The organism is Streptomyces malachitofuscus, from assembly GCF_055571035.1.
The window spans coordinates 1-57,671 of record NZ_JBVIGA010000030.1; the positions used below are offsets into that span (position 1 = coordinate 1).

Annotated in this window: 41 protein-coding genes and 7 pseudogenes; 21 read left to right on the forward strand and 27 right to left on the reverse strand. The window is 66.9% G+C overall.

The features are described from left to right. Nucleotides 1–189: 189 nt before the first annotated feature. From ACZ44S_RS33335 to ACZ44S_RS33380, 10 genes and pseudogenes are all read right to left on the reverse strand, one after another. A pseudogene (locus ACZ44S_RS33335) lies at nt 190–2,018 on the reverse strand (IS481 family transposase). 500 nt (nt 2,019–2,518) lie between these two features. Then, a pseudogene (cimA, locus tag ACZ44S_RS33340) lies at nt 2,519–4,108 on the reverse strand (citramalate synthase); the annotation flags it as partial. Between the two features lie 333 nt (nt 4,109–4,441). Next, a complete protein-coding gene (locus ACZ44S_RS33345) occupies nt 4,442–5,671 on the reverse strand; it encodes an NAD(P)/FAD-dependent oxidoreductase (RefSeq protein WP_466935934.1) in 1,230 nt (409 codons plus the stop codon). A gap of 125 nt (nt 5,672–5,796) precedes the next feature. After that, a complete protein-coding gene (locus tag ACZ44S_RS33350; RefSeq protein ID WP_466935936.1) occupies nt 5,797–6,576 on the reverse strand; it encodes an HpcH/HpaI aldolase family protein in 780 nt (259 codons plus the stop codon). After that, nucleotides 6,573–8,069 carry an aldehyde dehydrogenase gene (locus ACZ44S_RS33355; RefSeq protein ID WP_466935939.1) on the reverse strand — a complete coding sequence of 499 codons (1,497 nt, stop codon included), beginning with the start codon at nt 8,067–8,069 and terminating at the stop codon, nt 6,573–6,575. The genes ACZ44S_RS33350 and ACZ44S_RS33355 overlap by 4 nt, the downstream gene beginning before the upstream one ends. A 160-nt stretch (nt 8,070–8,229) precedes the next feature. Beyond that, the gene (locus ACZ44S_RS33360) at nt 8,230–8,871 is read right to left on the reverse strand and encodes a DJ-1/PfpI family protein (RefSeq protein ID WP_466935941.1); all 642 of its coding nucleotides are present in this window, start codon (nt 8,869–8,871) and stop codon (nt 8,230–8,232) included. A gap of 48 nt (nt 8,872–8,919) precedes the next feature. Further along, entirely contained in the window at nt 8,920–10,080 is a 1,161-nt protein-coding gene (locus ACZ44S_RS33365; RefSeq protein ID WP_466935944.1) for a pyridoxal phosphate-dependent aminotransferase, read from the reverse strand. Nucleotides 10,081–10,191: 111 nt separating this feature from the next. After that, complete coding sequence (locus tag ACZ44S_RS33370) at nt 10,192–10,956, reverse strand: amino acid ABC transporter ATP-binding protein (protein WP_466935947.1); 765 nt, start codon at nt 10,954–10,956, stop codon at nt 10,192–10,194. Next, nucleotides 10,953–11,918 (reverse strand): amino acid ABC transporter permease, encoded by a 966-nt coding sequence (locus ACZ44S_RS33375; protein WP_466935950.1) that lies wholly within the window; start codon nt 11,916–11,918, stop codon nt 10,953–10,955. The genes ACZ44S_RS33370 and ACZ44S_RS33375 overlap by 4 nt, the downstream gene beginning before the upstream one ends. 50 nt (nt 11,919–11,968) lie before the next feature. Then, nucleotides 11,969–12,913 (reverse strand): ABC transporter substrate-binding protein, encoded by a 945-nt coding sequence (locus tag ACZ44S_RS33380; protein ID WP_466935953.1) that lies wholly within the window; start codon nt 12,911–12,913, stop codon nt 11,969–11,971. 266 nt (nt 12,914–13,179) lie between these two features. Here ACZ44S_RS33380 and ACZ44S_RS33385 point away from each other — a divergent pair, with 266 nt between their 5' ends. Next, nucleotides 13,180–14,649 (forward strand): amidohydrolase family protein, encoded by a 1,470-nt coding sequence (locus tag ACZ44S_RS33385; RefSeq protein ID WP_466935956.1) that lies wholly within the window; start codon nt 13,180–13,182, stop codon nt 14,647–14,649. Nucleotides 14,650–14,658: 9 nt separating this feature from the next. On the opposite strand, the gene ACZ44S_RS33390 is transcribed toward ACZ44S_RS33385, so the two are convergent. Together ACZ44S_RS33390 and ACZ44S_RS33395 are read right to left on the reverse strand one after the other, a co-directional pair. After that, complete coding sequence (locus tag ACZ44S_RS33390; protein WP_466935959.1) at nt 14,659–16,197, reverse strand: PucR family transcriptional regulator; 1,539 nt, start codon at nt 16,195–16,197, stop codon at nt 14,659–14,661. A 384-nt stretch (nt 16,198–16,581) separates the two neighbouring features. Further along, a pseudogene (locus ACZ44S_RS33395) lies at nt 16,582–17,757 on the reverse strand (IS256 family transposase); the annotation flags it as partial. 325 nt (nt 17,758–18,082) lie between these two features. On the opposite strand from ACZ44S_RS33395, the gene ACZ44S_RS33400 reads away from it, so the two are divergent. The 10 genes and pseudogenes from ACZ44S_RS33400 to ACZ44S_RS33445 form a co-directional block, all read left to right on the forward strand. Beyond that, entirely contained in the window at nt 18,083–19,039 is a 957-nt protein-coding gene (locus ACZ44S_RS33400; RefSeq protein WP_466935962.1) for a DUF4129 domain-containing protein, read from the forward strand. Between the two features lie 8 nt (nt 19,040–19,047). Next, the gene (locus ACZ44S_RS33405) at nt 19,048–19,593 is read left to right on the forward strand and encodes a hypothetical protein (protein ID WP_466935965.1); all 546 of its coding nucleotides are present in this window, start codon (nt 19,048–19,050) and stop codon (nt 19,591–19,593) included. 12 nt (nt 19,594–19,605) lie between these two features. Then, nucleotides 19,606–20,604, forward strand: coding sequence for an AAA family ATPase (locus ACZ44S_RS33410; RefSeq protein WP_466935968.1), 999 nt, complete (start codon nt 19,606–19,608; stop codon nt 20,602–20,604). Next, nucleotides 20,601–21,941: a DUF58 domain-containing protein gene (locus ACZ44S_RS33415; protein ID WP_466935970.1), complete on the forward strand. Its 1,341-nt coding sequence runs from the start codon at nt 20,601–20,603 to the stop codon at nt 21,939–21,941. Before ACZ44S_RS33410 ends, ACZ44S_RS33415 begins: the two co-directional genes overlap by 4 nt. A 1,008-nt stretch (nt 21,942–22,949) precedes the next feature. Continuing rightward, entirely contained in the window at nt 22,950–25,220 is a 2,271-nt protein-coding gene (locus ACZ44S_RS33420) for an acyltransferase family protein (protein WP_466935972.1), read from the forward strand. Nucleotides 25,221–25,354: 134 nt separating this feature from the next. Further along, entirely contained in the window at nt 25,355–25,633 is a 279-nt protein-coding gene (locus ACZ44S_RS33425; protein ID WP_466935975.1) for a transposase, read from the forward strand. Further along, the gene (locus tag ACZ44S_RS33430; protein ID WP_466935978.1) at nt 25,630–25,821 is read left to right on the forward strand and encodes a hypothetical protein; all 192 of its coding nucleotides are present in this window, start codon (nt 25,630–25,632) and stop codon (nt 25,819–25,821) included. The genes ACZ44S_RS33425 and ACZ44S_RS33430 overlap by 4 nt, the downstream gene beginning before the upstream one ends. 6 nt (nt 25,822–25,827) lie before the next feature. Continuing rightward, nucleotides 25,828–26,031 (forward strand): transposase, encoded by a 204-nt coding sequence (locus ACZ44S_RS33435; protein ID WP_466935981.1) that lies wholly within the window; start codon nt 25,828–25,830, stop codon nt 26,029–26,031. Further along, a pseudogene (locus ACZ44S_RS33440) lies at nt 25,950–26,543 on the forward strand (IS3 family transposase); the annotation flags it as partial. The gene ACZ44S_RS33435 and the pseudogene ACZ44S_RS33440, both read left to right, overlap by 82 nt. Nucleotides 26,544–26,573: 30 nt before the next feature. Next, nucleotides 26,574–26,778 (forward strand): annotated as a pseudogene (locus tag ACZ44S_RS33445) (DSD1 family PLP-dependent enzyme); the annotation flags it as partial. Nucleotides 26,779–27,020: 242 nt separating this feature from the next. On the opposite strand, the gene ACZ44S_RS33450 reads toward ACZ44S_RS33445, so the two are convergent. Together ACZ44S_RS33450 and ACZ44S_RS33455 are read right to left on the reverse strand one after the other, a co-directional pair. Further along, the gene (locus ACZ44S_RS33450) at nt 27,021–27,935 is read right to left on the reverse strand and encodes a CU044_5270 family protein (protein ID WP_466935984.1); all 915 of its coding nucleotides are present in this window, start codon (nt 27,933–27,935) and stop codon (nt 27,021–27,023) included. 39 nt (nt 27,936–27,974) lie between these two features. After that, the gene (locus tag ACZ44S_RS33455) at nt 27,975–28,631 is read right to left on the reverse strand and encodes an RNA polymerase sigma factor (protein WP_466935987.1); all 657 of its coding nucleotides are present in this window, start codon (nt 28,629–28,631) and stop codon (nt 27,975–27,977) included. 688 nt (nt 28,632–29,319) lie between these two features. Between ACZ44S_RS33455 and ACZ44S_RS33460 the strand changes: the two genes are divergently transcribed. Then, nucleotides 29,320–29,787 carry a hypothetical protein gene (locus ACZ44S_RS33460; protein ID WP_466935990.1) on the forward strand — a complete coding sequence of 156 codons (468 nt, stop codon included), beginning with the start codon at nt 29,320–29,322 and terminating at the stop codon, nt 29,785–29,787. A gap of 4 nt (nt 29,788–29,791) precedes the next feature. Here ACZ44S_RS33460 and ACZ44S_RS33465 read toward each other — a convergent pair. Beyond that, nucleotides 29,792–30,912: pseudogene (locus tag ACZ44S_RS33465) on the reverse strand (IS630 family transposase). Between the two features lie 673 nt (nt 30,913–31,585). Then, nucleotides 31,586–31,738 (reverse strand): hypothetical protein, encoded by a 153-nt coding sequence (locus ACZ44S_RS33470; protein ID WP_466936142.1) that lies wholly within the window; start codon nt 31,736–31,738, stop codon nt 31,586–31,588. On the opposite strand from ACZ44S_RS33470, the pseudogene ACZ44S_RS33475 reads away from it, so the two are divergent. Beyond that, nucleotides 31,665–32,913 (forward strand): annotated as a pseudogene (locus ACZ44S_RS33475) (MFS transporter). The gene ACZ44S_RS33470 and the pseudogene ACZ44S_RS33475 overlap by 74 nt on opposite strands. Nucleotides 32,914–34,189: 1,276 nt before the next feature. Here the strand turns inward: ACZ44S_RS33475 and ACZ44S_RS33480 are convergent. Beyond that, nucleotides 34,190–35,713, reverse strand: a complete 1,524-nt coding sequence (locus ACZ44S_RS33480) for an FAD-dependent monooxygenase (protein ID WP_466935993.1) — start codon at nt 35,711–35,713, stop codon at nt 34,190–34,192. 48 nt (nt 35,714–35,761) lie between these two features. On the opposite strand from ACZ44S_RS33480, the gene ACZ44S_RS33485 reads away from it, so the two are divergent. After that, a complete protein-coding gene (locus ACZ44S_RS33485) occupies nt 35,762–36,412 on the forward strand; it encodes a TetR/AcrR family transcriptional regulator C-terminal domain-containing protein (protein ID WP_466935996.1) in 651 nt (216 codons plus the stop codon). Between the two features lie 215 nt (nt 36,413–36,627). On the opposite strand, the gene ACZ44S_RS33490 is transcribed toward ACZ44S_RS33485, so the two are convergent. From ACZ44S_RS33490 to ACZ44S_RS33500, 3 genes are all read right to left on the reverse strand, one after another. After that, the gene (locus ACZ44S_RS33490; RefSeq protein ID WP_466936000.1) at nt 36,628–37,026 is read right to left on the reverse strand and encodes a RidA family protein; all 399 of its coding nucleotides are present in this window, start codon (nt 37,024–37,026) and stop codon (nt 36,628–36,630) included. A 114-nt stretch (nt 37,027–37,140) separates the two neighbouring features. After that, nucleotides 37,141–37,836 (reverse strand): alpha/beta fold hydrolase, encoded by a 696-nt coding sequence (locus tag ACZ44S_RS33495; RefSeq protein WP_466936002.1) that lies wholly within the window; start codon nt 37,834–37,836, stop codon nt 37,141–37,143. An 897-nt stretch (nt 37,837–38,733) separates the two neighbouring features. Then, nucleotides 38,734–39,324: a helix-turn-helix domain-containing protein gene (locus ACZ44S_RS33500; protein WP_466936005.1), complete on the reverse strand. Its 591-nt coding sequence runs from the start codon at nt 39,322–39,324 to the stop codon at nt 38,734–38,736. Between the two features lie 362 nt (nt 39,325–39,686). On the opposite strand from ACZ44S_RS33500, the gene ACZ44S_RS33505 reads away from it, so the two are divergent. The 3 genes from ACZ44S_RS33505 to ACZ44S_RS33515 all read left to right on the forward strand — a co-directional run bounded on the left by ACZ44S_RS33505 (nt 39,687) and on the right by ACZ44S_RS33515 (nt 43,500). Then, nucleotides 39,687–40,493 (forward strand): class II aldolase/adducin family protein, encoded by an 807-nt coding sequence (locus ACZ44S_RS33505; RefSeq protein WP_466936007.1) that lies wholly within the window; start codon nt 39,687–39,689, stop codon nt 40,491–40,493. Between the two features lie 333 nt (nt 40,494–40,826). Then, the gene (locus ACZ44S_RS33510; RefSeq protein WP_466936010.1) at nt 40,827–41,777 is read left to right on the forward strand and encodes a hypothetical protein; all 951 of its coding nucleotides are present in this window, start codon (nt 40,827–40,829) and stop codon (nt 41,775–41,777) included. Between the two features lie 286 nt (nt 41,778–42,063). Further along, nucleotides 42,064–43,500, forward strand: coding sequence for an APC family permease (locus ACZ44S_RS33515; RefSeq protein WP_466936013.1), 1,437 nt, complete (start codon nt 42,064–42,066; stop codon nt 43,498–43,500). Between the two features lie 565 nt (nt 43,501–44,065). Here the strand turns inward: ACZ44S_RS33515 and ACZ44S_RS33520 are convergent. After that, nucleotides 44,066–44,515, reverse strand: coding sequence for an Lrp/AsnC family transcriptional regulator (locus ACZ44S_RS33520; RefSeq protein WP_466936016.1), 450 nt, complete (start codon nt 44,513–44,515; stop codon nt 44,066–44,068). Between the two features lie 160 nt (nt 44,516–44,675). Here ACZ44S_RS33520 and ACZ44S_RS33525 point away from each other — a divergent pair, with 160 nt between their 5' ends. The 4 genes from ACZ44S_RS33525 (at nt 44,676) to ACZ44S_RS33540 (ending at nt 50,011) form a co-directional block, all read left to right on the forward strand. Then, nucleotides 44,676–45,827: an acyl-CoA dehydrogenase family protein gene (locus ACZ44S_RS33525; protein ID WP_466936019.1), complete on the forward strand. Its 1,152-nt coding sequence runs from the start codon at nt 44,676–44,678 to the stop codon at nt 45,825–45,827. Nucleotides 45,828–46,581: 754 nt separating this feature from the next. Next, a complete protein-coding gene (locus tag ACZ44S_RS33530; RefSeq protein ID WP_466936023.1) occupies nt 46,582–47,718 on the forward strand; it encodes a thiamine pyrophosphate-dependent dehydrogenase E1 component subunit alpha in 1,137 nt (378 codons plus the stop codon). A gap of 8 nt (nt 47,719–47,726) precedes the next feature. Then, the gene (locus ACZ44S_RS33535) at nt 47,727–48,686 is read left to right on the forward strand and encodes an alpha-ketoacid dehydrogenase subunit beta (RefSeq protein ID WP_466936134.1); all 960 of its coding nucleotides are present in this window, start codon (nt 47,727–47,729) and stop codon (nt 48,684–48,686) included. Nucleotides 48,687–48,703: 17 nt separating this feature from the next. Continuing rightward, entirely contained in the window at nt 48,704–50,011 is a 1,308-nt protein-coding gene (locus ACZ44S_RS33540; RefSeq protein ID WP_466936026.1) for a dihydrolipoamide acetyltransferase family protein, read from the forward strand. 22 nt (nt 50,012–50,033) lie between these two features. Here ACZ44S_RS33540 and ACZ44S_RS33545 read toward each other — a convergent pair whose 3' ends face one another. The 6 genes from ACZ44S_RS33545 to ACZ44S_RS33570 form a co-directional block, all read right to left on the reverse strand. Next, a complete protein-coding gene (locus tag ACZ44S_RS33545; protein ID WP_466936137.1) occupies nt 50,034–50,903 on the reverse strand; it encodes an IS5 family transposase in 870 nt (289 codons plus the stop codon). A gap of 557 nt (nt 50,904–51,460) precedes the next feature. Then, nucleotides 51,461–51,943, reverse strand: a complete 483-nt coding sequence (locus ACZ44S_RS33550; RefSeq protein ID WP_466936029.1) for a hypothetical protein — start codon at nt 51,941–51,943, stop codon at nt 51,461–51,463. A 379-nt stretch (nt 51,944–52,322) separates the two neighbouring features. Beyond that, nucleotides 52,323–53,918 carry an ABC-F family ATP-binding cassette domain-containing protein gene (locus ACZ44S_RS33555; protein ID WP_466936032.1) on the reverse strand — a complete coding sequence of 532 codons (1,596 nt, stop codon included), beginning with the start codon at nt 53,916–53,918 and terminating at the stop codon, nt 52,323–52,325. A gap of 103 nt (nt 53,919–54,021) precedes the next feature. Then, nucleotides 54,022–54,939 (reverse strand): SAM-dependent methyltransferase, encoded by a 918-nt coding sequence (locus tag ACZ44S_RS33560; RefSeq protein ID WP_466936035.1) that lies wholly within the window; start codon nt 54,937–54,939, stop codon nt 54,022–54,024. A 39-nt stretch (nt 54,940–54,978) separates the two neighbouring features. Then, on the reverse strand, nt 54,979–55,992 hold the full coding sequence (locus ACZ44S_RS33565) for a diiron oxygenase (RefSeq protein ID WP_466936037.1): 1,014 nt from the start codon (nt 55,990–55,992) through the stop codon (nt 54,979–54,981). Between the two features lie 200 nt (nt 55,993–56,192). Further along, nucleotides 56,193–57,557 (reverse strand): hypothetical protein, encoded by a 1,365-nt coding sequence (locus ACZ44S_RS33570; protein ID WP_466936040.1) that lies wholly within the window; start codon nt 57,555–57,557, stop codon nt 56,193–56,195. Between the last annotated feature and the right edge of the window lie 114 nt (nt 57,558–57,671).

Sequence of the window (57,671 nt, forward strand, 5' to 3'; positions counted from 1 at the left end):
GCTCCGCAAGCGAGTCCTCCTCACCGCGCGGAGCCGTTCATGATCGCGGTTGTGGTGACCCTCCGTGGCTCCAGCACTGAAAGTGATCCAGAACCTGAAAGTTGACCCCCTCCAGGGGTCTGGCTCGTTGAGCCAGACGGGAGGAGTGGTGACCACCATGCTCGATCAACTGATTGTCGGTGTAAGGTCTCAGGACTTCCTTGACGGTTTGTCGTCAGATGATCCTTGACCGTCCATCTGGGTGCCCATGCCTTTGACGTAGAGCCTGGTGATCGGCTCGCGGTTCTTGCGCGGCCGGACGGCGAGTTCGTCCTCGCCGTGCAGGATCCGGTAGTGGGTGTCCTCGATGACGACGGTGACGATCTTTCCCGCATGCCGCGGACCGAGCTTGATGAACTGGCCGTTGATCACGAAGCGGCCGCTGGCATGCACCTTGCGCTGGGCCCGGATGGCACCGGCCGGCAGGGGCGGAGGCGGCAGAGGGGACGTCGCCGTCCGTGCCCCGTCGATCTGCCCCAGACGGTCGGCCGGAACCGGGCAGGGCCACGTCCCCATTAGGGCGTGGTCGGCGATGGCGTGCATAAGGTGCCCGTCGAGGCGGAGAGTGATCGTGCGGCCGGCGAGGGCGAATCCGACTTGGTAACGGCCGCCGGCCAGGCAGACGATCCCGTCACGATGGACCTTGCGGTCGACCTCGACCGGTTCACCGGCGGCGAGGATGGCCGTGCCACTGCGAGCCCTGGGCAGGGCGGCCGGTGCGGGCTCGGGACCGGCCGGACGGGCGCCGTAGCGCATGGTCAGGTAGGCGAGATCCTCCGGCCGCAGCCGGGACGGGACCGTGGTGACGAGGTGCCCGTCGAGGAGGAAGTGGACGCTGCGGTGGTTCGCCCAGACCGTCAGCGTCCGGCCGGCCAGTGCCTGGTGGATGCCGACTCGCTGCCTGCCCGTCACCAGGGTGATCTCGCCGCTGGGAGGAACCCGCACGTCGAACTCGATCGCGGTGCCCTGCGGCGGCAGGGCGGGCGGTTCGACGACCTCGATGGACAACTCCGCCTCCGCCGCTGTCTGTTCAGGATGTTCATCATCGCCGCGGAGGCGGACGGCAGTGTGGGGCCGAAAGAGGCTGATCGGGGTGGCCATGTTCAGGGCCTGGTGCGGCGCTGGTGGTTGTAGGCGTCCACCCAACCGTCGATCGCTTCCTGGACCGCGGCCAGCGACTCGAACGGCACGACGTGATCGAGGAACTCCTCGCGCAGGGTGCGGTGAAAGCGTTCGATCTTGCCCGTGGTGGTGGGTGACCGCGGCTTGGTCAGCCGCTGGGTGATGCCGTTCTCCCGGCAGATGCGCTCGAAGAGCACCTCCACCGGCTGTGGCCGTTGGTGCCGGCCGGTGAACTGCTTGCCGTTGTCCGTCAGCACCTCGAAGGGCACGCCGTAGCGGCGCATCGCGGCGGTAAAGGCCGAGCACACGGCGCGGGCGCTGGGCACGGCCACGACGGAAGCGATCACGACGAACCGGGAGTGGTCGTCGATGCCGGTGACCATCTTGCACTCCCGTCCGTCGGCCAGCGGAACACCGCCGACCAGGTCCCTCTGCCACAGGTGCATGGGTGCTTCGCGCTGCCACCGGCGGTACTTGCGGGGATGCTGCTGTTCCTGGGCGCGGACCAGGCCGCGGGACAGCACCCGGTGGACCGTGGCCCGCGACGGCGCCGACTCCATCCCGCTGCCGACGAGTTCGTGGGCGATCCGCCGGGCACCCCACCGCGGATGCCGGCGGCGCAGCTCGCAGATCTCGGCCTCCACCTCGGCAGACAGGCGCGTGGGGCTGCTCCGCGGGCGCCGGGAGCGGTCCAGCAGACCGGGCATACCCTCCTGCTCGAACCTCCGCCGCCAGGTGTGCAGGGCCTGACGCGAGGTGCCGTACCGGGCGGCGACCTCCCCGATCGGAGACCCGCCGAGCACCTCACGGACGGCCCGGTAGCGGTACTCGGCCAGCTGCTGTACATCCACGACCACCGACCGAAGCACCTCCGCCCCACTGAGGGACGGGAGACGGCGGACGTTCAACCGAACGTGTCACCCATGTCCTGAGCACAAACGGTCAAGCATCTCCTGAGACCTCACACCGACAAACTGATGACCTGAGCACCGCACTTGCCCCTCGCTCCGCAGCGACACCGCGCCCAAACCGTTCTTGGCGCCCCTGCGGCAGTCGCTACTTCTGCTCCCTGCACGGGAACGGTGAACCCTCGGTCTGAGAGGACATCGGTTCAAGGGCGAGGGGGCCCGTCATGGACCGCGAGCACTTCCACGAGCCGGTTGAGCTTGCTGCGGGCACGGGCGGCCTTGACGCGCGGTACGGTGAGCACGGCTGTTGCCCGCGGCGGGCACCCGACCGCATACGACAAGCAGGTGACCGGGATGGTACCCAGAGCAGAAGTGACCCGCCGCAGAGCCCCGGGCGTGTGGTGGAGGGTGATTGTCAACGTGCAGTCAGACGAGCTGTCGCCCCCCTCTTCGGCACCTGACGCCGGGCGCTGCAACAGGCCATACATGTAGGACTCTTGGAGCGCTTCACACGAGGCCGCGACGATGTTGTCCGCGACGCCGACCGTGTGCCACAGACGACGCCCGTCGGTGACGCTGATCAGAACTCGGATCCTCGCCCCGGTGCCGCGGTGGCCTTCGAGAATGCGGACCTTGTAGTCAACCAGCTCGAACCTGCACGCCTCAGGAAAGGCGCACTGCAGAGCCTTGCAGAGAGCCTGGTCCAAGGCGTTGACCGGACCGTTGCCCGCTGCCACAGCTGTAGATAGGCGGCCGTCGGCCACCAGCTTCACTGTGGCTTCGCTTTCCTGCCCCTGCTCGCCGCTCCTGCACTCGCTGATCACTCTCCAGGACCGCAACTCGAAGAGGGTGGCACGGCGGCCGAGCAGTTCGGCGCGCAGCAGCAGTTCGAAGGAGGCGTCGGCGGCCTCGTAGGTGTAGCCCTTGAGCTCGCGCTCCTTGACCCGCTCCACGACCCGGCCGACCACTTCGCGGTCGTCGCCGAGGTCGATGCCGAGCTCCCTGCCCTTGAGCTCGATGGAGGCGCGCCCGGCCATGTCGGAGACCAGCATGCGCATGGTGTTTCCGACCTGCTCGGGGTCGATGTGCTGGTACAGGTCCGGGTCGACCTTGATCGCGGAGGCGTGCAGGCCCGCCTTGTGCGCGAAGGCGGAGACGCCGACGTAGGGCTGGTGGGTGGAGGGGGTGAGGTTGACGACCTCGGCGATGGCGTGCGAGATGCGGGTCATCTCGCGCAGGCGCCCGTCCGGGAGGACCTTCTTGCCGTACTTCAGCTCCAGGGCCGCCACGACCGGGAACAGGTTGGCGTTGCCGACCCGCTCGCCGTAGCCGTTGGCGGTGCACTGGACGTGGGTGGCGCCCGCGTCGACGGCGGCGAGGGTGTTGGCGACCGCGCAGCCGGTGTCGTCCTGGGCGTGGATGCCGAGGCGGGCCCCGGTGTCGGCGAGGACGGTGGCGACCACGGCCTGGATCTGCGCCGGGAGCATGCCGCCGTTGGTGTCGCACAGGACGACGACGTCGGCTCCGGCCTCGGAGGCGGCGCGGACGACCGACTTGGCGTACTCCAGGTTGGCGCGGTAGCCGTCGAAGAAGTGCTCGCAGTCCACGAAAACCCGGCGCCCCCGCGCCCTGAGATGGGAAACGGTGTCGGCGACCATCGCCAGGTTCTCCTCCAGCGTGGTACGCAGGGCCAGCTCGACATGCCGGTCGTGAGCCTTGGCGACCAGCGTGATCACCTGAGCACCGGACTCGAGCAACTTCCCGACCTGGTGGTCCTCAGCAGCAATCGCACCCGCGCGACGAGTGGCACCGAAGGCGACCAACTGGGCGTTCTTGAAATCGATCTCCTGCTGCGCGCGGGCGAAGAACTCGGTGTCCCGCGGGTTCGCACCGGGCCAACCGCCCTCGATGAAGCCCACACCGAACTCGTCCAGATGCCGTGCGATCGCCAGCTTGTCCGCGACCGTGAGGTTGATGCCCTCGCGCTGCGCGCCGTCGCGCAGGGTGGTGTCGAAGATGTGGAATGCCTCGTGAACCATGACTGTGTTCCTGTCTGCCGGACGTGCGGGCCGAGGAAGCGGGTAGTGGCGGCGGAAACCAAAAAGACCCCTCGCGGAGCGCGAGAGGTCTGCGTGCGGACGGTGAGTCGTCGGGGAGGTGTTCCCTCCACGTCATCTCGTCGTCGGCACGCTGCCGCAGATAATGAGCTGACACAGCACGTGAAGATTTTGGCATGTCACCTTCGCAGGCGGGACACTGGTCTCACGATGCGGAATCCGGTCGGACCGTAGTACCGTCACGACAGCCGCTGCTTCGGCCGCGGCCCCCGGGCACGAGCCGCAGGTCGTCGGCCGGCCGAAACTCGCCTTGGACTAACGTGTCGGGTCGAACGCCGCGAGGTGCGATACGGAGGTACCCGTCATGATCTGCTCGGCCAGGAGTTTTCCGGTGACGGGGCCAAGTGTCAGGCCCCACATCCCGTGACCGCCGGCAATGTGAACACCTGGAAGACCAGCCTCACCGATGAGCGGGAGCCCATCGGTCGTCAATGGGCGCGGCCCAACCCAGGGATCGCGGATGTCGGTCCAGTCCACTCCGTCGAGCAAGGGCCGCACGGAACGGCTGATCGCCTCGAGTCTGCCCCGCTTGAAGGGGGCGTCACGGTGAGCAATCTCCATCGTCCCGGCGAGCCTGGCCCCATCACGATACGGAGTGATCGCGACCCGCACGCCGGGAAGATAAACGGGCGTGGCAAGTGGCGTGGCCATCCGTACCGTGCAGGAGTATCCGCGGCCTGCCTGCACTGGCATGCGCACCCCGAGAGGGCGGGCAAGTTCGGGCAGCCACGCACCAGTTGCCAACACCACGGCGTCGGCAGGCACCGGAGCACCCGTCCATGTGATCGCCTGGAGGCCCTTGGCCCCGTATCCGATGGCGCGGACCGATACGCCCTCCAGGATGCTTCCGCCCGCCGCCCGCACTCCAGCTGCCAGTGACTCCAACACCTGGCCCGGATCGGTGTAGCGCTGACCGCTGAGGATCATGGCACGATCGATGCGCGACGAGAACGGCGGCTCCGGCGCCATGTCCACGTAGTCGACCTTCTGGCCCGTCCTCCGCACGCTGTCCAACTCGTGCCGCAGACTCCCTATCTTCTCACCGGGCCGAAAGCCGATGTGGATGTCCGCTTCATGGGTCACCAAGGGAACGCCTGCGGTGGCCAGCTCGTCGAACGCAGCCAGGCTCAGCCGGTTGAGCCGCCCCAGGCTAGTGAGTCCCCGACGCCACCTGCGAGCGGTCGCGTTGCGGGCGAAACCGGTCAGGAACGCCGCCGTCGGCGCAGACATGCGCGGATCCACGGTCAAGGGCGAATCGGGGTTGGCCAGCCCACGGAGTCCTTCGCGGACAAGCGCGGGCTCCGGTAGGGGCACCGCCAACCCCGGTGAAAGCCAGCCGGCATTGCCCCACGAGGCGCCCGCGCCGATTTCGGAGCGTTCCAACACGACGACCTCGACGCCTCGCCTCGCCAGGTACCAGGCGCAGGACAGGCCCACGACACCGGCGCCGACGACAACGACTCGACTGGGCGATTGCAGGCTCACTTCAGTCCTCCTGAGGAACGAAAGGGTGGCGCGGTGGAAGTCGCCGGCCGGCCGGAAGTACGTCGCGGCCGGCGGCGCTTATGGTCCTCCGCACTCGCCATGGGAGAAGTCCTGACGCGTCCCCGTTACCCGGCACGCTTACGCATCGACTGGATGGTCTTCTGGTCGGTCGCTACACCGTTCGAGACGTGTCCGACGTCCGAGCTGAAGAGAATGAAGTCGGCGCCGACGCCCACCATCCGCCGTGCGACCTCGGGATCCGTAACGAAGGAGCCGAAGTGCTTCCCCCGCTCCCGGCAGCCGCGTCCGACGGTTTCGAACGCCTCCCAGACCAGCGGGTCGTTCGCCCCGGCCTGCGGTTCGAGACCCATGTTCATCGCCATGTCGCTGGGGCCCACGACGACACCGTCGATTCCTGGCACGGAGAGGATGTCAGCGAGGTTGCCCACCGCCTGGGGGGTTTCCACCATGACCATCACGACGATGTCCTCGTTCGCCGCCCCCGGTGTCGCGTGCGTCCGTGGCGCCCCCCACGACCGCTCGCCGAGGGGAGGGAACCGGGTGTTGACGCGGACGGCTTCCGCCTGCTGCCTCGTGTTGACCATAGGCGCGATGATGCCGCGAGCGCCCAGGTCCAGAGCCCGTTGAATGCCGATCGGATCGTTCTCGCCGACCCGGATCACGGGCAGGGTACCGCCGAGTTCGAGCGCGTGGAGCAGCGGCAGCAGGTTGGCCTGGGATGCGTACGCGTGCTGCTGTTCGATGACGACCCAGTCGAATCCGGCCTGGCCGACGATGTACGCCGAGGAGGACGTGGGAAGCCCGAGGAGTGCGCCGAAGGCGGTCTCACCCGCTGCCCATCGCGCACGAACGCGATTTTCTCCGGGCGAGAATTCGGTTGTCACCTGGAACCTCCCAATTGTTCTGCGCTGGCGTAGATCGCTTTCCATTCCAAGTACGACGAGAGAGCCTGCGGACCGAGTTCACGCCCGATGCCGCTCTCCTTGAAACCGCCGAAGGGAGCGTTCATGTCGAGCACCCAGTAGTTCACGCCGACGTTGCCCGCACGGATGCGCCGGGCGTAGTCGAGGCCCTTCTCCTCGTCCCGGCTCCACACCGAGCCGGCGAGTCCGAAGTTCGTGTCGTTGACCATCGCCAGCGCCTGCGCCTCGTCGTCGTAGGGCGTGATGCCCATGACGGGGCCGAACACCTCCTCCCGGGAGATCCGGTCGGTCGGGGCGACGTCCGCGAAGACGGTGGGTGCGACGAACCAGCCGTCGGGCAGTCCTGCCGGACGGCCGCCCCCCGTGATCAGCCGCGCCGCGGAGTTGTTCCGCGCGTCGTCGATGTATCCCTGGACCCTGTTCATGTGACGCTCGCTGGCCATCGGACCCAACGTCGTCGCACGGTCAAGGGGGTCTCCCACGACGAAGGCCTCGGCGTACGCCGCTACCGCGTCAACGATCTCGGCGTAGCGCGAGCGGGGCGCCAGAAGCCGCATCTGGGCCGCGCAGCTCTGCCCGTTGTTCAGGAAGGACGACGTGGCCAGGCCCGCGAGCAGCGTCTCGAGATCACCGTCCTCACAGAACAGCGCCGCGGCGTTTCCGCCCAGCTCAAGGGTGCACCGTCGCATCAGCCGACCGCATTCGGCACCGATCGCGCGCCCCGCGGCATTCGATCCAGTGAAGGCGATCTTGTCGACGCCGGGGTGCGTCACCAGGGCGGCGCCGGCCTCCCGGTCTCCGAGCACGATGTTGAGCACCCCCGGGGGCAAACCGGCCTCGGCCGCCGCCTCGGCCAGGACATAGCTGTCCAGCGCCGTCTCCGGAGCGTGCTTCAGTACGATCGTGCAGCCGGCGGCGAGTGCCGGTGCGATCTTCATCATGGCGATCGACTGCGGGAAGTTCCAGGGGGTGATCGCGCCGACCACGCCCACCGGCTCTCGACGCACGATTGTGGATCCGGACGGGCTGGGCTGAGCGGATTCGAACGACTCGGTCGACGCCTGGTTCGCGTACATCTCGAGCAGCGCCGCCGGAGCCTCGCCGTTGAAAGCCTCCGAGAGCCAGATCGGCATGCCATTCTGGCGGCTGACGAGCTCACTGGTCGTAGTCCCCCGAGCACGCAAGGCGGTGGCGAACCGCCTCATGACCGCCACCCGGTCGTCTACGCTCGTCCGGCTCCATGGGCCATGGTCGAACGCGTGACGTGCGGCACCGACCGCCGCGTCGATGTCCTTCCCCGAGGCGAGTGCCGCCACTCCGAGGGGAAGGCCGGTCGCAGCCTCTCGAGCGGTGACTTTTTCGTGGTGGTGCGGGGTGGCCCATTCACCGTTGATGAAGAATTTCGTCCGGTCCAGACCTGTACGTGTTCTGTTGGTGTCTGCCGTCGAACTCATGGTCTGGCTCCTTTTGCCGCAGTACTGCATCTGCCAGGTGTTCCGCAATCCTCGGCGGGGGTTGCGGGCGCCTTTCCGGTTGAAATTCTGCACGGAGCGGCAGTCGCGGGTCCTGTTCGATGGACCGAAGAATCCTCCGTGTGCTTGGGCGATCACACAGTCAGTCGCCGTAGAGCATCTGATGCCGACGGGCAAGAAGTCCGGCGACCACCTTCTCCGGCGCAGAGCTGGGCTGCCCCGCGTCGAACGGCGGTTCCGGTGCGTATTGCATGGCGAGCTGCCGCGCCTGTGCGACTTCGTCGCCGGCGATCAACGCGGCCAGCCGAAGGCCCATGTCGATCCCCGCGGACACGCCGGCAGCGGTGATGTAGTGGCCGTCGATCACCACGCGCTCGTCCGTCGGCAGGGCCCCGTGCTCGGCGAGCAGGTCGATCGCCAGCCAGTGGCTCGTAGCGCGCCGGCCGTTCAGCAGACCGGCCGCGGCGAGGACGAGTGAACCGGTGCACACACTGGTCGTCCACGTCGCTGTGCTGTCCACAGCGCGGAGCCAATCGTGGAACCGGCCGTCTTCCATCTGCGCCGACGAGCCCATTCCGCCCGGCAGCAGCACGACGTCGGGGGCTGGCACCTCGTCGAAGTCGGCGACCGCGTGGATGAAGAGACTTCCGCTGTCGTCGATGACCGGGCCTCGTTGGTCGGCCACCACGACGATCTCCGCGCCAGGCACCCCGGCGAGGGCCTCGAATGGCCCCACCAGGTCTAGGGCAGTGAACTTGGGATAGAGGACTGCCGCGATCTGCATAAGCACACTCCGCTTCGGTTCCAAGGACATCACTGGGGTTCGCACCGGTCAACGGACAGCCCAGTTCCCTACTGCCTCGACCAGGCGGGTCGTGCCGATCCGCAGCCGCTCTCTCTCCGTGGCGAGCGAGAGCCTCACCATCGTGGCCCCGGCCGGGCCGAAGGTCAGACCCGGGGCCACCGACACACCGGCCTCCACGACGAGCCGGCGGGCGAGGGAGTAGGAATCCGTTCCGCAGCGGGAAATGTCCGCCAGAGCGTAGAACGCGCCCTGAGGCACGTTGATGAGCAATCCACCCGCTCGGAGCAGGTCGACCACCAGGTCCCGGCGTTCCCGGTAGGACTCGGTCATCGCCCGCACGGGGGACTGGTCGCCCGCCAGCGCCGCTTGGCCCGCCTTCTGCACGATGGAGGGGGCGCAGGCGACAGCGGCCTCGTGCACCTTCGCGACATGACTGATCATGTCGCTCGCCCCGGCCACGTAGCCCATACGCCACCCAGTCATCGCATAGCTCTTGGACATGCTGAACACGCTGAGAACCCGGCCGTCGGGGTCCAATGACGCAGGACTGACGTGCTCACCCTCGAAGACGATGTGCTCGTAGCATTCGTCCGATACGAGGAAGAGGTCGTACCGGTGGGCGATGTCGACCAGAGCTTGGAGAACTGAGGGCGGGAAGACCGCGCCGGTCGGATTGCTGGGCGAGTTGACCACGAGCATCTTGACCGACGGCTTTGCGGCGAGTCTCTCCAGGTGTTCCAGGTCCGGCAAGAAGTCCCGCTCCGGGTCCAGCGGATAGTAAGCCGAGCGGGCACCGACAGTATCGGCCATCATCTGGTAGTTCGGCCAGCCGGGATCCGGCAGCAGGACAACGTCTCCCGGGGAGAGAAGCGCGGTGAAGCACTCGAAGAGCGCGTTTACCGCACCGCACGTCACCAGCACGTTGTCAGCGGGAACGTCGATCCCGTTCTCCCGTGCAAGCTTCCTGGCTATCTCCGTGCGTACCTCAAGTAGGCCCTTGTTGGGCGCGTACGTGGTGTAGCCTTCGCGCGCCGCAGCATTCGCCGCTTCGACGACGTGTGGTGGGGTTGGAAAATCCGGCTCACCGGCCTCGAGACGCATGACGTCGTAGTTTTGATCTGCCAGCTCCATGATTTCCCGGATACCGGAGCGCCGCATCGCGCTGATGCGCGGGGCAGGTGTGGGCACGTTGCTCTCCTGACTGGTTCGGGACGACTTCCATGTGGGACGCGATACCCGTCGGCGGACGACCCTCGTCGGACTGTCGACGGGATGCCGGGCGACTGCGCTGCCCGGTGACTACAAGACCTTGGCGAGGAACGCCTGCGTTCGCGGATGGGACGGGCGGCCGAGGACATCGGCGGGATGGCCCTTCTCGAGGATGACGCCGTCGTCCATGAAGGCGACGCTGTCGGCGACCTCGCGTGCGAAGCCGATCTCATGCGTGACGACGACCATGGTCATTCCCTCCCGTGCCAGTGCGCGCATCACGTCCAGGACCTCACCCACGAGTTCCGGGTCGAGCGCCGAGGTCGGCTCGTCGAACAGGATGAGTTTTGGACGCATGGCGAGAGCGCGGGCGATCGCGACTCGTTGCTGCTGGCCTCCGGACAGTTGCGAGGGGTAGTGATCGCATCGGTCCGCGAGTCCGACGCTGGCCAGAAGTTCCCTGGCCTGGTCGAATGCCTGCTGTCTGCCGGTGCCGCGCACGAAGAGCGGGCCAGCCGCAACGTTCTCCAGGGCGGTCATGTGCGCGAACAGGTTGAACCGCTGGAACACCATCCCTAGCTCCGCACGGCTCGCGCAGATGTCGTGTTCCTTGCGCTCTCGGATCTTGTCACCGGCCTGCCGGTAACCAACCAGTTCGCCTTCGACGGAAAGCCGGCCAGCGTCGATACGCTCGAGGTGATTGATACACCGCAGGAAGGTGGACTTGCCGGATCCGGACGGTCCCAACAGGCAGACCACCTCACCTCGCTCCACCGTGAGGTCCACGCCCCGGAGGACCTCACGGTGACCGTAGCGCTTCCTTACGCCTTCGGCCTGCACCATCGGAGTGGTCATGAGGCTCTCCTTGTCGATGACTTGAGAGTCGTCCACGGCCGCTGCCTCGTTCGTGAGCGAGCCTGTCGGTTCGTCGGCACGCTCGCACTTCCGTGATTGAAGCGGCGCTCCAGTTGTGTCTGACCGATGGAGAGCACCGTGGTCGCCGCCAGATACCAGATCGAGACCACCACGAGGAGCGGAACCTGTTCAAAGTTCGCGGCGTAAATCAGCTGCGCCGAATACAGCAAGTCCATGTACGCGATCACCGAGACGAGTGAAGTCGTCTTCAGCATGTTGATCGTCTCGTTGCCGGTGGGCGGAATAATGACCCGCATGGCCTGCGGCAGCACGATTCGCCGCATTACTTGCAAGGGCCTCATTCCGAGCGCCTGCGCCGCCTCGGCCTGGCCGCCGTCGACGGAATTGATCCCGGCACGGACAATCTCGGCCATGTACGCGGCCTCGTTCAGCCCTAGACCGAGTATCGCCGCGGTCAGCGGAGTAATGAGTTGGTTGGCGTCCCCCTCGAGCAGAATGGGCCCGCCAAACGGCACTCCGAAGCTGAGCGTCGGATATACGGCCGCCAGGAAGCTCCAGAAGAGCAACTGGACCAGGACCGGTGTACCGCGGAAGAACCAAATGTAGGCGGCAGCTCCCTGTGCGACGACTGGATTTGCCGAGCGGCGCATGACGGCCAGCACGATCCCGAGGAAAATGCTCACCACCATGGCGATCGCTGTCAACTTCAGTGTGACGAGGACACCGCTGAGGATTTGCGCGTCAAACAGGTAATGGCCAACCAGCGACCATTGGAACCTTGGGTTCGTGGCGACGGATTCGGCTAGCGAGGCCGCGACGAGAAGCAGCACCGCTGCACCCACCCATCGTCCGGGGTGCCTCAGCGGGACCGCACGCACCTGCTCACTCGTCGCCGACTCCGTGCGCGCCGGCACGACCCGCGATTGATCGATTTCTGACATCAGCTCACCTCTTGCCACGAGCGGACGATACCGCCGTGAACCCGCTCTGATCAGTGTGTCCCGGCGTTGATCTTGGGTTCCTCGATGGCGATCTGGTCAACCTGCCACTTGTGGAGGATCTCCTGGTACTTTCCGTTGGCGATCAATTCGGCGACCGCCTTTCGAACGGGTTCCGCGAGTCCTGAATCCTTCGGGACCGCGATACCTTCCAGGACCGCGCCATAGGGGTCGCCGAGCAGTACGAGCTTTCCATTGGACTTGTCCACGATGGACGCGGCGACAGGAGTATCCGTGACCGAGGCGTCCGCACGGCCGCTGGTGACGGCCAGGTTTGCGGCGCTCTGGTCCGGAAAGGTGGAGGCCTTCAACGATCCGCCGCCCTGTTCCCCGCACTTGCTGGCCTGCTCCTTGACGTCTTCTACCTGGGCCGATGCGCGGGTGACCGCGACCGTCTTGCCACACAGGTCGGCCAGTGTGGCGACCTCGCCCTCGAGTTCGGGCGGGCCGAAAACGGAGGAGCCGACTTTGAGGTAGTCCACGAAATCGACGACCTGCTGGCGTTCCTTGGTGTCCGTGAAGCCTGACAGACCCAGATCTGCCTTTCCTGCCGCTAGGGCCGGCAGGATGCTGTCGAAGGGAACGGGCCGCAGCTCGGCCTTTTTACCCAGGACTTCGGCGACCGCGCTGCCGAGGTCGACATCGAATCCCTGTGGTTTGTTGGAACCCGGCGGCACGAACGACTGAGGCGGTGCCGAGGCACCGACAGCCAGCACCAGCGTGTCCTTCTTATCGTATTTAGCGGGCAGCTCGATGTGTGAATCCGAGGAACGCGTACGCGATCCGTCGCCGCCCGGTCCGGACGAATCGGCGGGCGACTCACCGCACGCGGCGGTCGAGGCGATCAGCCCGAGCGCGATGGCTGTAAGGACAACTCCACGACCGCGTCTGGCAGGCCGCACCGCACTGCGTTCAGTTCGAATCAGATGGGTTCTCACTGTGCTCACCTCAAAGGTGGACTCTGTTTGATTGGGCGAGTTTGACACGCCGCCTCAACCGCCCGGCTTGTGCTGCAGCACGAAAGAAGCTCCTGATTCATGGCCGATCGCACAGGACTGCGTCGTACCCGGAGCCTGCATGATCCATCTCCGGGGGAATGTCGTCGTCGAACCCGTCGTGTCGCGTCGTGTCGTGTGCGTCATCACGTCAACTTGAGGAGAAACGTGCCTTTCCCTGACCCTGAAGTGAAACAAGTCACCCAGTCGTGAGCGAATTCGACGTAGTGATCCGCGGGGGACGCGTCATCGATCCGGCGAGTGGGACAGATGGGGTGTTTAATGTCGGCATCTCAAAGGGCACCGTCGCCGATATTTCGAGTGACCACCTAGACGGGAATTTGAATATCGACGCCTCGGGTCTGGTTGTTGCCCCGGGTTTCGTCGATCTCCACAGCCACTGCCATGACATTCCCGGGATGCGACTCCAGGCCCTGGACGGGGTCACCACAGTGCTGGAACTCGAGATCGGCCGCTACCCCGTGAGTCACGCTTACGACCGGGCTGCGGCGGAAGGGCGGCCGACCAACTTCGGATTCGCCACCAGTTGGGGGGCCGTTCGCCGGCACATCGTCGCCGGAATTGAAGGAACGGGCTCCCTTCAGGACGTGTTCGACGCCATGGCTGTCGACGCGTGGCGGCGGGCGGCATCCCCACGCCTCGTGCGCGACATGGTCGAGTGCCTCGAGCAGGAACTGTCCCTCGGTGCCCTCGGCATCGGGATCCCGGTCGGATACGCGCCCGCCGTCGCTCCCTCAGAATATGTTGCGGTGGCCGAGGCCGCCGCGCGGTGGGGGAGGCCGACCTACACCCACGCGCGCGACCTCGTAGAGCAGGATCCGCTCGTCGCGATCGATGGCGCCGAGGAGATCGTGCGCGTGGCCGGGCAGACCGGCGCGCACATGCACTACTGCCATGTGAATAGCACCTCGGGAATCCATCTCGACCGCGTACACCGCACGGTCGAACGGGCCGTGAGCGCTGGTGCGAAGGTGACGACCGAGGCCTACCCGTACGGCAGTGGCATGACCGGCATCGGTGCCGCGTTCCTCGCTCCGGAGCTGCTGCACCGTCGCGGAATGAGTCCGAGGGCGATCCAGCATCTGGAGACCGGGCGACGCATGAACAGTGCAGCCGAGCTGCGGCGTATGCAACGAGAGCATGGAGGTGAACTCGCGTTCGTCCACTTTCTGGACGAGTCGGAGCCACAGACTCGCGAGTTGCTCACCAAAGCGATGGTCTTCGGTGATACCGCGGTAGCGTCCGACGCGATCGAGCCGATCTGGCGGAGCGGTGCACGCGACTCCATGGCCTGGCCGTTGCCGGACGAAGTGGTGGGGCACCCGAGAACCGCCGGTACCTTTGGCCGAACGCTCAGAGTCCTCGTCCGTGAAAACAGCGCGATGAGTCTCCACGAAGCCGTCCGCCGCTGCAGCCTGGTGCCCGCAACAATCGCGGCGACCGGAGTTCCAGCGATGTCCCGCAAGGGCCGCCTGCAACCTGGCACAGACGCGGACATCACAGTGTTCGACCCGGAAGAGGTGTCCGATAACGCCACGTATCTCAACACCACCAGGCCAAGCAGCGGATTCAGGCACGTACTCGTCAATGGTGTTCCGGTGGTGCGTGATGGTGTCCTAGACAGCACCGCACTTCCCGGACGGCCGATCCGCGCCTGAGTTGCCGAGTTACCGTGCGTCGAAGTAGCGACGCAGCCGAAGGTCGATCAACGCCGCCAGCCTAGCGTCCGGTTCGTCTAGCACGCTGTCCGCAATCGTGCCGATCCGGTCCAGACGGTACCGAAGCGTATTAGGGTGCACGTGCAGCACGGATGCGGCACGGCGCACGTCGCCAAAGGCGTCGAGGTACGCGGAGAGCGTGCTGGTCAACGACGTCTGATGGGCGGCGTCGTGCTGCAGCAGCCTCGCCACGTGTCCGTCGGCGAACATCTCACGGACGTCTGTCGCCTCGGCGAGCCTGAGCATCACCAATTCCGTGCGCACGGATCGCACTGAGCCCGTCGTTGCGGTCCCATGGCGCAACACGTGCAGGACGTCGTCCGCGTCGGCCCGGGACGAGGGGACAGCGGCAAGCTCCGTGACCACTCGCCCGACGCCGGCACGCAGATTGTGCTGCGAACCCGAATGCTTGACGAAATCGTCGATGATTCTCAGGCCGGTGGCCTCGTCCCCGACCGGCAGCAGGCCATAGATCACATCCGCCAGAGTCACGACGGCGGACGAACTGTTAATCAGTCGCAGATGAATGTCCAGAGCATCGGAAAGCCGCTGCACCTGGATGGCCCGGTCGGCTCCCCCTCCGATGTTCACCAGCTCGATCGCAACCACAGCCAGTGACATGCCATTAACCCTGAGTCGTCGGGCTGCTTCGGCCGAATCCTCCTGCCGTGTCAGCAGCGCGGCGAACTGCTCGGAACGCAGTGTCTGGCCAGCCGAGGCCACCGCCCGTTCACGTAGGAGTCGCACGGCGACGATGTCCGCGGCCTCCTTGAAAGCCCGCAACCGTTGCCGGGACAACGGACCGGGGACGACGGCCCATAGCGAGCCCAGGACGCGGTTGCCCGCACGGACGGAAACCGCAGTCCGAGGGAGGCTCCCGGGCGCAAAGGTCGGAATGTAGACGGGTTCCGCGCTCTCGTCCAGCTTCCGAAACACGCCGTTCTCGATCAGCGTGCGCTTGTACGTCTCCGGCACCTGACGCCCGAGGACGGTCTGGATACGAGGATCATCAGCGTGTTCCTGTCCCACCGAATACGCAAGGACCCGCACAGACGGATCCACGATGGTGATCGGCGCGTCGACAAGAGCCGCGATCTCATTGGCGAGCTGAAACAGGCCACTCGACCCGTCGTCGGAAATGAGCCCTTCGACGGGGTCGAGGAGTCGGCGAAGCAGGACGAATAGATGGCCCCATGCCACATCGGTGCCGACCTCGACCAGGGTCACATCGGCGAAGATCGCAGCATCCCGCACACCCGGATCACCTGCTACCGGGGGTTTGAGCAGCACAGCGGCCACCCCGGCGCCCGCAAGACCCCTGACGTAGGCTCCCGCCGCGGCCGCTTCGGTCAGTCCGACGCCGAGGAGGAGCCCATCGTGCCCGCCGGCAGGCTCCTCCTTGACATCGACGATGGACAGGTCTCCCACCGTTCGTTCGCTGGGCCCATGGACCACGCGCAGCAGGGCTCCACCCAGGTCCGCGATCACACGGGAAAGCTCAGTGGGCGCTGAGTCGGACATGGTCCCCACTGCTCACTTTCCACGACACCGGGCTCACCCAGGATGGGAGGCACCCGTCTGTGCGGCCGAGCGGTCGCTCTGGCTTCGAACAGGTCCGGCGGAAGGCTTCACCTCACCGTGGCACGACCGCACTGGCAGGACACATGCCACCCGAACCAGCCATGCGCAAATTATCATTATACGGTCACCTTGTGTGTCTCGATTTGTTCACGGGCGCCCGGACAGGGACCGCAGCCCAGTGGACTCATCACGGGGCCGCTGGCGCGGCGCGGTCGACTTCGTCTCCAGGCCGCTGGCCTACACACAAAGTCCGGGTGTGTCAACTTAACGGCTGATCTTGGTTGTTGAGGTTCAGTTGTTGGCCGGGGTGAGCCGGCCTTCGAAGGCGATCTGGAAGGCGTTCAGGGGCGCCTTCCAGCGCATGGTCCACCTCTTGCGGCCCTTGCCGGTCGGGTCGAGGCTCATCAGGGCCATGTAGATGCACTTGAGGGCGGCGGCCTCGTTGGGGAAGTGTCCGCGGGCGCGGACGGTCTTGCGGATGCGGGCGTTGACGCTCTCGATCGCGTTCGTGCTGCAGATGACCTTGCGTATCTCGACGTCGAAGGAGAGGAAGGGCACGAACTCGGCCCAGGCGTCCGACCACAGCTTCACGATCGCCGGATACTTCCGGCCCCAGGACTCCTGGAACTCCAGGAACCGCTCCGTGGCCGCGTCCTCGCTGGGTGCGGTGTAGACGGGCTTGAGGGCCCCTGCGACCTTGTCCCAGCTGGCGGGCTGCGTAACGGAACGAGTTCCGCAGCAGGTGAACCACGCACGTCTGGACGATCGTGCGAGGCCAGACGGTCTCCACGGCCTCAGGAAGGCCCTTGAGTCCGTCGCAGACCAGCATCAGCACGTCGTCCAGGCCGCGGTTTTCAGCTCGGTGAACACGTGCAGCCGGTACTTCGCGCCCTCGCCGCCGTCACCGGCCCAGATGCCGAGGATGTCGCGGGTGCCGTCTACGGTCACGGCCATCACCACGTAGACCGGACGGTTCGCGACCTGCCCGTCCCTGATCTTGACGTTGATGGCATCCACGAACAGGACCGGGTAGACGCGGTCGAGCGGCCGGTTCTGCCATTCGGCCATGCCGTCCGTGACCTTGTCGGTGATGGTGGAGATGGTCTGCCTGGACACCTCCGCCCCGTAGACCTCGGCGAGATGAGCGGAGATCACCCCGTGGGTGAGACCCTTCGCGGACAAAGAGAGCACCATTTCGTCGACGCCGGTCAGACGGCGCTGGCGCTTCTTGACGATCTGCGGCTCGAAGGTGCCAGCGGTGTCACGGGGCACCTTCACCTCCACCGGGCCGACATCGGTCAGCACGGTCTTCGCCCGGGTGCCGTTGCGGCTGTTGCCGTTGTTCTTCCCGGCCGGATCGTGCTTCTCGTAGCCGACGTGGTCGGTGATCTCGCCTTCCAGGGCGGACTCCAGCACCCGCTTGGTCAGCTGCTGCAACAGCCCGCCCTCGCCGTCAGCTGCAGCCCCTCGTTCCGGGCCCGGTCAACCAGCATCGCAACGAGCTGGTCGTCCGAAACCGCACTCGACGGTGCCTCAGCCACCGGCTTGGCCTGCTAGTTGTCCACGGCGATCTCCGTCATCAGACGCGTCTCCTTGATCATCAGATCCACCGTCTATTGGACACTCCCCGCGACCTCACTGGTGTGGGCCGGTCTGCTCGTCTCATGGTCGAGTCGGGCGCCCCCGCGACGCTGAGTGAACGCAGAGCTGACCAGGGCCGCCAAGTAGGTGTCCAATTAGTGAGGACCGCGGAACGCGCGGTCGTGCGCGGCTCCGCATGTGCCAGCATGCGGTGAACTGGCGTCCGGGGGAAGTGTTCATCGGGGTACTAGTGGATCAACGGGAGCAGCGGTTACAGGTGGCGTCCGGGACAAGTGTTGCCGTCGGCGTCGTAGGGGTATTGACCATTGCGGCCCTCGTGCTGCGGCCCGTCAAAGGGCTGCTGCAATCCGGCACGGGGCCGCTCGGTCGCCGGGGCATCGTGGCAATCGGGCTGTCGGTAGCCTGGACGGCGGGGACTCTGATGGTCACTGCCCGCCATCGACACCGGGTCGGCGTCGGCCGTGCCGCGCTGTCACCGGGCGAGGAGCGGCTGCGGCGGGCCGCCGCGCTGTTGCTGCTTGCCGGACCGGGCGTCCTCGGCGTCTTGGCCTTGGTCCTGCACCGGTTCAACCACCACAGCACTCAGCCCACCGCGCCGGAGGGCCTCGGCCCACCCCTCGCGCCGCCGGCCCCCCACGATGCCACGCCCGGCTCCGATCCCGGGTACGCATTGTCCCTGCCGCTCTACCTCCTGTTCGGTTTGCTGGCCGCGTTAGTCGTCGTGATCACCGTAGTGGCCGTCGTGCGGCGGCAGCGTCGGCACGGGCTGGCGGTGCCGCCGCGCCCTGGTGCCGCGGGTGCCCCGGCGGAGGACGCCCGCCTGCTCCTGTCAGCCGTCTGTTCGGGGCGTCGCGCTCTGGTCGACGTCAGTGAAGCCCGGGCGGCAATCATCGCCTGCTACGCCGCGATGGAGGACGCCTTCGTTGCGTCCGGCGTGCAGCGGCGCGTCTCTGACAGTCCTGCCGACCTCCTCACGCGCGCAGCCAGCGCGGGCCTCGCGCAGACTCCGGCCGCGCCTCGACTCACGGCGCTGTTCCGCGAGGCCCGCTACTCCTCGCACCCCATGGACACCGTGCATCGAGAGGCGGCGGCCGAGGCACTGGAGAAGATTGCCTCGCTGCTGCAAGACCGGGAGGCCGCGGAGTGACCCGGCCCATGGACTCGACTCCGGAGCCGGACATGCTCACACTGAGCCGGATCGGACTGCTCGGCGGCGCGGTCGCCGGCTCCGGTGTCCTGCTCGTACTGCTTCTCGACGGTCTTGAGGCGGCCGGCGCCGTCGTGACCGTGCTCGTCCTCTCGGGTCTGGTCGCCACCCGGTACGTCGCCGGGGCGGGCGCCTTCGACTCCGGCGGGCGGAAGGAGCTACAGATGCTGAGGACGAGAGCACAGGGCATGGGCGAATGGCGACGGAATATCAGGACCGCCACAGGGCCCGACGGAGCCTTCTACTACCGTGCGGTGCTCGGGCCCGACCTGCGCCGTCTCTACGACGCTAGACTCGCTGAGCACCACCAGGTATCGCTCGATCAGCAGCCCCGGCGCGCCGCCGAGTTGATTGGGCCCGAGTTGTGGCCGTGGCTGGGGCCCGAGCCGCCACTGACCGGGCCCGACGGCGACATTCCCCTTGACGTGCTGCGCCGACTTGTCGACCAGCTCGAGGCACTTGGCGCACCCACTCGTACCTCCCCGCAGTCATAAGGAAGAAGTTGCGTGACAAGTCCCTCCACACCTCAGCCACGCACCACCAGGCAGGTCCGCGAGCAGGCCGGTGCCGTACTACGCGAGATCGGCCGTGCCGTCGTCGGCAAGGCGGATGCCCTCGAACAGGTGATGCTGGCCGTGCTGGCCGGCGGACACGTCCTCGTCGAGGATCTGCCGGGGCTCGGCAAGACCCTCCTCGCCCGGTCGTTCGCCACCGCGCTCGGCCTGGACTTTCGCCGGATCCAATTCACGCCCGACCTGCTGCCGTCGGACGTCACCGGCACGCCGTTGTACGACCGACGCACTGGCGAGATGGTGTTCCACCCCGGCCCGGTCTTCACGCACCTCCTGCTCGCCGACGAGATTAACCGGACACCGCCCAAGACCCAGGCCGCGCTGCTCGAGGCGATGGCCGAGTCGCAGGTGACCGAGGACGGCAAGACCAGACCGCTCCCCGACCCGTTCCTGGTGATCGCAACCGCCAACCCGGTGGAGTACGAAGGCACATACTCCCTGCCCGAGGCCCAGCTCGACCGGTTCCAACTGCGCGTGCGTATGGGATATCTGGCCGCCCGGGAGGAGCTGGCGATGCTCCGAGCCCGGATCGGCAGGGCTACGCCCGAGGTCGCGCTGAACACGCTTGTGGGACCGGCCGACGTCATCGCATGGCGGGCCGTCGTAGAACGCGTGGAAATCGATGAGGACCTGCTGGAGTATGCCGTCGCACTTGTCGGGGCGACCCGCAGCCACCCTCAGATCAGCATGGGAGCCTCACCGCGCGGCGCACTCGCCCTGGTGCAGGTGGCTCGTGCCCGTGCCGTGTTGAACGGCCGCGACTTTGTCGTCCCGGAAGACGTCAAGAGTCTGGCGGTGCCTGCTCTGGCTCACCGGGTTTCACTACGACCGGAGTTGTGGGTGCGTGACATGTCTACGGATGACGTGCTTCGCGAGATCGTCGACAGCGTCGGCACGCCGTCCACGCGGCGTACGGCGCCGCTACCGGCGTGACCGCGCCAACGCCTACGCCGCAGCCGAGCGTTGCTGTGGTCCGCGCCCTTGAGGGGCGGGACTCGCTGGCCCAGCCGCCGCCCCGGCCGTTCGACGGGCCGCGCCTGGGCGAGCGGACTCTGCGCCTGCTGACTGTCTCCCTTGTCGCGCTGTCCGCCGCCCTGTTGACAGGCCGAGCGTGGCTGCTCGCGCTTGCGGCGGGATCGCTCGTGCTACTGGCGCTGGCGCTGCCACGTGCCTACGTCCGATGCATTGAGACCTCGACAACCGTCGAACCGGAACGCTGCTTGGAGGGCGACACCGTCACTCTCCGGATCGCGGTGGCCCACGACGGTGGTGGCGCCGTTCGCCTCGACCCTCGCGTCACGCTCGGCCCTGGCCTGCGGCTCGACGAGGTCGTTGTCGGCCCGTTGACCGTGACACTGCGCCACACCGCGCTGGGCTGGGGGCGGTGGTCGCTGGGCCCGGTGGACATCGACGTGTATGACGTCGGGGGCACCATGCGCCGCACCGTGCGGGTCGAGGCGACCGAGGTTTCCGTGTTTCCGCTCACTGCACCGGCCAGGTCTACGCCGATCCCGGTACGGTTGCCGCAGCGGCTCGGTGAGCACGCTTCCCTGCAGGTTGGAGACGGTGTCGAGGTCATCGGGGTGGGACCGTGGGTGCCTGGGGAACGGCAGCGGCGCATCCACTGGCCGTCGACGACCCGGCGCGGGGCCGTGCAACTGCACCGGTTCGCGGCCGAGCGAGCCGCCGACACGGTGATGCTGCTGGACGCGTTCGGGGACGTCGTTGACCCGGCGACTGGCGTGTCGTCTCTGGACGAGACGGTGCGGGCCGCTGCCGGGCTGTCGCAAGCCTATCTGCGCACTCACGACCGGGTTGGAGTTGTTTCGATCGGGGGCACTACGCGGTGGTTGGCGCCGGGGGCCGGGGACGTGGCCTTCTACCGCATCATTGAAAGTGTCCTCGACGTCCGCAAGGACCGGCGGTTCGACGGGGCGGGGCTTGAACGGGTGCCGCCGCCCGCGCTGCCGCAGGGGGCACTGGTGTACATGTTCACTCCGTTGAGCGACCCACGGGTGCTCGGGGTGTTGCAGGATCTTCAGGAGCGGGGGCGCCGACCGGTTGTCGTGGAGATCCCCGGCGGGGACCCGCAGGTCGAACCCGAGGACGTGGTCGGCATGTTGGGGTTGCGGTTGTGGCATGCGGACCGGGACGCCATGCGGTTCGCCTTGAGGGATAGTGGGATCCCGGTGCTCCGGCACGGCGTGGGTGAGTCGTTGGATCTGACGATGGCGCCGTTGCTGTCGAGGCGGGTTGGGGGGCGGGGGTGAGCGCGGGGCAGGTGCTCGATGCACGAGCGGGGTTGCGGAAGTACGCGCCTTGCTGGGCCGGTACCGTGGCGGTGCGGGTACTGGCGACGGGTGCTGTCGTCGCGGCGTGGAGACCTTGGGTGACGGTGGGCGGGGTGTTGGTGGCCGTGACCTTCGGGTGTGCCGTCGTCTTTGCCGCATGGGCGGCTCCGGCGGTTGACCGGCGGCCGTCGCTGGATTCCGCGCGCTGGTCCGACCATCTGCTGCGGCACCGGACGACGGTGTTGGCGGGATGCATCGTCGTGATCGCGGCGTTCGGGGATCCGGCGTGGTGGGAGGCGGCAGGGGTGGTTGGGCTGCTGGTCGCGTATCTGCTGACGAGTGAGACATGGCCGTGGAGGTGGGGGCGCGGGACTGTGCGGGTGTGGGCGGAAGCGGCTGCGGCGTGTGCGGGCGCCGGGGTGGTGGTGGCCGCTGCGATGGTCCCTGTGCCGGTAATGGAATTCGGGGTGGGACGTCTGATCGCGACTGGTTGGTTAGTGGGGGCGATGGTGGTCGGTGGGAGACTGATGAGCGCTCGGTGGCGGGGTGTGGAGAGATAGGGGCTCTGCATCGGCGCCGAGGCGCACGACCACTTACGGGCCCGCCTCTGCGACGGCGAGCGCGGGCGCCATCGGCTATGACCGTGACCAGGCTGCCACGGTCCGATCAGGCAGGGCTGCGGCACCGGGGGCTGATCGGCGTCGGCGGCCCTTCGGTATGGATGCGACAGCCTGCGTGCCGCGCGCTCGAACGGCGATCGTCGTCTGTCTCCACGGCGACTGTTGCCGCGCGCTCGGACGCTTGTGGACAGGCCCGGCACATCGAAGTGGCTTTATGGGGGCTCCGAGACAACCGCTGGCGTTGGTTGAACGGTCGGTCCGTTCTGTCTGAAGCCGCCGACCGCGGCAGGACTGGCAGCAGTTGGTGTCCGTCGCCGAGGGAGTCCGTAGCCGACCGTAAGCGATGTGACCTGTATCACGCCAAACCATGTCGCTCTGCGGACAGTCCCATGGTGTGACACATCAGGCGCCTTACAGCACTGCCCACCGAGGCCGCGTTCCTCTCCCGCGGTCTCAGGAGGCGCGACGTCGTCCGTGGCGGGCAACCGCACCCCCACCGGGCACGCCGGGCTCTGCGTTCCGGTCGGACATTCAGGGGCTGCGGGGCCTTGCCGTTGTCCTGGTGGTGCTCGCACACGCCCAAGTGCCGCGTGTGGCAGGCGGATATGTCGGCGTTGACGTCTTCTTCGTCATCTCCGGTTTCGTCATTACGTCCAGTCTGAAGCGGGAGACCCGCCGGCTAGGGACGCTGCGCCTGCGCCGCTTCTACGCCCAGCGTGCTGTCCGTCTTCTGCCGTTGGCGACGCTGGTCGGTCTCGTCACTCTGGTGGGGTGCCGGCTCTTCGCGTCGAAGATCCGCTACGACGAGTTCTTGTACGACGCACTGGTCAGTGCGCTGTACCTCATAAATGTTGAACTGGCCAACAGCGGAGCTGACTACCTCCAAGAGGGCGCTGCGCCTTCTCCCTTCCAGCACATGTGGTCGCTGTCCGTCGAGGAGCAGTTCTATGTGCTGTGGCCCGTCTTGCTCCTGGCGGTCGTCAAACTGCTGAGCCGGCCCTGGCTGAGAGTTCTGCCGCTGGTCCTGCTGTGTTTGCTGTCCTTCGCCTGGAGCGTCCAGATGGTGGAGACGTCATCGCCGTGGGCGTACTTCGGCCCTCATACGCGGCTGTGGGAACTGGGCGCAGGTGGCCTATTGGCCTTCGGTGCCAGCGCACTGACTCGCCTGCTGCGCACGGTGCCCGTGGTGGCCGCGGTGAGCGGGTGGCTCGGGCTGTTCGCCCTCGTGGCCGCGGCCGTGCTCTACGACGATGACACTCTCTTCCCCGGCCGCCTGGCCCTCCTGCCGGTGCTCGGCGCGGCGCTCGTGATCGCAAGCGGATTGGTCACCTGCCGGTACAGCGTCGCGCAACTGCTGCGGACTCGGCCGGCGACCTGGCTCGGCGAAGTCTCCTACGGCTGGTACCTGTGGCACTGGCCTCTGCTGGTACTCGGTCCCGCAGCTTTGAACCGTCCGACCACCACACAACTCGCCCTTGTCCTGAGCGGTGCAGCTTTGGTGCTGGCCTGGGTGAGCCTACACCTGGTGGAGAACCCGCTCCGCCACCACACTGCACTGCGCCGTCGGCCGCACGCGGCGCTCACCCTCGGGCTCGGTCTGTCGGCGACCGTCGTGTGTACCGCCTTGATCGGCGGATGCTTCCCACCGGCCATCAGCACCGGCGATCGTGCCCGCGACCTCACCTCGGTACTCGCCACCGCACCGGACGCCCAGGCTCGGTTGGCCCAGCTCCTCGCTGCGCCCGCGGCCGGATTGCCCAGCAACCTCACGCCGGCGTTGACCGAGGTGAAGAACCAACGGTCGGCTGTCTACCGCGACGGCTGTCACGTGAATTACGACGCAGCGCAGTCACCGCGGTGCGTGTATGGCGACCGCGCTTCCGAGAAGGTCGTCGTTCTCTTCGGCGACTCCCATGCTGCGCAGTGGTTCCCTGCGTGGGAGAAACTCAGTCACGACTACGGGTGGAAGCTGGTGTCCCTGACGAAGTCTTCCTGCAAGACCGCCGACATCACGACAGTCGCACAAAACCGGCCTTACACCTCCTGCGACTCCTGGAAAGAGAAGGCACTCGAACGGATTGAGCAGCTGCACCCGATCCTCGTCGTGGCGTCCTCGTCCGAGGCGGCCAAACCCGCCCGCCGGATGGAACGTCCGCTGGGGGAGTGGACAGCCGGCTACGAGCGTGTCTACCGGAGGCTCGCCCACGCCGCAGACCGTGTCGTCGTCCTCCTCGACAATCCCTGGCCCAGGGGCGACGCCGTCGAGTGCGCGGCTCACAACCCGGTGCACCTGCGTCGCTGCGAAGTCGACCGCAGCGACGCCATCAGGTCACCACTGCTGCGGAAAGCCGGCCGTGCGGCAGCGGTCCGCGCCGGCGTCACCGTGGTGGATCCGCAGCCGTGGTTGTGCCCGCGCCGGGGCACGTGCCCGAGCGTCGTGGCGGACACGTTCGTCTACCGCGACGACAGCCACTTGGCGGAGTCCTATGCGAAAGCCCTCACGCCGGTTCTGCGCCAGCGCGTTGTCGGCCTCGAGCTTGCCACCACGCGAGCAGGTGACTTCAGGACAGGACCGGCAGGCCGCGCATTGACGTGCCGCACGCGGTACGACGCCCCCGGGCGCGGTCCGGCTTGCTGATCCTGGCCGGCAGCGTCATCCCGAAAGTCATGACCGGTGTGAGGTTCCCCCGAGATGCGGGAAGAGGTGACAGAGGGTCAGTTGGGTTTCACGAGAGGAGGCCAGACGATGCCTGCGCCGAGGAAGTACCCCAGTTGCGGGAGCGTGTGGTCCGGATGTATCGGACCGCCGAGCCGAAGCCCGTGATCCGCCGCATGGCGGAGGAGCTCGGTGCGCACCACGAGGCCCTTCGCACCTGGATCCGCCAGGCCGAGGCCGATGCCGGCGAGCGAGGTGACATGCGCACCACCGCCGAGCGTGAGGAGCTTGCCGCCCTTCGCAAGGAGAACGCCCAGCTCAAGCGGGCGAACGAGGTCCTGCGGACGGGCTCGGCTTTTTTCGCAGCCCAGCTCGACCTGACCCGGCCCAGGTGACCGCGCTCCTCGACTCGCACCCGCACCTGGGGGTCGAGCCCGTACTCCGGGAACTTTCCATCCCCTCCTCCACCTACTATCGCTGGCGCCAGGCCGAGAAGGAGCCATGTGGGCGGCACCGCCAGGACGCCGAGCTGACGGGCATGATCCGGCAGGTCCACGCCGGTTCCGGCGGGATCTACGGCTGACCCCGCGTGCACGCCGTCCTCAAACGTGAAGGCGTCCACGTCGGCCGCAAACGCGTCGAACGGCTCCTGCGCCAGGTCGGCCTCGCCGGGATCAGCCCCCGCCGGGGCAAGCGTTCACCCGCCGGGACCCAGACGCCGACCTCGCCCCCGACCTGGTCAAGCGCGGCTTCACCGCGGACGGACCGAACCGGCTGTGGGGCACCGACCTGACCATGATCACGACGCTGGAGGGGCCGTTGTGGCTGTCCGCGATCCGGGACGCGTTCTCCCGCCGGGTGGTGGCCTGGGAAACCTCCGCCCACGCGGACCTGGTCCTCACCTCGCTGGAGTACGCCCTGGCCAGCCGCGAAGTCGCGCCCGGCGAGCTCATCCACCACGCCGACCACGGCGCTCAGTACACCTCCGTGAAGCTCACAACACGCCTGGTCAGGGCCGGTATCCAGGTATCCGTGGGCTCGGTCGGCGACTCGTTCGACAATGCTCTCGCGGAGCACCTGTGGATGGTCATCAAGACCGAGTGCTTCCGCGGCCGCGTCTTCGCCACCAGGGCCGAAGCGAACCTCGCGCTCTTCGAGTACATCGACGGTTTCTACAACCCCCGCCGCATCCAGAAACGGCTCGGTTACCTCAGCCCGATCGAGTACGAGGAGAAGCACTACTCCGGCCAGGCAGCGGCCGAACAAGCGAACCTGGAACCATGCCAACCTGCCCTGACCTGCTAGTCAGCCACTCCCGCGCAGCGGGGGAACCTCAGTGCGAGCCAGGAACACGGCACCCTCACCGCCCGCGACGGCGTCGACCCGCCCGCCCTTCCGGTTGGCACCGGCTGCGCATTCTGCCCAACCCGCCTGCGCCACGGCCGCTCAGTTCCGGGGCTACCACGTCGTCGACAGCAGCAAGGACACGCAGCCTTGCCCGGTGATCCGGGCTTGCTGGAGCCGCATCACCGGCTGGTGACCAGCCCCGGTCCTTCCCATCTCACCTCAAGAACCCGTCAGGGTAGCCATGCCGCCCCGCGGCGTGCGCGCAGCAGGACGAGGCGACGACGACCGACCTGCCCATGTCGCAGTAGAGCCAGCAACCGACAAGTCGCTTCTGATCGACATAGCGGCACGATGTTGAGGCCGACCCAGTAGGAAGGCGGAGACGCCGACACCCTGCCAGGTGCAGGCCGGCGCGTACGGAGAGTCCCTCGCGCTTCAACCGGATGCAGTCTCGCCCACCTTCTCGACCACGCCGACGTTGAGCAGCGCCACCTCGGCAGACCCGAGATACTCCAGGCTCTCCATCCGGAAAACCCACACCCGGTGCTCGTCGCCATCGCCGAAGGCAAGGCCGACACCGACCCTGCCGGCGGCGTCCTTGGCGTCTTCGACTACACGCACGCCCGGGATCTTCGCAGCGGCGCGGTAAAGAGCCGCGTCCACCTCAGGCAGCAGCGTCGCGCCTTCCAGCATGGAACCGATCAGCTCAAGAGCTGCCATTTCGTGGCTTGGCCCCTGGCCCTTCGTAGTGGTCCAGATCCACTGGTACAAGCCGTCCGTGTCGGTCGGCAGAGCCTGCAGTTCCCGATAGGTGACGGAGTTGGGGTCGGCCGTCAGCGCCATGTCCTCGGTGCCCTTGCCGGAAGGGCCGGACAGGACAGTGATGCGGGCGAGGCCGTCCCGCTTGCCGTCGACGGGGAGCCAGTCCGATCGACGGAAGGTGTCTGTTCCCTGCTTGCTCTCCTGGGTGCCCTGAGTCCTGATGAAGATGTACTGGTCGTCTCTCACCGTGGGCGCATCCTGGGCTTCCGCTGCCACGGCGATGCGATTGAGCAGATCGACTGCCGTGGGATCGGGGGACTGACGCTCAGAGCTGCCGGAACCGAGGGTCAATACCGCTGCTACGGCAGCGGCAGCGATGCCTGCGGGCAGCGCGACCGCGGTGAGGCACCGGCGTGCCAGGGCAGCCCACGGCCTGTATTCGGTGAGCCGAGCGCTGGCCTCAGAGGTATGGCCGGTGATCTCATGGATGAGATGGATCTCCAGCTGTGTGAGGCGGTCACCTGGCAGAACCGGCTCGCCCGGACTCGGCAACAACCGTGCCAGCTTTTCACGTTCCGTGGTATTCATCTGCGTCTCTCCTGCATTGACCGGGTCATTGTGGCCCGCTCACCTGGTTCCGGTCCGGTTCCACAGAGCCGCTGGTGGCCGAGGCGGCCGGGAGGAGCGGCACGAGAGTTCTGCTTCGGTGAGCCGCCGCAACCGTTGGCGGGCCCCGGACAGCCGGGAGCGGACGGTGCTGACCGGCACGTTCAAGGCCTCCGCTGCGGCGGCGTAGCTGAGTTCCGACCACACGCACAGTGCGAACACCTCACGCTCGCGGGGGCGCAGCTGAGACAGCGCGCGCTGGGCGGCGGCAAGACGTTCAAGGTCGTTCAAGCCGCTGACGAGGGCTTCGGAGAAGTCTGGAACCACTTCACAATCCGTCCGGCGGCCCGGCAGACGCTCCAAGGCGGCTCTGTGCCGCCGCGCGGCACGCCGAGTGTTGCGCAGCACATTGGTTGCGATGCCGAACAACCACGCTTGCAGCCCGTCGGCCGTGTGGTCCTCAGCAGGGTTGAGTGCTGCGAACTCCGCGTCGGAGAGCAGCCTTTCGCGCAATCTCCAAGCCGCCAGAAAGGTCAGGGAGACGACGTCCTCTGCTGCTGCTTGTTCTCCGAGCCAGCGTGCGGCGTGAGCGTGTACGGCTTGCGCATGCTCACGGAACAGCTGAGTGAATGCAGACGCGTCACCGGACTGAATGCGGGCACGGAGAGAAAGTTCCACACAGTGCCCTGTCCGTTCGGCCATAGAGGTTTGTATGGCCTGCGTCACACTGGCGCTGCAGCTGGGAAGATTTCCGCGATGGTTGGTGGACGATTCCCGTTCAGGGTCTGTGTGGCGTGCAGGACATTCTTCGGACATCGGGGTGGTCGAGGTCAGTGTGTGTAGACCGCGGCACATGCGGTGCAGGGTGCGCAGGGCATGTGCCGACTGTCGGCTGCAGAGCGAAAGCCGGACGGGTAGGGGTCGGCCGGCCAGGTGCCGTGCGAGCGGAACAAGTGAACCTGAAACTCCGCCAACCCCTCCTGACCGGGGGATCAACGCGTCCCGAACACCGAGGCAAGCTCTGGGGTCAGCTCACACCGGGAAGGCAGACCGGCGGCGTGGAAGAGCCGGTCACGGGAGGCCGCGGCCTCGTCCGAGACGGCGTCGCCTCCCTCAGTACACCGCTCTCCTTGAGGACGCCACCGGCCACCACAACCAGGTCGACGTTCCCGGCGTGGCCCCCGCGACGATGGTGGCCGCGACGTTCGTGGCAGGCAGCATGCTGGCGTGGTGACGCCCGTCACGCCGGCCGGTACGACACCGCCACGTACCGCGAGGTGTCCCTCGTGTTCGCCTAGTGCTCTGACCGGGAAGGTTCACCGGGTCAGTACGCTGAGCCCGGCTGCGGTGGATGAGGGGGTCGGGCATGACGCGGAGACTGTCGGTGGACGAGGCCGTGGGAGTGCTTGAGGGCGAACTGGGGTCGGGGCAGCGAGCGCTTGACGATCTGGTCACGGAGGATCTCTGGCTTGCCTTCCTCCGATTCGGCGGACGGCTGTTCGACGTCTCGGGCACACCCGACGCTGACGGTCTTCTGTTCCAGTACGGGACCCACGCATTCGACGGTCCTGCGGCGTTCATGGTGGACCTCACCCGGCAGTTCGAGATCTCCGACAGCGACGGTGAACACGACCATTACGTGCAGGTCCACTGCGAGCTCAGATACGGACGTGCACCCACCCTGGAGGCCCTCGGAAGCTTCGACTCGTGGTTCTTCCACGATGCCGGAGACGATCTCGAAGAGTGGGCTAAAGGACTGACTGAGCGGGCAGCCTGGGCAACGATCCACAGACTCAAGCCGACCGAGATCAGGGTGTATCAGGAGCAGGTGTAATCGTTCAGGCCGTAATCGTGGTGGGACGCCCTCCCCATCGGACACCCTTCTCACTGCGGATGCGGGCTCGTTCACGTCGTTGGGCTGCGAGGACGTCGGGGTGGCGGGCGTTCTGGTTGCGCCAGCGCAGGTAGGCGTGGAGGGCCCGGGTTTGGACCGTGTGGTTGGGATGGTTCGAGTTGGCCAGGGTGAACTGCCGCAGCGGTCCGAAGTGGGCCTCGATGGGGTTGGCCCAGGAGGCGTAGGTCGGGGTGAAGCACAGCTCGACCTTGTTCTTGGCCGCCCACCTTTTCATCCGCCAGTTCGTGTGGGCGGAGAGGTTGTCGAGGATCACGTAGATGGGGGCGCTGTCCGGTCGGGCGGCCCGGATGGTTCGCAAGGCCGCCCAGGTGTGGTCGATGCCCTTGCGACGCCGGTTGATCCCCCACATCTGGTCGTCGCCGACGGAGTAGCAGCCGTGGAAATAGGTGATCCCGTGCGTTCGGCGGAACGTCGCCGGCAATCGGTCTGGCCGTCCCTGTTCTGCCCAGCACGAGCCGGCGGTCGGGCGGATGCCCAGCGGTCCGAACTCGTCGAACGCGAACGTGCGGTCAGGCCGCTGGTTGATTGCGTACTCGATTCGGGCGAGCTTCGCGTCGAAGTCGGGGTCCGGGGACTCCTTCCAGGTCTTCGTGCGCTGGAAGGAGATCCCGCGGCGGGACAGTAAGCACCGCAGTGCTTCGCGGCCGATCCGGACGGGCCTGGCTATGTTCCGGTGCAGGTGATCGGCGAGCTTACGGATGGACCAGCGGGTGAAGGGCTTGCCCAGCACGGTCGGGCGGGTGGTGGCCGTCTGGACGACGAAGTCCTCGTCGTCACCGCTCAGCAGGCGGGGACGGCCTCCCGCCCAGCGAGGGTCCAGGCATGCGAGCCCGATCTCGTTGAACTTGTGGATCACGTCGCGGACGGTGTCCTCGTCCGCCTGGACCAGGCGGGCTATGACGGGACCGTGCTGCCGCCGGCCGAGGCCAGCAGCATCATCGCTCGCCGGAACCGCACCGAGCTGGTACTGCCTCGCCGGACGATGTGCTGAAGTTTCTGCCCCTCCTGCTCGGTCAGCCCGCGAACCCGGACCGGTTGCGCCATCCCGCCTCCCCACACTGGCTGGAGAAGTCATTTCCAACCAGCACGACGAGCAACCCGGCGAACCTTCCCGGTCACAGCACTAGCGGCACATGTGCCGCGCCGATTGGCCCGACGAACTGCTGGACGCCACCCTCGGCACCTCCGAGTAGGTCCGCGATGCCCTGGGGCCCACCGAGTTTCGCGTCACCGGCAGCCTGCGGTCCTACACGCGCGCGGACCGTTTGCGTGAACTGGACATGCTCATCCTTTCGTGAGCGGAGAACACCATTTCGTCCCGCCCCGGGCCTGCCAGGCGTACGCCCGGGCAGTGCCCTGCGGGCAGTCGGTGGTCGTCCCGCACGCCGGCTCTTCGGCGAGGAGTTGTTGGCCCGGATCGACGGACCGGGGTGAGGCAAATGAGTCGTGGCCACCGACGACCGTGGATGATCGACGAAAACTTCCTCCAAGGGATCACCTCAGAAGGGGTCATGCCGCAGTCGGCGTTACACGCCACAGGTGGCGAGCGGGCGGGCCGCAGGCCGCGCAACGCGTAGGACACCTGGTGGCCGCTGATGCGAAGACTCACCACGCACCGCTGAGCCTTGCCGAGAGTGCTGCCGCTCCGGCACGGCGCGGTTCCACGTGCCCACTTCACTTGCCCCGGCCGGTCTCCGGCGCACCCCGAATCCTTCCCTCACGAGGCCATGAACAAGAACAGATTCGTGCCTGCGCTGCTGGCCGTGGCGCTCATCGGCACCATCATCGAGCTGGACATGTCTGTGCCCAGCTTCCCCGACATCGCCCGGGTGCTGGACGCCTCAGAGTCGTCGGTCCGGCTGACGGTCACCTACAACTTCCTCGGCTACTGCCTGGGCGCCCTCGCCTACGGGCCACTGTCCGACCAGTACGGTCGACGCGGTGTCATGCTGGTCGGCGCACTGGGCTGCGCGGTGGCGCCCGGCATCGAGTTCCTGCTTGGTGTCTCGGTTCGTGCAAGGCCTCGGCGCCAGCACCTCCGTCGTCCTCGTCTTCGTGATCATTGCGGACGTCTACGAGGGCGTCCGGCTGCTGAAGGTGATCGGCCTGACCAACGCCGCCATGTCCACCTTCATGACGGCGGCCCCAGCGCTCGGTGGCGTGGTCAACCGCACCCTCGGCTGGCGCGGCAACTACGCGGTGGTTTTCGCCGTCACCGCGGTGTCGCTTCTGCTTATGGCGCGGTTCCTACCCGAGACCAAGAACGAGCTGGTCAAGGTGAGCGTCCGGCAGGTGGCGGGCGACTACCGACGGCTGCTGTGCAGCAGGGAATTCGTCGCCGCGTCTCTCGTCCCGAACCTGCTGTTCGCCGGCTACATGGTTTTCATCGCCGCCAGCTCCTTCCTCTACACGGACACCTTCGACCTGTCCACGCTGGCGTTCGCCGGGAACCTACTGGTCATCGTCGCGTCGTTCGCAGTCACCAGCCTCTTCGCCACCAGGATCACGGAGCTCCTCGGCGGCTCCGGGCGCACCGTTGCGTGCAGCATCGCCGTCACACTGGCCGGAGTCGCCCTGTTCCTCGCCCTCGGTAACGGTCCAGTGTCCACTACCGTGTCCCTCGCCGTCTTCTGTGTCGGCTTCGCCGCCGTCTACCCCGTGGTCTTCGGTCGGTCCCTGCAGGTGTTTTCCCGAGCTGCAGGGAGCCGCGTCCTCGCTGAACATGAGCGGCCGGGCGCTGCTGGTGACCGTGTTCCCCGGTGTGGCCAGCAGCCTGTTCACCGGCGACGCCGTCGTCACGGCCGGAGTGATGGCGGTGGTCACCGTTTTGGCCGCACCGCTCGCCTTCCTCCGGCCCCGCCCCGCCGACGAACAGACCCCGTCCCGGTCGGACGCGGTGACCGAAACCGGCTAAACCAGTCCGTCCCTCGGCCTTGCCCTCGCCCCCCGCGGGTGCGGGCGGCATCCCCGCCGCCTGCGCCCGCCCCGACCCATCGGGCCGTGTTGCGGAGTACACGATGTGGAGGGGGGAGACCGCTCGTCTGAGGGCCACGTAGAGGCGGTTCGTGCTTCGGGCTCGGCTCGGACGATGTCTGAACGCTCGGCCACGACTTCGTGGCCGTACTCTAGTCCCTCGGTGGTGGAGTCGGCACGACGGTGAGGCGGGGCCCTCCGTCACGGCGCAGGGATCGGGCGGGAGGCACGTCCCCTTCGAGGTGGTGCGGCAGGCGGTTGGCGAGTTCAGCGACGGCGCCAGGGACGCGGAGTACTGTGGTGAGAGGGGTGACGATGGCGTCTGACTTCCCCGGTTGCTTGAGCAACAGCGCCCAGATTACGACGCCTTGAGCGGGGTCCCCGCAGGCGGCGACGGAGCCGAAGGGTGAGCGGCGGGCGACAGTGCGGCACTGTAGGGGGCCAGGTCCTGCGGCCGCCGGGCCGATCGATCAGTCCAGCGAGTTCGTGGCGGAGTACGAGATCGGGCGCCGACAATTGGGCCGAGCTGGCAGCGCGCCGGGGCTTGGGCCATAGCAGGGTCCGATGTCAAACCATTTGAGACCTCTTCATAATCTTTGCGATGCGTATTGTGGTCAAGTGCCCCATCAACCGCTGCTGTGAACCGTTCGCGCTTTCTCGTTGTTGTGCCGTATGGGTGGCGGCGATTGTTTCCGCGTCCCGGCAGCGTGGCCGTGGTGATAAATGAGGGCACGGCCGATCACCGTAAAGGCGGCGCTGATGAAATTTCGGCGATCACCCCATAATAGCTGTCAGCTTCTACACGCCAGCATCTGCTATCAACCGGACTTCAAGCGGGTCGGACCCGGTAAGGTTTCTGCAGGTGAATCGCTATGAAGGAAAGCTCTGCATTGCCGACGCAGGGCTAGTGAACTTGAACCTCGACCATGTTAGGAGTGTGGAGTCCGGAAACAATCGCGTCTATATTGCATTCATTGACCCTGTCAACAGGGGCGAAACATTTATCAACTTTGAGAAGTGGCGGCATGTTCCGCTCGAAAGAGCGTGCCGTCACCCCGTCATTGTCGTGAGTCTGCAAATCTGGGGATCACGGGCCTGTAGCGCTGAGGCACCTTGAACCGCTCGGATGCAGACGTTCGCAAAGCAGCGGATGACCCCTGTGTCTGCGGCCATGGAAGGCTTTCCGCCATGCCGCAGCAGGTCATCTCAACAAGCTGTCTACATGGGCGGTGACGGAGCTGGTGATGCCACGCCATTTCGCAGCCGACGCACGACCGTCACTTCGCGGTATGCCATGGTCTCGGCCGGGACGTCGTGCCGGGCAAAGCCGATCAGCAACCGGGTTTCGTCACGCGCCACCGCTCTCCGGTGTGCCCGAAGGCGTGAGCCGGACCTCTCGGACTGGGCCGGCAGGACTGATCGCGTGGTCAACGGCCTCGGCCAGCGTGATGCCAGGGTCGGTGGAGATCCAGGCGACGTGCCCGTCGGGGCGGATGAGTGCGGCTCTCACGGTGGACCACTCGCCCGACGGATCGGTCAGGCGGTCGGTGTGGACGACGAGGTCGGCCGCCGTAGGCTCTGCGAGCAGATCGTTCTCACCCGTAAGGTTCAGCAGGACGTGCCGAGCCGGTCGGAGCAAGGTGAACAGGGTGTTGTCTGTGTTGGCGAACGACAGGTCGGGGGCGCGGGTGCCGATCAGGGGGTGAGCCGAGGGGTCGGCCGACGGATAGCTGACTCCGAGCCCCGTGAGACGTTCGGCGAGTGCCCTGGAGAACGACGGCTCGGCGATGATCATCTTGCCGAGCAGTGAGCGCAGGGCCAGGTTCTGCGGAGTGAAGCCGGTCATCAGCGCAACTTGGGCATGGCTGGCTTCCGCCAGGTCTGTGCCGACCGGGTGGCGTTCGGCGTGATACGTGTCCAGGAGATTGCCGGTGGCGCTGCCCCGGAGTATCGCCGCGAGCTTCCAGCCGAGGTTGGCAGCGTCCTGGATGCCCACGTTCATCCCCACGCCACCGGCGGGGAAGTGCTGATGCGCTGCGTCGCCCGCAAGTAGGATCCGTCCGCGGCGGTAGTGCTCGGCGAGCCGGGTGGCATTGCCGAAGCGTGAGAGCCACACGGGATCGTGCATGCCGAAGTCTTGGCCGGCGATGCTGGTGACCGTGGCGCGCAGCTCGTCGAGGTCGAGGTCCCCGGGCCAGTCGGTGCGGACATCCCGCGGGGTGACGCCGACCAGGCGGTACTTGCCGCTCGGCAGAGGTACGACCATGAGTACACCGCTTCGCCCGAAGGTGGAAAAGCCCGGCGGCGGCGGGTTGGTGAGACTCACGTCGCCGAGCCAGCCGAGGACGGTGGAGTCGGTGCCGGGGAACTCGATACCGGCCGAGGTGCGGACAACACTGCGGGAGCCGTCGCAGCCGACGAGGTACGCGGCTTCGACCTCGTACGGCCCCTCAGGGCCTTCCACCTGCACGATCACGGATTCCGGACGCTCGTCGAAGCCGGTGACCCGGTGGCGCCGCTGAATGTGGGCGCCGAGTGCGGACGCATGTGCCTCGAGGAGTTCCTCCGTTCTGGCTTGGGGCAGGGCGAGGGTGAAAGGGAAGGGCGTGTCGAGCGGGCTGAAGTCGAGGCGGTTGTCCAGCACGGCGAAATGACCGCCGGGTATCCGCATACCCTCGGTGAGGAAGGCCTCGTGCACGCCCCGGGAGGCCAGCACCTCAAGGGTCCGGGGGTGGATGGTCAGTGCCTTGGAGCGTTGGTCGACTTCTGCCCGTTCCTCGAGGACGGTGACGGACACCCCGCCCAGTCGCAGTTCGGCGGCCAGCCACAGGCCGACCGGCCCGCCTCCGGCGACGACGACGTGGTTGTTCATCGCTCCTCCTTGGTCGGTGACCAATTGTGCGCTCAGTAAACTAGGTCGGTGACCAATAAGCAAGCGAGCGGCAGACAGGGTTCACGGCTGGATCCAGGAGCCGTGGTGCGCGCGGCGCTGGAGCTGCTGGACGAGAAGGGTCTGGACGCCATGTCGCTCCGGGCGGTGGCTGACCGGATCGGCGTCCGGATGAACACCGTGGTGTGGCATGTGAAGACCAAGACCCGGTTGCTGGAGCTGATGGCTGACGCGATCACGGGCGAGATCGCTCTGGGTGACCTGCCTGACTCCCCGGACGAACGTTCGCGTGAGCTCGCCCGTCGCTTCCGCCGGGCCCTGCTCGGCCACCGCGACGGCGCAGCGCTCGTGGCAGGAACCTACTCAGCCGAACCGCACACGCTGCGGTACGCCGAGGCCCTTGTCGGTGCGCTGCTGGAAGGCGGAGCGGACGAGCGACGAGCGGCATGGACCGCTTGGTCGATCGTCTATCTCGCTCTCGGGCTGGTCCAGGAGGAGCAGTCGGCGCAGGATCAGGGGCTCGACGACCGTCTCTCCGAGGCAATCTCCGAGGCCTCCCATCCCTCCCTGCACGGGGTATTGGCGTATTTCGACGCGCAGTCGTTCGACGACCGCTTCGAGTATGCTCTCGACGCGCTGCTCGGAGGGAGAGCTCCGTCCGACGGTGCGGCCGGTGAGTAGGCGCGAGTGCTGAGCGCGCCGCGCAGTGTCCCCGCGGGCCCATTCGGCATCCCCGATGCTGGTATCGCCGAAGGTGCGGTCGCACTCCCGGTGATGTCACCGACCGACCTGCGCCTTGGTACGGGCTGGGCACCTGAGTACGCGTCACACACAGCAGAGGGAAGCGCTGCTCGGAGGAGCCGGATGTGCCCCCGGACCTGCTGCCGGGCCGGACGTCAGGCCGGCGGGACGCGAGCGACGACATCGACTTCCACGAGGCAATCAGGCAGAGCCAGTGACTGGACGCCAATCAGGCTGCTGGCCGGTGGCTTTCCTCCCTTGGACCGCAGCGGCCCGAGGAGGGTGGTGACCAGGTCGGGACGGTAGCCCACGACATAGATGGTCTCTTTGACCAGATGGTCGCGGCTGGTGCCCGCGGCGGCCAGGGCGAGGTCGATGTTCTTCACGATCTGCGCCATCTGCCCGGCGTGGTCGCCTCCTACCACCTCGCCCGCCGCGTTCCACGCGACCTGCCCGGACAGATACACCAGGCCCAGGTCTTCCACGGTGACGGCCTGGGTGATGAGGTCCGGCGCGTTGTGCAGTCCGTCTGGATTTCTGTGTCGCAACACCATGGTCAAGGCTCCTCTTCGAAGTGGCGGTGGTGGACTGCTCACTCATCGGGTGAGACACGCCTGTTCGCGGCGCGGTGACAGCTATGCGTTTCTGTGCCGGAAGGCCTGGACCGGTCAGGCCAGAGCGAGCAGCTCCCGGACCAGTGCCTCCGGTCGGCTCAGCACTTCGGAATGTGTGGTCTCCGGGAAGGTGACAAGGCGGAAGCCGCGTTCCTCGGCTGAGGCCGCGATCGTGTTGAACAGCGGCTGGCCGGCACAGTGAATGTAGGTGACCGGCCTGTTCGCCAACACCTGTTCGCTGCCCGGCCCCAAAGACTCCGTATGGGTGGGCAACGGCATGGACGTCAGCCGGCCGGACAGCCATGCCGCGCCCTCCTCGTCCGCCCCCAGTATGTCGGGCGTCGGAGGTTCGACCTCCCAGTCCGGCGCGCCCTCGGCGGCCACGAACAGGTCGGCAAGCCAGGGCAGCAACGAGAAGGCCGAGTCTCCGGTGACGGGGGCGAAGGCGTCGACGTAGACCAGCTGGCTGATGACGTCGGGGGCGAGCGCGGCAGTACCGGTGATCACCATGCCTCCGTAGCTGTGTCCGACCAGGATCACGCTGGTCAGGTCCTCGTCATGTAGGACTTTGACGATGTCCTGAATGTGTACGTCGAGCCCGACCTCCGGACCGGCCAGATGATGCCGCTCGGCGAGCCCTGTGAGGGTGGGGCTCATTACGCAGTGCCCGGCCTCCTCCAGCAGGGGGCGGACCCGGTCCCAGATCCATCCACCGGCCCACGATCCGTGTACGAGTACGTAAGTTGTCATGCGCGCTGCCTTCGGTGTGACCTGTGTCGCTGGGCCCGGGGTCAGGATTGTGCAGCCACACCAGCCAGTCAACCTCCGCGGCAAACTGACTTGCCTGCAGGGTGAAATCCGATTCTCGGTTCTGCCGTGTCTGCGGGCCGGGGTGCTTTCGGAGTCGGGCAGGATGGGACTCCTACACCGGCCCGACGGCGCGGTTGAGGTCTCCTTCCGCATGGTGCGGCTGACCGACTCCTTTGGTCCTTTCGTCCCGGCTGCATCTGGCACTGACGGAGGAAACCGCAGCCAGGACTCAGCACTCATCTCAGCAATCTGCAGGACAGGGACCGGAGTGAGTGTTCACGGCCTGCACTTGACGGTCGCGCAGACCAGCGACGTCACTGCCGACGAATGATCCGTCCGGGCAAGAAGTCGGTCGGCAAGGACTGCCTCGTCGACTGCACCGGAAACCTCCACTCGGTACCGGCATGTTCGCCCCTTCAGCTGATCGAAGACCGGTCCCACGACTTCCCAAGTCGCCTGCACTCCGCCATCACCCGACGCCGACGCTTGACGTGCCGGCCGCTCGCCCGCACAGCCGACGAAGGCGTTTGGGTCCTGAGATGTTCGCGGGCATGGCAGCGGCATGCGGTGCAGGCGCCTGCGCGTCACGGCCGGGAGCGCAATGCGCGACACCTGCCCGCGGCTCGCGGCCGGCCCGGCGGTCGCTGTCGCCATCGACCGGGTCTGCGACTGCCCCGGCGCGGCGCCCACGGCGGTGGCAGTGAACCCGGCCTGATCAGTGGCGCCGCGGTCACTGCGGCACAAGAAGGCCCGCGCGACGACTGCGGAAACGGCGAGCCCGGGGTATGGGTGGGGGTGGCGGCGGGGCGCCGCGCATGAGGGTCCGGAGTGCAGGCGCTAACGGCGCAGTCTGGGGAGGGGCAGCGGGTGGTGCATCGGTACGGTCGCCGAGGTCGAGGCGACCAGTACGGTCGCGGCCCGCTTGCCTTCGTTGGTCACCCGGTGCACCTGTGACGAGTCGAAGTGGATGGAATCGCCGGTGCCCAGGAAGATGTCTTTGCCTGCGATGCGGAGTGTGATGTCACCGGCGAGGACATGCAGCCACTCCTCGCCGATGTGCTTTGCGTCCTTGGTGCTCTTGCCGACCTTGAGTTCGAGACGAATGGCTGCGATCGTCGACCCTGGGCCGCTCAACACGGTGTAACGGCCTTCTTGCCCAGTGTGCTCCGTCGCCTCGTCGGCTCGCACCAGGTGGTCGTCGTCGAGTGCCTTCTCCTGGATCAGCTCGCTGAGGGAGACGCCGTACGCGCGGGCGATCTGGAGGAGGCTGCCGACGGAGGGCTGCCGGTGTCCCTTCTCCAGGCGGGACAGATGGGCCACCGAGATCCCGGTCTGTTCGGAAAGGGCCGTCAGGGTGATCCGCCGTTCGCCCCGGAGTTCCTTCAGCCGGTGACCTACCCAGCTGTCCAGCTCAGCCTCGCGCGCCATGCCCACAACATACATGCCTGGTGGGCAACGCATGTCGCTGCGCAGGCAAGCTTCCGGCTCGCGTGAGGGCCAACGGACTGCCTGGTCAAAGGGCTCCCGGGGTGCGCGGATGCCGACGCGACGAGGGCGTCGGGACCGCGTGATGGCCGGACGGGCCAGGTACGCAGACGGCCGGGAAGTCATGGCTTGGGGTCGTCGGAGGGCCGGGAACCGGGAGGAACACGTTGCACTGCTGGGTAGCAGGCGCCCGTTAAGCTTTTGCCTGAAAGGCATGCTCTATTGCCTCAGGGGTTGACTCCGGTAGTGGTTCGGACGCACGCTGGCCGCGTTCCCACCATGCACTGAACAGGGAGGATGGGCGGATGTCCGTCTCGGCTGACAGCGGCGGCGTAGATCTGGACAGCATCGAGGAACTCGGCATACAACAACTTCCGGAGGTGCAGGACACGACGGAGTCCGAGCGTCACCACCGCAAGAAGCAACTCGCGGCAGCGTTTCGCATTTTCGCGCGGTACGGCTTCGACGAGGGGATCGCCGGGCACATCACCGCTCGCGATCCGGAGTTCCCGAACAGATTCTGGGTCAACCCGTACGCGGTGCACTTCTCCAGGATCCGTGTGAGCGATCTGCTCCTCATCGACGAGCAGGGCCGCGTGGTGGAGGGCTCCCGCCGCACCAACAAGGCGGCTTTCTGGATCCACTCCTCCATCCACGACGCGCGTCCGGACGTGGTGGCGGTGGCGCATGCCCACACGATTCACGGCCGGGCGTTCGCCTCGCTGAACAAGCCTCTTGCCCCGATCGTTCAAGAAGCCTGTGCCTTCGCCGGAGACCATGTGCTCTTCGACGAGTACAAGGGCCTGGTGCTGGAGAAGACCGAGGGCGAGCGGATCGCCGGCCGGCTCGGCGGCAGCAGGGCGGCGATCCTTCGTCACCATGGGCTGCTCACGGTGGGTCGGTCAGTCGAAGAGGCTGCATGGTGGTTCATCTCCATGGACCGGGCCTGCCAGATGCAGCTGCTGGCCGAAGCCGCGGGTAGTCCGAGGATCATGAGTGATGAAGAAGTGACCGTGGCTCATCGTCAGTTCGGAAACGCCAACATGGCCCGGCACAACTTCAACCTGCTCGCGGAACTCGTTGTCGAGCAGGAACCCGACATCCTGGAGTGACACTGGGAGCGTCACTTCGGATCCGGCGGGGCCCCGAACATCCGATGGTGCCTCACGCACGATCGACACACGCCATCGGCTCCGTACGGCTGTTGTGCCCCCGAAGACGTGCGCCGGACGGACATCAATCTGCCGCCGCGCGAAGACCGTCAGCCTCTCCTTGCCCTTCGAGGCGGGAAAGAGTCCGCACATGGTGAGAACGCCGTTCCACCAACACCGTACGCGCAAAATGGACCGTTTCCACCACGTCGAGCAGGTCCCTGCCGGGCTGTACCACCTGCACACGAGACGGTCAGCTCCGCCCTCCCTCGGCACCTACCACAGAAGTGCGTCATGCCATTCTTCCCGGGCCGCCGCAGCGGGCCCCGCCTTTCCCCCGAACTTGACGACAAGCCCCTCGGTAAAGTCTTGAAGGCCCTCGACGAGCCGACCGGGCTGAACTCGGTCGGACGGACCGATCTGGACGTCGGACGTATGTCGAGTCTCCTGCGGCAGAACGTGGGTGACTGGGACCGACGCGCTCACCGGGTGTCCGTCCTGGGCCGACGCCTGTCCGCATCCAGCCTGCCGGCCACCTGGGTGGAACGCGAGCCCCACAGCCCGGATGCACTCCTGCTCCATGCATGGTCCCGGCTGGCCCAAGGCCGCGGCGCGGAGCGGCTCGACGATGCAACTTCGGTGATCAGGACCTGTCGTCTGGCGGCGGACATCAGTCCGAGAGACCCCCTGCCCTGGGTGGTCCTGCTCGAGGTGGCGCGGGTCGAGGGGCGTCCGCAGCGTCACGTGTTCCACGCGTGGAACGAAGCACTTGCGCGTGACAGGTGGAACCGCGAGGCCCACTTGAGCATGCTTCGCTATATTTCCCCCGATGAGGCGGGCACGCAGATGCAGTTGCTCGAGTTCATCGATGCCACGCGCGCTCAGATGCCGAACAATGCCCCGTGCGCCGGCCTCGAGCTCACCGCTGAGGTGCGCGCCTATCACACCAGTCTTGCAAGGGGTGGCGTCGACGCCCTTGTGGCCGCCAATCGTTGGACCGAGGGCTCAGGGGCACATGCGCTGCGGCGAGCTATCCCACTGTGGCTGGAACCAGGGTTCTTCCAGCATGCCGCGGTACTCGCGGACTTGAACCTCCTCGCCTACGCGCTGATTGCCGCCAAGCGATTCGACGAAGCCGGTCGAGTCTTCAGGGTTCTGGCCGGAAGAGTCACCAGTTGGCCGTGGCGGCACCTGGGTGACCCGGTCCGCGAGTTCGAGCGCTGGCATGTCAGGACTGCTCACTGAATCAATCACTTCTGTGCGGTGCACGCGGATCCAGGGCTCACCCACGCGAACTCACCGCGGCGGGTCGTCGAGCGCCATGCGCATATCAGCAGCACATTTTTTGCCCCACAGGCGATTCTGCTTGCCTATGAGGTTGACGAGTTGGCTCCGCAGCGTCATGCTCAAGCCCGAATCCGTAGCGCTCGCGCAGCGACGGACCCTTGTCCTTGACCGCCGGCCCCTGCCTCGACACGAGGCCTTCTCCCGTGCTCCGGCGTCAGTCCATCCCAACCTCAAGGCAGTCATCGTGGAAGCACAGTCCATTTCGCACAACGCGGAGGACGACGGCAGTCTCAGGCGCGGCACCATCGGGGTGTTCGGCATGCTGTTCATGGTTGTAGCCGGAACCGCGCCTTTGACCGCGCTGTCAGCCAATCTGTCACTGAGTTTGGCGCTCGGATCCGGCAAGGGCACGGTCGGCGTCATCGTCGTCGTAGCGGCGATCCTGGTGGTCTTCTCCGTCGGCTACGTCGCGATCTCCCGCGTGGTGGCCAACAGCGGCGCCTATTACGCATACATCGAGCACGGTCTGGGCCGTTGGGTGGGCGCCGGCGCGGCCATGATCGCGACCATCATGTACAACGCCGGAGCGGCCACGATGGCTGCCGTGTGCGGATACTTCACGCAGATATTCATGACCAGCTATGTTGATCTCACGCTTCCGTGGTGGCTGTACGCCGGACTCGTGATTGTCCTGAGCGGCGTGCTGGGCCTGTTCGGTATCGGTGTCACGGCCAAGGTCACTGCGATCGTTTGCTTTGCGCAGTTCGTGCTGCTCCTCATGTTCATCGGTGCGATCCTGCTGGACCCGAGCAGCCGCTACAGCACCGAGGTGTTCTCCCCGAGCGCGGTCTTCAACGGCCACGCAGGACTTTCGATCGTCTTCATTCTTCTGTGCTTCGCCGGGTTCGAGGCGAGCGCAGCATTCTCCGAGGAGTCCCGGAATTCACACAAGGACGTGGCCCGTGCAACCTACCTGTCCCTGGTCGTGCTGGCTGTGATCTTCACCGGTGCTACCTGGAGTCTGGTCGCTGAACTCCAGGACGTCGCCGTCATGGCACAGGCCGACCCCGCCGCGCTTGTGAGTCGTGTGATGACTGAACGTCTCGGCGACTGGGTCGGACCGGTACTGGGGTTCGTCGTGGCGGTCAGCTTCCTCGGCGCTACTCTCACCTTCCACAACCTCGCTGCCCGCTACCTCTACTCGACGGGCAGGTCCGGCCTTCTGCACGGTTCTCTGTCCCGGATCCACATCAGCAGGGGAGCCCCCCATGTGGCCATCGGAGCACAGATTGTGATCAGTGTCGTTCTCATCGCCCCGTTCGCAGTCACTGAGGGCGAGAGCGATCCGTTCACCAGTCTCGTTCCGGCGTTCAGCGGGCTGACGTCTCTGGGGCTGATCACTCTCATGGCCTTGTGCAGCCTCAGCGTCGTCGCGGCGTCAAGCAGCGGACGGCTCCACGGTTCGATCTGGGCCACCACGATCGCCCCCTCGATCGCCGCGCTGGCTCTGATCGGAGCCGGGGCCTGGACCATTGCGCACTACTCCTTGATCACCGGAAGCGACTCGATGCTGATCAACCTGTTGCCTCTCCTTCTGCCGGTCGCGGCCCTCGCCGCGGCACTCACCTTGCTCAAGCGCCGGAACTCGCCGGAGGTTCGGCCGGAACACGTGCTGAAGTAGCAGCTCACCCGAGCAGGGGGCGGTAGACACCCCGTGTGCCGCGCCTCCTGTGCCATCGACAGGAAGGCCGACCGTCCCGAGGCCGGTCGCCGTTGATTCGATGCAGTGCTGGTCGCCGGGGCGAAGCGGTACGAGGCTCCTGGATCGTCGGTGACGACTGGCCGGTCGTCAGTCGTAGCCAGCCGGTCCCGGGCTCACAGGACGCGCGGGATCGATGGCAGTGACGGCCGAGTCCGAGTGATCAGCTCACGTGAGAACGGCGCGGCAGTGCTCCGGCGTCCAGCGTGCGCTCGTGCGTGACGGAGCACAGGCGTTTCCGCCTGCCCTGATGTCAGCTGTGGCCGCCGACTTCACACAGCAGGAGAGTGAGGTCCCCTTTCCCGCGCCGTGCTTCGCGGTTACTCGGGCAGCATCGCATACGCCTGTCTCTCTGACAAGGTAATTCGCCCACGAGGCAAAGTCGCGGTCCTTCCCGGTCTGCACTGGATGTGCGCCCCGGCGGCGGGGAGGAGAGGGCGGGTGTGCCAGGTGGTGCAAGCGCCGCCGTGACCGTGCGCTGCCGCGATCAGGCGTCACGTCTCCAGGCGCCGAGAACCATGAGGGTCTTGGTGCCGATGACCGGACCAGAGCGGCGAAGACGGTCGATGACATCCCGCAGGTGCTGGACTCCGGCCACACGCACGCGGACCAGTGCGTCGGCATCCCCAGCCAGAGTGAAGACTTCGAGGACCTCCGTGACGCTCGTGGCGGCCATGGTGATGGCCTCAACCTTCACATCGCCGGCGAACCTGAGCTCGACGAACGCTTCGAAGCCGGCCCCTAGTTTGTCGTGGTCCAGCAAGGCCGTGTAGCCGAGGATCACTCCCAGCCGTTCCAAGCGGTCAAGGCGCCTCTTCACGGCCGACGGAGACAAACTGACCTGTTCGGCGATCTCTGTCACGGCCCTCCGGCCGTCCTGTAGCAGCAGGTCGATGATCGTCGTGTCGACGCTGTCAACGTGCTCCGGGCTGGACATGCGCACACCTCACTTCACGCAGATTATTTGCATGTATCACTCAGTAGAGTTGCTGAAAATTGCGTGCAACTCAAGGTATCAGCGGATTAATTGCCATCCGAGCGTCCGGCCTGTCGAATGTGCCCCTCCAGGCATGGAGGACGCAGAAGGGAGCCCAGCCGTGAAGGTAGAACGCGAACTGCCGTCCCGCGAGGCGTATGAGCTACTGGAAGTGGTGAAGGACGTCGCCGAGAGGGAACTGCGCCCGCGGGCAGCCGATTTCGAGGACAGCGGCCGCTTCCCCCGTGATGTCTTCCGGCTTCTCGGCGAGGTCGGGCTGCTGACTCTGCCGTTCGGCGAGGACATCGGCGGGGGAGGCCAGCCCTACACGGTCTATCTCCAGGTGCTGGAGGAGATCGCCGCGCGATGGGCGGCCGTGGCCGTTGGCATGAGCGTGCATACGCTGGCATGCCATCCGGTGGCCGTCTTCGGTACGCCGGAGCAGCAGGCCGAACTCCTGCCGCGGATGATGAGCGGGCGCACGCTGGGTGCCTACAGTCTTTCCGAGGCCCATGCCGGGTCCGATCCCGCGGCGCTGCGCGCGTCGGCCACCGAGGGACCGCACGGCTGGACGGCGCAGGGCACCAAGGCCTGGGTCACCCACGGCGGCCAGGCCGACTTCTACACCGTCTTTCTGCGGACGTCGTCCGACCCGCGCAACGGCATTTCGTGCTTCCATGTAGAGGCGGACACGGCCGGACTCGTCGCCGGAGTGCCCGAACGCAAGATGGGCCTGCGCAGCTCACCCACTGCAGAGATGCACTTCGAGGATGTCCCCCTCCCCGCCGACAGACTGATCGGAACCCCCGGCCAGGGACTGGCGATCGCCCTGTCGGCACTCGACGCGGGCCGGCTGGGCATCGCAGCAGTCGCTGTGGGCATCGCCCAGGCCGCGCTGGAGTACGCAGTCGCCTACGCCCGGGAACGTGAGACGTTCGGGCGTCCCGTCATCGAGCACCAAGGTGTCGGATTCCTGCTGGCCGACATGGCCGCCAAGACCGAAGCTGCCCGTGCGACGTACCTTGCCGCCGCCCGTCGCAAGGACAGCGGCCGGCCGTACACCCGCCAGGCCAGCATCGCGAAGCTGGTTGCGACCGATGCCGCCATGGCTGTGACGACCGACGCGGTGCAGGTTCTCGGCGGCGCCGGCTATGTGCTCGACCACCCGGTGGAACGACTCATGCGCGAAGCGAAGATCACCCAGATCTTCGAAGGCACCAATCAGATTCAGCGCCTCGTGATCAGCCGCCATCTGGCGGTCCCTTCTCTCTGACGCGTACCCGTCCGCGACTTGTCCGTGGAGAACATGGCATGCAGATTCGCGATGCCGTAGGTGGTATCCGGCGGTGCTTCCGGCTCGGGCGTGACGTCGCCTGGCACGTGCACCACAAAGGTGCCACCGGCGTGAAGCTGGATCTCCCCAACGGGGCAGGTAGGGCAACCGTGGCCCGACTGGTTGAGCGAGCCCACTTCACATCCGCTGACGTCACGGACGCCTTCACGGTTCGGTCGGCCATGGACGAGGTAACAGGACTGGGAGCGGTGAGCGTCACCGTCAGCTACGCCGAAGTGGCTACGCTTGGGCGGAACTTGATCAGGCACGGCAGGCTTCCGCTCGTGCGGTTCCGCCGTGTGGTGAACAGCAACCTGGTGGGCACCTTCAGCGTTTCCGGGTACAGCTGCGGCAGGGACGGCGGACAACGAGCCGCACAAGGGACGGCGCGGCGTCGTCATCCCCACTCCTCCCTCGCCGCGTACCAACGGCAAGATCGGGGACGGGCCACTTACGCGGCCGCCAAGGGTGACGTCGCCTCACTGAGACCCTGTCCGCCCCATGGGGCCTCCACGCTGGGAGCACCCGAGAGTTCGGCGACCTGCTCGTCCACGCCATAGGCGGTCCCATGCCTAGCGGCCGTCTAATCCGCCCCGACGGAGCTCTCCGCATGATGCCGCGTTGAGCCCGATAGCAACTCGCCTTCCAGCCTCCTACAGCGTCCCAGCAGGCGCACCCGACTTGAGGAGCAGCAATGTCACGAAGGCCATCCCCGAACTTCTCCGAAGTCAGGGGCCTGAGCAGACCGATCCGACTCCTCGCACCGGACGGTGTGCTGCACACCGATGACGGACTCGACATGTCCGGGAACGTCGACCTGGCCGCGTTCTACCGCGACATGGCGCTCGTACGCCGGCTGGATTCCGAAGCGATCGCGCTGCAACGGCAGGGCGAGCTGGGGCTGTGGCCTTCACTTCGCGGCCAGGAGGCGGCCCAGGTCGGCGCCGCATACGCGCTGGGCGATCAGGACATGGTATTTCCCTCGTACCGCGAACACGGTGTTGCTTGGTGCCGCGGACTCGACCCCGTGTCGCTCCTCGGCCTGTTCCGCGGGACGACGCTCGGTGGCTGGGATCCCCGTGAGCGCCGCTTCAGTCTCTACACCCTGGTCATCGGCGCTCAGGCCCTGCACGCGGTCGGCTACGCCATGGGACTCGTCCGTGACGACGCCATCGGCACGGGAGACGCCACCCGTGACACCGCCGTTCTCGCCTTCTTCGGCGACGGAGCCTTGAGCGAGGGTGAAACCAATGAGGCGTTCATCTGGGCCGCAGCCCAGAACCTGCCTGTGGTGTTCTTCTGTCAGAACAACCAGTGGGCGATCTCCGCTCCCTACAGCGTGCAGAGCAGGGTGCCCGTGGCGCAGCGCGCGGCCGGCTTCGGCTTTCCAGGGATACGTGTGGATGGCAACGATGTACTCGCGTGCTTCGCGGCAACCCGTCAGGCGCTAAACAGGGCCAGGTCCGGAAGCGGTCCGACCCTGATCGAGGCCCTGACCTACCGGATCAACGCCCATACCACCGCAGACGACGCGAGCAGGTACCGCCCTTCCTCCGGAACCGAGGAATGGGTGGCCAAAGACCCACTGAAACGTGTACGCCTGCACCTCACGGCGACCGGCGCGGCCGATGAGAAATACTTCGCCGACATCGAACGCCGCGAGCAGGAACTCGCCGAGCGCCTGAGAGTCGGCTGTCGAGCGCTGCCCGTGCCCGACCAGGCTTCTCCCTTCGAGCACACCTATGCCGACATGCCCACCGAGCTCCGCCGACAGCTCGCCGACCACATCCAGTTCATCGCTGGCGGCGAGGAGAACGGGGTCGCGCAGTGAACATCTCCATGGTCAAGGCCCTCAACGACGGCCTGCGCAAGACACTCATGGACGACCCCAAGGTGCTGCTGATGGGTGAGGACATCGGTCGGCTGGGTGGTGTCTTCCGCGTCACCGACGGCCTGCAGAAGGACTTCGGGAGTCTGAGAGTCGTCGACACACCGCTCGGCGAAGCGGGCATCGTCGGCGCTGCCATCGGTCTTGCCATGCGCGGGTACCGCCCCGTGTGCGAGATCCAGTTCGACGGCTTCGTCTACCCGGCCGTCAACCAGATCGTCAGCCAGCTCGCGAAGCTGCGTCATAGGTCTGGTGGCCTGCTGTCGTTGCCGGTAGTCATCCGTATTCCGTACGGGGGAGGCATCGGGTCGATCGAGCATCATTCGGAATCGCCAGAGACCTACTTCGCTCATACCGCGGGGCTGAAGGTGGTCACCTGTGCGACGCCCCAGGACGCGTATCACATGATCATCCAGGCTGTGAACGACGACGATCCCGTGGTGTTCCTCGAACCGAAGCGACACTACTGGCGCAAGGGAGAGGTGACGGTGGCCACCACCCCGCCACCACTCGCCCGCGCGCGTGTCCTGCGCCTTGGCACCGATGTCACGCTCATCAGCTACGGCCCGCTGGTCCCCGTAGCCCTGGAAGCGGCAGACATCGCCGCCGAGGAAGGACGCAGCATCGAGGTCATCGACCTGCGAAGCCTGTCGCCGCTGGACATGGACACCGTGCGGGAATCCGTCCACCGCACGGGCCGGGCCGTGGTGGCCCACGAGGCGTCCCTGTCGCACGGCTTCGGGGCCGAACTGGCCGCGAGACTTCAGCATGAGGAGTTCTACTTCCTCGAAGCCCCCGTTCTGCGGGTCACCGGATACGACACCCCGTACCCGCCGAGCCGTCTCGAGAGCGACTGGCTTCCTGGAGCCGACCGGGTTCTCGATGCCGTCGACCGCAGCATGAGTTACTAGAGAAGGAGCCGGTCACCGTGTCGAAACAGCAACAGTTCCTGCTCCCGGATGTCGGCGAGGGCCTCACCGAAGCGGAGATTCTCAACTGGTCCGTGCAGGTCGGTGACACCGTCGAGATCAACCAGATCATCGTGGAGATCGAAACGGCGAAAGCCGCCGTCGAACTGCCCTCTCCTTACGAGGGCGTCGTCAAGATTCTGCACGTGCAGGAAGGCGAGACCGTCCCCGTGGGACATCCGCTCATCACCGTCCTCAGTGAGGCCGGCGACGCGGCCCCGGAGGCGGAGGCAGTTCCGGCGTCGGCGACAGCGGCTCCCGACCGAGCAGCCCTGCTTGTGGGGTACGGGCCGCAGGAAGGGAGCAGAACCCGGCGCCGTCGTACTCCGGCCCTCTCGCCCGTGACCACCGTGCGGACGCCCGCGGCACCGTCGCCCACACCGAGCACCGGTGCCAAGCCGCCCGTCCGCAAGCTGGCGAAGGATCTGGGTGTCGACATCACCACCGTCCCGCCCACCGGACCAGGCGGCACCGTCACCCGCGAGGACGTCCACCGGGCCGCCGAGGCGGCCTGTGCTCCCGCGGCGACACCGCCCGCGCTGCAGCACTCGGAGCCCCCTGCCGAAACCCGCATCCCCATCCGCGGCGTACGTAAGCACACCGCCGCTGCGATGGTGGCCTCCGCGTTCACGGCCCCACATGTCACCGAGTTCATGACCGTCGACATGACGGCCACCATGGCACTCCGCGACACGGTCTCGGCCCGCCGTGAATTCACGGAGCTACGCGTCACACCGCTGCTCTTCGTGGCGCGCGCCCTCGTCCTCGCAGTGCGCAACACGCCCGAGGCAAATGCGAGTTGGGACGAGGAGGCACAGGAGATCGTGCTGAAACATGACGTCAACCTGGGCATTGCCGCAGCCACGGAACGAGGTCTCATCGTCCCCAACATCAAGCGTGCCGACCGGTTGTCCCTGAGCGAACTGGCTGAAGCCATCACATCGCTCACCAGCACGGCTCGGGCAGGGAAGACCTCACCTCAGGCGATGGCGGGGGGAAGCATCACACTCACGAACGTCGGGGTATTCGGGGTCGATACCGGAACTCCCATCCTCAATCCCGGTGAGGCGGCCATCCTCGCCATGGGCGTCATCCGACGAACACCGTGGGTCGTGACCGACGATTCGGGGGCGGAGAGGATCGAGCCCCGGTGGGTCACTCAGCTGGCCCTCTCCTTCGACCATCGCCTCGTGGACGGCCAACAGGGCTCCCGACTGCTCGCCGACACCGCCGCTCTTCTGCACAATCCCAGCCTCGCCATGCTCTGAGAGGTCGTTTTCTCCCGATGTTTCATCCCGGAATGGGTGTTTGATCCTGTGGTGTCGGGTCGCGCCAGGAGATGGGGGCTTCGTCGGTGAGGCGGCGGGCCATCAGATCGGTCATGGCCAGCTGGATCATGGCTTCGGAGCGGGCTGGGAGGGTTTCGTAGTCGCGGGCCAGGCGGCGGTGGAGCATCAGCCAGCCGTAGGTCCGCTCCACGGTCCAGCGCTTGGGCAGCGGCGTGAACCCCTTGATGCCGGGGGCGCGTTGGACGATTTCCATGTTGATACCAAGGCGGGCGGCGTGCTCGACGAGGTGCTGGCGGTACCCGCCGTCGACCCACACCTTGCGGACCGAGGGGTGGGCTGCGGCCACCTGGTCGATCAGGTGAGTGCCGGCGATGGAGTCCTGCACGCTCGCGGCGGTGACCAGCACCGCAAGCAGCAGTCCGAGGGTGTCGGTGACGATGCTCCGCTTGCGGCCCACGATCTTTTTCGCCGCGTCGGTGCCCTGCCCGGCGGCTGGGACGCTGGTTGAGGTCTTTACGCTTTGCGCGTCGATCACGCAGGCGGAGGGCTCCGCGTCTTTGCCTTGCTTCTGTCGTAACAGTCTGCGCAGCACGCCGGTGAGCTGGGCGAACACGCCATCGCGCTGCCACTTGGCGAAGTAGCCGTACACGGTCTCCCAGGGCGGGAGGTCGTGCGGGAGGTAGCGCCACTGCACGCCGGTGCGGTCCACGTAGAGGACCGCGTTCATGATCTCGCGCAGATCGTGCTCGGGCGGGCGTCCGATGTTCAGTGCATGTCGGCGCCGCTCGGCCCGCCAGGCGGACAGCACCGGTTCGATCAACTCCCAGCGGGCATCGGACAGATCACTCGGATACGGGCGACGTTCGGCCATGACCTGGACATACCGCCAGCCAGGGGCGTGCGCCCAGGCGTGCACCGCCGGTGGCGGAAGCACGCGGACCGGCGTCTTGGGATGAGACAGGCGCAAGCCGCAATCCGTCCCAGCCGTCACACCGTCCAGCGCATCCGTCACCTCGCTCCCACCAGCACCGCCGAAACGACGACCCACCGTCAGAAAGCCCAGGTCAAAGCGTACCTCAAGGGAGAAAACGACCTCTGAGAGGGCGCCGACGGACCCGTACAGCAGTCAGCCCCGCATGGTGGGAACGCGGGCGGGGCTGATCAGTATGTGTGGTCGTGAAGAGCGGTTACCTACGCGGCGAAAGTCGCTGCGGGGCTTCAACCGATCGTCCCCGCAGGCAAGGGGTGAGGCCCGGGGGACACTGTCCCCTTCACCACCACGAGCCCCCGACCACGCCCGGTCCCCGCTTGTTCCCCAGGGTCCATCGCAGGGCGGCGGTTGGTCTGGAGCGGCTTGCGTCCCTGCTCGGGGGATCGCGGGACGCAGAGCCACAACCATCCTTCCGCCCCGCGCCCCGAAGCGAGGCCTTACGCGCTGCGGCGCGGCTTGCGGCTGGATATCTTCGCGACCGACCTCGTGCGGGCGGCCGGCTGCTTCTGCGCAGTCGTCTTCTTCGCGGCCTTCTTGGCCTTCGGCAGGTCGTGGACCTCGGCGTCCTCACCACGGGAGGCTTTGGCCTTCTGTACGGACTCCTGCAGGGCGGCCATCAGGTCCACGACGCGGTCCGGCTCGGCCGGCTCCGGCGCCGCTGGCAGCTCGCGGTGTTCCCGCTTCGCCTCGATGATTTCCTGGACGGCTTCGGTGTGGGTGTCAGTTCTTGGGACAGGTACTCCACTGGATGCCGGTGTGGGGGGAAAGAAGAGGATTGCGCACAGGGTCTGGCGGTCCGGCACCCGCGGTCTGCCCTCGGCCTTCCTCGGACCTGGCTTCGGCAGAACGGCTCGATCAGCGATAAGTGGGAGATCGTGCCGCAGGTGGATCAACGTGGCGACCAACCGGTCGACGAACACCAGCTGATGTCGGGTGAGCCTGCGGGGTCATCGGCAAGCCGGCGGTGTCCACGACGTATAGGACGGTCGCGTACCGGGACTGCCACGGCTCCAGTGCCCGCCCCAGGTCGAACCGCCGCCCTCCTGGTGCCAGCCGGCCAGCACCCGCCGCCCTTCCTCCCACACGTGACCAGAAATCAGACCCCGTGACGCGCAGGGCCGGATCCAGGGAAGCCGCAGTGGAAGCTGATGCACCCCCACCGGCGACCACCCCGGCACCAACGACGCGGTGCTCATCGTGGACAAGACCGGCTTTGAAGAAGGACTCTGCACGACTGGCCCTGTCGCGGCAGGAGCGCCCTTGCCGCCTCGCAGTGTCACGCACAGAGACTACGGTCTGTCAGGCCAGTGACACGAGATCGGTATACGTATCGTTCCACATGTCCTCCACACCGTCGGGCAGCAGGATGATGCGCTCCGGCTGAAGTGCCTCAACGGCGCCCTCGTCGTGTGTGACGAGGACGACGGAGCCCTGATAGGTGCGCAGCGCACCGAGGATCTCTTCACGGCTGGCCGGGTCGAGGTTGTTGGTCGGCTCGTCGAGCAGCAGCACATTAGCCGAGGAGACGACCAGGGTGGCCAGCGCGAGACGGGTCTTCTCGCCGCCGGAGAGCACCCTGGCCGGCTTGTCGACGTCGTCGCCGGAGAACAGGAACGAGCCAAGGACCTTGCGGAGTTGCACCAGGTCCAGGCCGGGTGCAGACGCACGCATGTTCTCCAGTACGGTGCCGTCCGGGTCAAGGTTCTCGTGCTCCTGCGCGTAATAGCCGAGCTTCAGACCGTGGCCCTTGATCACCTGGCCGGTGTCGGGCTTCTCCACGCCGGCCAGGAGGCGGAGCAGGGTGGTCTTCCCGGCACCGTTGAGGCCGAGGATCACCACGCGCGATCCCTTGTCGATGGCCAGGTCGACGCCAGCGAAGACCTCCAGCGAGCCGTACGCCTTGGACAGGCCCTCCGCGGTCAGGGGCGTCCTGCCGCAGGCTGCCGGTTCGGGGAAGCGAAGTTTCGCCACCTTGTCGGCGCGCCGCTCCTCCTCCAGGCTGGCCAGCAGGCGCTCCGCACGCCGGGCCATGTTCTGCGCGGCGACCGCCTTGGTCCCCGCGCGCAGCCGGTTGGCCTGGTAGGTCAGGGCGGCCGCCTTTCGCTCGGCGTTGCTGCGTTCCCTCCTGCGTCGGCGCTCGTCGGCGCTGCGCTGGGCCTGGTACCGCGCCCAGCCCATGTTGTAGACGTCCAGAGCGCACCGATTGGCGTCCAGGTGGAACACCTTGTTGACCACCGTCTCGATGAGGTCAAGATCGTGCGAAATGATGACGAAACCGCCCTGGTAGCGCTTGAGGAATTCGCGCAGCCACAGGACGGAGTCGGCGTCGAGGTGGTTGGTGGGCTCGTCCAGCAGCAGCACGTCGGCGTCGGAGAAGAGAATGCGGGCCAGTTCGACACGCCGACGCTGGCCGCCGGACAGAGTGCGCAGCGGCTGGTCCAGAATCCGGTCGGGCAGGCCGAGGCTGGCGGCGATAGTGGCCGCCTCGGCCTCGGCGGCGTACCCGCCTTTGGCGAGGAACTCGCTCTCCAGCTGCTCATAGGCGCGCAGCGCCTTCTCCCGGACGGTGTCGGGTCCGTCCGCGAAACGGTGCTGACAGTCGCGCATGGCCCGCATCACGGTGTCCAGACCGCGGGCGGACATGATCCGGTCCAGGGCCAGGACGTCCGGGTCCCCGGTGCGCGGGTCCTGCGGCAGGTAACCGACCGCCCCGGAGCGGGTGACGGTGCCGTCGGCCGATGGCCCTTCGCCGGCCAGGCATCTGGTCAGGGTGGTCTTGCCCGCGCCGTTGCGGCCGACGAGGCCGACGCGATCGCCCTTGGCGATGCGGAAGGACGACGGCTGGAGCAGGACGCGGGCGCCGACGCGGAGTTCGAGGTCGGTGGCGGTGATCACGGGAAGCAGGGCTCCGGGGAATGGTTCGGTGAGGGGCTGCGGCGGCCGGGAGGGAACCAGGGTCCGGGGTGGCGCCCGGGCCCGGTCCTCCCCCGGTGGTGGACTACTTGACCGCGATGGCGATGGGCAGGACGCCGCCGGCGTTGTAGCGGACTGCCTGCACGGTGAAGCCGGCCGCTTCCAGCTGGGATCGCACGTCGCTCTCGCTCGAGAAGTTGAGGTAGGTCGCCTGGACGATGTCGCCCATGATGGACAGCTCGCGGCGCAGATCGTCCTCGCCAATGCGGTACTTCGTCCAGGCGGCGGCGTGCTCGGGGGCCTCCCACGGCGGCGGGGGCGGCGGGGTCAGGAAGCTGATCAGCAGTCGGCCGCCGGGCCGCAGCGCCTTGTAGAAGGAGCGGTACAGGTCCGTCAGCCGCGCCGGGTCGGACTCGTACATGTTCAGACCGTTGCTGACGAGTAGGTCGAGCTCCGCCTCTGCACCGAGGTTCCACGCGTCCTCGTGGCGGAAGGAGGCGCATGCGGCGAGGCCGTGGCGCCGGGCGTTCTCCTCGGCGTAGCGCAGGGACTCGGTGTCGAGGTCGACGCCGACCAGCCGGACGCCGGTCACGTTCCGGTAGTCCTGTTCGAGGAGGTCGTCCATGACGCCGCAGGGGACGGACGCGAGGGTTGCGCCGTCGGTGATGTGCTCGGCGATCAGTGCCCTGAAGCGGTGGTAGCGCTCGCGGGCCTGGCAGAGCAGGGAGTTGTTGAGCAGCCAGTGTTCCAGCGGGGTGACGGGCTGCTCGGGCCGGTTGCGGAAGATGTACGACGTCCAGTAGCCGTTGAGGCCGCGGTTGTGCAGCAGGAAGCGGCCCAGCTCGAAACGCTGGAGCTGGTGGAGGAGTTTGAGGGTCTCCTCCAAGGGCAGGACGAGCCGGCCCGCGGCGCGCAGCCGGCGTTCGATGTCCGCCGCGATCCGCTCGGTCGAGGCCGCGTCCGTGATTCTGGTGCTGGTGTGGTGGGAAACGGTGGATGCCATGATCGTGTCTCCGGGGGTCGGGGGGTCGGGGCGGGGGTGTCAGACCGTCCAGCCGATGCGGGCGAAGCTGTCGCGCACGGCCGGGTGGGCGAGCATTCCGGCGTTGCCGAGGGCCCGCAGCACGTTCTTGACGATGGGCACGTCGGGGGTGATCTCGAATCCGGCGTAGAGCGATTCCACGGAGGTGCGGGCCTGTTCCCGGTCACCGATGAGGGTGGCGAGCAGTTCGACGTTGAACTGCTTCTCCGACTCCACGGACAGGTATAGGGTGACGAACTCCGCCAGGTGGGTGCCGATGGCCTCGCGGTAGTCGTCGGGGATCTCCCGCCACAGGTAGGTCATCAGGTCGAAGAAGAACGCGTAGTGGCGGGACTCGTCGTTCATGTGGTCATTGACGTAGTACTTGATGGAGGGGTGGACGCCGGGGCTGTTGAAGAACTCGACGAGTTCGCGCACGAGGGTCGTCTCGAAGCAGCAGTTGGCGAGTATCTCGAAGACGTCGTGGTAGCGGGGGTCCAGCTTGGCGCGGATCTCGCCGACCGCGCGCCGGGAGTCCGGGAGCGCGTAGTCGATGTCGCTCAGGTGCGGGTAGCGCTGCCGCAGTTGAAGGATCATGTCCTGGGCGATGTACACGTGGTAGTACTCGTCGATCATGACCGAGTAGGTGTTGAGCCTGGTCTCCTCGGTGAACGCCACGGGCAGGTCCCCGTGCAGGAGTTTGGAGCAGGCCGAGACGATCTCCTTGATCTCCAGGTTCACGATGTCGTGCAGGTACTTGTAGAAGGACTGCACGAGGACGTCGTCCTTCGCGGACTGACCGAGGTCCCGCACCTCCTTGGCGAGCAGTAAGGGCTGCTTGTCCTCGGGGAAGAAGAAGCCGCTCTGGGCGAAGTCGATGGTCTTGCGAGGGCGGGTGCGGACGGACGAGCGAGCCTCCCAGCGTTCCGTGTACTGCGCGGTCAGGCTGGACAGGGTCCGCTCGGACGGGGCGTTCTCCTGGGGCACCGACGGAACTCGCTGGTCAGGACCTATGCGGGTGTCTGCGGAGATCATTTCCCGCGCTTATGTAGATCGTTTCCCATCACCCTGGTCAGCTGCCTCGCCGAAGCACCCGACCGCCGGGACGCGTACCATCACACCAAACTCCTGCTGGACATCCGCGTCCGGGGATCAGGCTGACGCGCCCCCCTCCCGGACCGCAGCGGCGTACGCGCATTGGGCCAGGATCAGCCGATCACAACCAGTCAGAAGTCTCAGACGGCGACCACGCAGTTGTCGGAGCTGTGGGTGCCGTGGACGGTGACGATGCCGGCCGTGCCATCGCCGAAGAAGCGGGCGAGCATGCCAGCTGGACGGCCGCCGAAGAGGAGCGGGCCGAGGACCGGTGCGATGTCGGCGTCGTGGAGTTCGTCCGCGCCGTCGGCGGCCACGGACAGACGGCAGGTGCGCGGGGACACGAAGTCCTGGACGATGCTGGTGCCCGCCTCGGCGGCGGTGGTCACCGCCGTCTCCCACTCCGCCGGGTCCGTCTCGCGGCCGATGGCGACCTGCTTGCCGCTCATCCCGATGCTCGCCTTGAGCACCAGCGACTCGCGGTTGTCCACGGCGTACCGGACGAGGTCGACCTTGCGGTCGCCTCGGTGCGTGAAGCGGTGGGACAGCACCCGCGTCCACGGGAGGTACCGGTCGACCAGGGCCTGCTCGGCGGCGCTCATCCACGGGCGGCCCTCCGACAGGAGCCCCATGGTGAGCTTGCTGGACAGGAAGGTGGACGTCTGGGTGCCCACGAGCAGGCAGCCGTGGTCCAGGGCGTCCTGTACGGGCGCGGTGTCGATGCCCAGTTCGAGCCAGTCCGGGATGGTGAAGTCCCTCAGCCCCACCAGGTAGCGCAGGTGCGGCGGGCAGTCCCAGGCCTCGTGGAGGTCCTCAGGCTCGAAGAAGCGCGCGGTCAGGCCCCGGCTGGTGAAGTACTCGGTCTGCATGTCGAAGTACCGGGTCGAGCCGCCCTGGTCGCGGGCGCTGCCCAGCACCGCCACGCGGGGCGCCACGCCCAACTCCGCGCACAGGTCGCGGAACATCTCGGTGCGTACGGCGAAGGGGTCCTGGCTGCCGAACGGCACCCGGCCCTGGTCGTCGGCGTACAGGTCGCGCCAGACCGCCAGGCGGGAACGCACCTCCACCGGGCCGCCGAGCGCCCCGCTGACGTTGAACTCCAGGAACTGCGGGCCGTTCGGGCCGATCACGATGTCCGGGCGGGTCACGCAGTCCGCGTACCGCTCCTCGACGAACTGGTCGGCCATGAAGAGCTGGTGCTCGCTCTCCGGCATGCGGTACGCCGCCAGCCGGCCCTCCGTGGTGGCCGCCGTCTCCAGCGCGGTGCGGCGCACCAGGTCGAGCAGCGCGGCGGTCACCCGGAACAGCTCCGCGTACGACGCGCGCGGCAGCGCGATGGGCGCTGCGGGCAGCAGCCGCTGGTACGGCCAGCCGGTGTCCCGTATCTCGTGGTCCAGCATCCGGCGGATCGTGGCCGGGGGCACGGCTGGCGGGGCGATGCGGTGGTCGCCGAACCACGGGTGGCCCGACGGCGCCTGCGTACCGACCTCCACGAGCGCGCTCATGCGCCTTCCCCCCGACCCTTCCGGTCCGCTCGGGACACCGACCCCGGTACGGATGGCATGTGCCCAGGTCAGACCGGCGCTCATCCGCGATGTGGATAGCGTACAGTCGCACCG

What these genes read in the sequence shown, in the direction of transcription:
- ACZ44S_RS33570 (WP_466936040.1), bottom strand. Translation starts at nt 57,557, where the DNA reads ATGAGCGCGCTCGTGGAGGTCGGTACGCAGGCGCCGTCGGGCCACCCG.
- ACZ44S_RS33500 (WP_466936005.1), bottom strand. Translation starts at nt 39,324, where the DNA reads ATGGCGCGCGAGGCTGAGCTGGACAGCTGGGTAGGTCACCGGCTGAAG.
- ACZ44S_RS33405 (WP_466935965.1), top strand. Translation starts at nt 19,048, where the DNA reads ATGGACTCGACTCCGGAGCCGGACATGCTCACACTGAGCCGGATCGGA.
- ACZ44S_RS33450 (WP_466935984.1), bottom strand. Translation starts at nt 27,935, where the DNA reads ATGAATACCACGGAACGTGAAAAGCTGGCACGGTTGTTGCCGAGTCCG.
- ACZ44S_RS33520 (WP_466936016.1), bottom strand. Translation starts at nt 44,515, where the DNA reads ATGTCCAGCCCGGAGCACGTTGACAGCGTCGACACGACGATCATCGAC.
- ACZ44S_RS33360 (WP_466935941.1), bottom strand. Translation starts at nt 8,871, where the DNA reads ATGCAGATCGCGGCAGTCCTCTATCCCAAGTTCACTGCCCTAGACCTG.
- ACZ44S_RS33375 (WP_466935950.1), bottom strand. Translation starts at nt 11,918, where the DNA reads ATGTCAGAAATCGATCAATCGCGGGTCGTGCCGGCGCGCACGGAGTCG.
- ACZ44S_RS33355 (WP_466935939.1), bottom strand. Translation starts at nt 8,069, where the DNA reads ATGAGTTCGACGGCAGACACCAACAGAACACGTACAGGTCTGGACCGG.
- ACZ44S_RS33490 (WP_466936000.1), bottom strand. Translation starts at nt 37,026, where the DNA reads ATGGTGTTGCGACACAGAAATCCAGACGGACTGCACAACGCGCCGGAC.
- ACZ44S_RS33530 (WP_466936023.1), top strand. Translation starts at nt 46,582, where the DNA reads ATGTCACGAAGGCCATCCCCGAACTTCTCCGAAGTCAGGGGCCTGAGC.
- ACZ44S_RS33505 (WP_466936007.1), top strand. Translation starts at nt 39,687, where the DNA reads ATGTCCGTCTCGGCTGACAGCGGCGGCGTAGATCTGGACAGCATCGAG.
- ACZ44S_RS33545 (WP_466936137.1), bottom strand. Translation starts at nt 50,903, where the DNA reads ATGGCCGAACGTCGCCCGTATCCGAGTGATCTGTCCGATGCCCGCTGG.
- ACZ44S_RS33420 (WP_466935972.1), top strand. Translation starts at nt 22,950, where the DNA reads ATGTCGCTCTGCGGACAGTCCCATGGTGTGACACATCAGGCGCCTTAC.
- ACZ44S_RS33565 (WP_466936037.1), bottom strand. Translation starts at nt 55,992, where the DNA reads ATGATCTCCGCAGACACCCGCATAGGTCCTGACCAGCGAGTTCCGTCG.
- ACZ44S_RS33510 (WP_466936010.1), top strand. Translation starts at nt 40,827, where the DNA reads ATGCCATTCTTCCCGGGCCGCCGCAGCGGGCCCCGCCTTTCCCCCGAA.
- ACZ44S_RS33370 (WP_466935947.1), bottom strand. Translation starts at nt 10,956, where the DNA reads ATGACCACTCCGATGGTGCAGGCCGAAGGCGTAAGGAAGCGCTACGGT.
- ACZ44S_RS33560 (WP_466936035.1), bottom strand. Translation starts at nt 54,939, where the DNA reads ATGGCATCCACCGTTTCCCACCACACCAGCACCAGAATCACGGACGCG.
- ACZ44S_RS33460 (WP_466935990.1), top strand. Translation starts at nt 29,320, where the DNA reads ATGACGCGGAGACTGTCGGTGGACGAGGCCGTGGGAGTGCTTGAGGGC.
- ACZ44S_RS33495 (WP_466936002.1), bottom strand. Translation starts at nt 37,836, where the DNA reads ATGACAACTTACGTACTCGTACACGGATCGTGGGCCGGTGGATGGATC.
- ACZ44S_RS33535 (WP_466936134.1), top strand. Translation starts at nt 47,727, where the DNA reads ATGGTCAAGGCCCTCAACGACGGCCTGCGCAAGACACTCATGGACGAC.
- ACZ44S_RS33480 (WP_466935993.1), bottom strand. Translation starts at nt 35,713, where the DNA reads ATGAACAACCACGTCGTCGTCGCCGGAGGCGGGCCGGTCGGCCTGTGG.